Here is a 55,547-nt window from a genome sequence, read left to right on the forward strand (position 1 = left end):
CGATGCCTTCACCCCCGAGGAATGCGCCAACTACCTCAAAAATTCAGGCTATCGAACTTAATGCCATCACGCTTTAGACGATTTGCAGAGCACAGTGATCGAGCCAGGTGATCGCCAGAGGATCGAGGCGCAATTGACGTCTGCGAGGTCGCAGCTTTCGTCCAGTCTCGCAGGGGTGGCCGACCTCTCTCGTCGGCTGGGCGATGCTGCATCCAGGATTGACGGGGCGCTTGCCAGGCGCGCCGCGACCACGCCGGATCCGGCGTCAGCGTCAACGCTCCGGCAGCAACGCCCTAATCGTCCGGAAATGCGCGCTTGACGGTTTCCGATGGGTAGGCACCGAACACCGCACGGTATTGCGCGGCGAAACGGCCCATATGTGTAAAGCCCCATTTCAAGGCGACCTCGTACACGGGCAGCTCGTTTTCGGGGCTCGATAATTCCGCATGGACGGCTTCCAGCCGGATTCGTCGCAAGAAAGCCGCAGGCGTTGTATCGTGAAACCTGCGGAATCCGAGCTGCAGGGAGCGCTCGCTCACGCCAACGGCGACCGCTACGTCGACCATCGTCAGCGGTAGATGAAGATTGGCGCGCATGTGCTCGATGGCCTGCCGGACGTGCCGTGGCGTCACGTCGGGTGTCCGACGATCCAGCCGACCGCTCAGGCTGTGGGGCACATTCTCGAAGACGAGCCGCAGGGTGGCTTCCGTCAACAGAGCCATCGCTTTCGACGAGTGCTTCAGGATCTGCGGATCATGCATGCCCAGGACGATCGTGCGGGCAAGCTGATGCAGGGTCTGTCCCGTGCCCGTCGAGAGAGCGACGGTCGGAGCGAGATCCAGGTTCGTCAGCGCGGCGTTGCCGAACATTGCGCTGAGCATTTTCGCGACGATGCCAGCATCGAACTTCAGTATGACGTTCGAATGGTTTCCGTCGGCAGATGTCCTGATCTTGTGATGCTGCAGCATCGGAAGCGCGACGAGAGTGACGGTTGACGTCGTCCGTTGCACGGGTCTGGTACCCACGACCATGTCGGAGGCGCCGGCGCCGAGAAAGCCTATCGCAAGGTCTGCCTGAACGGCCTCACAGGAATAGGACCAGTCGCCGGAAACCCGAGTCCTCAAGACGCTGATTCCTGGTCCCATGACGACGTCCGAACGCCAGTGGAATGCGGTATCTATCTTGGGCGGTAAAGGTTTGATCGTGGGCGCAAATGAGGCAAACGAGGCGAGCAATGCGTCAAAGCCGGAGCCCGACAGGGCCGGAGCTACGTAGAAAGTGTCGTCGGGCAACGGGGGCTATCTCATAATCGGCTCGATGTTATAATTATATAGAATAATCATCGGGCATCGGCCCCGGGGTGGCGGAGCATTTCCATCCATTTCGCGCAAAGACTATCCAGTTTGCGCCGGAACCGCCGCCGGCAGCCTATTCCGGTTGCTCCCCTCAAAAAGAAAGCGGGCATGCCCTCGCATGAAGGCATGCCCGCTTGGAATTCATCTGCGAAACGCGTGCGCTCAGTGCACGCTCACCGCCTGCAATTCGTTGCTCCAGGCATTGGCGATCGCGGCTTCGCGGCTGTCGGTCAGCATGATCGGCGTGCCGTCGGCGGCGTGGAGCGCGAAGAGTTTCAGGCCCGGCGCAATCTTGGGCGCCTCGGGAAACAGGTCGGGCACGTCCTCCGAGCGGATCTGCTTCACATAGGCGATGTGGCCCTCGCCGAGGGTTGCCAGCGTCTCCGGTGAGACGTTGTTGGCTTCGTATTCGAACGCAACGTGACCGTTACTCATGGTCTCGACTCCTCTCTCGAAACTAAGCGGTCGAGTCCGCTACTCGTTCCATTATTCGTGCTCATTGATAGCGATTGTCTTAACGATCCTTTCCGGTTCCGGCCGGGCGAGATCGATCGACAACAGCCCGTTCTTCAGATCCGCACCCAGCACCAGCATCCCCTCCGCCAGCACGAACGTGCGCTGGAAGTGGCGCGCGGCGATGCCGCGATGGATGTATTGCCGGGTCTTGTCGTCCTGCTGACGCCCGCGGATCACGAGCTGGTTTTCCTCAATGGTTACATCGAGTTGGTCGCGGGTGAAGCCGGCGACCGCCAGCGTGATGCGTAACCGCTCGGGCTGGCCGTCCGACCGGTCACACCTCTCGATATTGTAGGGAGGGTAGCCGTCGGCGCCTTTGACGACCCGATCGAGCACGCGCTCGATCTCGTCGAAGCCCAGCAGGAACGGACTGGATAACGTGGGAACACGAGACATAGTTTACAAAGTCCTCGCGGAAAGCGACTTTGACGTTTCAGGGCCCTGAATGGCACCCCTTGTGACCCAATATGGGCATATCCCCGAGCGGGTTCAAGCACCTAGCCGGGGGCTGTGGATGGGCCGTGACGCCCAGCGCGGTCATTTTGCCATCGCAGATGCTTACAGATCGTAAGGGCCGGACCTCGCCGTCGCCCTGAGACGCAAGTCTGAGCACGATGACGTTTCGGGACGAATTATGCCAATGAAAACAAGTCCCCTTCTACTGTGCATGGGGTTGTTTTAAGATATCGCACCAGTAATCGAGAATTCCCATGCCCGATTCATATGGTGTGCCGCAGCCGGGCAACGCCGAGGACTATCAGCAGTTCATGCTTGCCCTCTATGACTTGATAGAGGATGCACGCAACCTAGGCGCCTGCGGTGACGGCATCGAAACGCTCAAGACAGCTCGTTTGCTGCTTCTCGATGATTTTGAGGCGAAACACCCCGGCTACGGCAGCGGGCGGGCCGTCTGGCGCTGACTCAGGCCTCGATCCGCGTCCGCCCGTCGCCGCTGAACAGATGCAGCTTTTGGCGGACTGCCGCGACCCGGATTTTCGCGCCGATCGGCGGGGCCTCGGCTCCGGGGATCCGGACGATGACCTCGCCGGGCGGCAGCTCGCCGGGCGTCGCTGCGACCTGCTGCTCGTCCTGCCGGCGCGAGCCATAGACGAAGGTCTCGGCGCCGACCCGCTCGATCGCTTCCACGGTGAGGGCGAGCGCGACGCCGCCGGCGGGCGTCTGGTCGGTGATGACGAAGTCCTCCGGGCGGATGCCGAGGATGCCGGCTTCCGCCACGCGGCCATTGCTGCCGAGCTGCGTCTTGATCTCGTCCGGCCGCGTCGACATCAGATTCATCGGCGGGGCGCCGATGAAGGACGCGACGAACGTCGTGGCCGGCTTCTCGTAGATCGCGAGCGGATTGCCGATCTGCTCGACCTGGCCGCCATTCATCACGACGAGGATGTCGGCCAGCGTCATCGCCTCGAGCTGGTCGTGGGTGACGTAGATCGACGTGGTGTTCAGCCGGCGCTGCAATTTGCGGATCTCGACGCGCATCGCGATGCGCAGCTTGGCATCGAGATTGGACAGCGGCTCGTCGAACAGGAACACTTTTGGCTGCCGCACGATGGCGCGGCCCATGGCGACGCGCTGTCGCTGACCGCCTGAGAGCTGGCGCGGCTTGCGCTCGAGCATCGGTGCGAGCTCGAGCACGCGCGCGGCTTCCTCGACACGGGTCTTGATCTCGGCCTCCGCCATGCCGCGATTGCGCAGGCCATAGGCCATGTTGTTGTAGACGCTCATATGCGGATAGAGCGCGTAGTTCTGGAACACCATCGCGATGTCGCGGTCGGCGGGCTCGACCTGGTTGACGACGCGGCCGCCGATGTCGATCTCGCCGCCGGTGATGGTCTCGAGCCCCGCGACCATGCGGAGCAGCGTCGACTTGCCGCAGCCGGAGGGGCCGACCAGCACGCAGAACTGGCCGTCGCCCACATCGACGTCGACGCCCTTGATGGCCTCGAAGCCGCCGGGATAGGTCTTGCGGACGTTGCGCAGAGTGACGTTAGCCATGAAAACTCACTTTTCCGTCTCGACCAGGCCGCGCACGAACAATTTCTGCATCGCGACGACGACGAACACCGGCGGCAGCATCGCGAGCACGGCCGTCGCCATCACGATCGGCCATTCGGTAAGCGCATCGTTGGTGGTCATCATCTTGCGGATGCCGACCTGGATGGTCTGCATGTCGTCGCGGGTCGTGATCAACAGCGGCCAGAGATACTGATTCCAGCCGAGGATGAAGAGGATCACGAACAGTGCCGCCATGTTGGTGCGCGAGAGCGGCAGCAGCGTATCCCAGAAGAACCGCAGGGGCCCGGCGCCGTCGATACGCGAGGCTTCCAGGAGCTCGTCCGGCACCGTCATGAAGAACTGGCGGAACAGCAACGTCGCGGTGGCCGATGCGATCAGCGGCAGCGACAGGCCGGCAAAGCTGTCGAGCATGTGCAGGTCGGCGACGATCTTGTAGGTCGGATAGATGCGCACCTCGACCGGCAGCATCAACGTGATGAAGATGATCCAGAAGATCGCCATCCGGAATGGAAAGCGGAAATAGACGATCGCATAGGCCGAGATGATCGAGATCGCGATCTTGCCGACCGCGATCAGCAGCGCCATGACAAGCGAGTTGAACATCATGTTGCCAACCGGCTCGCGAGTCGAGCCGCTCGTGCCGACGAAAATCGTCTGGTAGTAGACCTCGAAGAAATGTCCGCCCGGCAAGAGCGACATCTGACCGTTGGCGATCAGCGCGTTGTCCTGGGTGGAGGCGACGATCGCGATGTAGACGGGGAAGGCGACGATCGCGATCCCGATCCACAGGATGATATGGGCGACGTAGCGGCGGATGCCCTCTTCCTCGACCATCAGTAGGTCACCTTGCGTTCGACGAAGCGGAACTGGATTGCCGTCAGCACGATGACGAGCATCATCAGGATCACCGACTGTGCCGCGGAGCTGCCGAGATTTCCGCCCAGGAGCCCCTCGGTATAGACCTTGTAGACCAGTGTTACCGTCGATGTTCCAGGACCGCCACGTGTCATCGTATCGATGATGCCGAAGGTGTCGAAGAAGGCGTAGACGATGTTGATGACCAGGAGGAAGAAGATGGTCGGTGACAGCAGCGGGAAGGTCACGGTCCAGAACCGCCGCATTGGGCGGGCGCCGTCGATCGCCGCCGCCTCCATCACGCTCTTCGGGATGGCCTGAAGCCCGGCAAGGAAGAACAGGAAATTGTAGGAGATCTGCTTCCAGGCGGCGGCGAGGATGACCAGCGTTGCTGCCTGATTGCCATTGAGCAGCGGATTCCAGTCGATTCCCATGTCGCGCAGATAGCGCGAGAGGACACCGAGCGAGGGATGCAGCATGAAGATCCAGAGCACGCCGACGACCGGCGGGGCGACCGCATAGGGCCAGATCAGCAGCGTGCGATACAGCATGCCGCCGCGCATCGGCCTGTCCGCCATCACGGCCAGCAGCAGCGCCAGGGACAGCGACGAGAGCGCGATCGCAAACGAGAAGAAGAAGGTCCGGACGATCGCCTCGAAATAGGCGGGCTCCTTGAACAGTTCGACGTAGTTGTCGAACCAGACGAAACTCGTCGAAAGACCGAAGGCGTCCTGCAGCAGGAAGGATTGGATGACGGCCTGCAGTGCAGGCCAGTAGAAAAAGATCAGGACGATCGCGAGCTGCGGTGCAACCAGCGCGAACGGCAATAGCCTTGATTGGAAAATGGCTTGCTTTTGCATGATGTGAGGTGGGGCGGCAGGTCGCGCGATCGGCCTGCCGCCCATCGCCTTATTTCACGGCGGTCTTTTCGAACTGCCGGAGCATCGTGTTGCCGCGTTCGACGGCGGCGTCGAGCGCCTGCTTGGCGGTCTTCTTGCCGGCGAGCGCCTGCTCGATCTCTTCCGACCAGACGTCGCGGAGCTGCACCATGTTGCCGAGCCGCAGGCCGCGCGAATTCTCGGTCGGCTCCTTGTTGGTCAGCTCGATCAGCGGCGTTTCGAGATAGGGCTGATCCTTGTAGAAGCCCTCGGCCTTCGCCTTCTCGTAGGCCGCCTTGGTGATCGGCAGATAACCGGACGCCTTGTGGATGTAGACCTGACGATCGGTGTCCGACAGGAAGGTCAGGAATTTGGCGACGCCCTTGTACTCGTCGGCCGATTTGCCACCCATGATCCACAGCGAGGCGCCGCCGATGATCGAGTTCTGCGGGGCGCCCTTGACGTCCGGATAGTAGGGCATCGGCACCGCGGTGAAGTTGAACTTGGCCTGTGCCTTGACGTTGCCGAAGAAGGCCGAGGAGGTCAGGTAGATCGGGCATTCGCCGGAGGTGAAGCGACCCTCGCCGGTGTTGGTGCGGCCGGCATAGTCGTAGGTCTTGTCCTTCTGCAACTCGACGAGGTTCTCGAGATGCTTGACCTGCAGCGGACCGTTGAACTCAAGAACGGTGTCGAAGCCGTCGAGACCATTGGCCTTGGTCGAGAGCGGCACGTTGTGCCAGGCGGAGAGCTGCTCGAGGTTGACCCAGGTCACCCAGGAGCCGGAGAAGCCGCAGGTGGAATAGCCGGCGGCCTTCAGCTTCTTCGCATCGTCGAACACTTCCGGCCAGGTCTTCGGAATGTCGGCGATGTTGGCCTTCTTGAGCGCGTCGAGATTGATCCACATCACCGTGGATGACGAGTTGAAGGGGAAGGACAGCATTTCGCCCTTCGAGGTCGAATAGTAGCCGGTGATCGCGGGCAGGTAGGCCTTGGGGTCGAACTTCTCGCCGGTCTCGGCCATCAGCTTGTAGACCGGTTTGACGGCGCCGGTCGCGGCCATCATGGTCGCGGTGCCGACCTCGAAGACCTGCATGATGTGCGGCGCATTGCCAGCGCGGAAGGCCGCGATGCCGGCGTTCATCGTGTCGGCGTAGTTGCCCTTGTAGGTCGGAATCACCTTGTAGTCGCTCTGCGACGCATTGAAGTCGTTGGCGAGCTTGACGATGACGTCGTTGTTCGCGCCCGTCATCGCGTGCCACCACTGAATTTCGGTCGCGGCCAGCGCAGGCGAGGCGGCAAAGCCGAACGTGGCGGCAATGGTGGCAGCCGCAGCAAATTGTCGAAGAGCCATCAAGTAAACCTCCCTTGGGCCGTCATCAAAGTGCGCTTGCGCTAGCAGCGCCATGTGACGTTCACGTGACTGTGTAAGCGGCCGAAACGAAAGCGGCAAGCGCCGCAAAAGGGAAGCCGTCAAATAGGCGAAGAGGCCTTCGCAAGGCAGGCCGTCCGCGGCGCACTATCGTGCGTCGCGCCGCAGTGCGGCATCGTTGGGCGAAAAGCGAGTACCGTCGGCGGCGAATGGCGTACGTAGAATCGGTGCAGCTCCGGGCTCCCCTTAACCTCTCCTGCTTGCGGGAGAGGTCGGCGCGCAGCGCCGGGTGAGGGCTCCATCCTCTGGTGGATTGTCCCGTTGGGGAGACACCCTCTCCCCAACCCTCCCCCGCGAGAAGGGGGAGGGAGCGCAGCGTCGGTGCCGTGCGCTCTTTTCCCGTCACAACCCTCAGCGCTTGCGCTCGGGACCGCAGACCACGCCGTTCTCGACCAACGTCTCGATCTCGGCCCCGGAATATCCGAACTCGCCGAGCACCTCTGCGGCGTGCTGGCTGAATTTCGGCGGCACGCGGCGCAGGCTCGGCTTGCTGCGATCGAGCCGGATCGGCGAGGCGACGCCCTTGTACCAGTCCTTCTCGATGACGTCGCCGCGGTAGATCGTATGCGGATTGTTCAATGCCTGGTCGATCTTCTGCACGGGGCCCGCGGGCAGTCCGGCCGCGAGCAGGCGGTCGCACAGCGGCTCGGCCTCGTGCTGGCTGAACACCGCGGCAAGCTCGGCGCGCAGCGCCTCGCGATTGGCGATGCGGTCCTTGTTGCGCGCAAAGCGCGGGTCCGTGCCGAGCTCGGGCTTGCCGATCTCCTTGGCCAGCTTGCGGAACGTGCCGTCATTGCCGACGCCGATGAAGATGTCGTCGGTTTTGGTCGGGAAGATCGCATAGGGCACGAGATTGGGATGTTCGTTGCCGGTCAGGCCGGGGGGCTTGCCGTGCATGAAGTAGTTCGCGGTGTGCGGATGCATGATGGCGAGGCCGGTCTCGTAGAGCGTGGTCTCGAGGAATTGCCCAAGCCCTGAGCGCTGCCGCTCCGACAGCGCCATCAAAATGCCGATCGCGGCATAGAGTCCGGTGGTGATGTCGACCAGCGGCACGCCGATCCGCATCGGTCCGCTTTCCCTGGAGCCAGTCGCCGCGATCATGCCGGTCATGGCCTGGATGATGGCATCGTAGCCGGGATTGCCGCCGCGCGGGCCGTCGGCGCCGAAACCGCAGATCCGGCAATGCACGAGGCGCGGAAATCTTTCGCGCAGCACCTCGTTGCCGATGCCCCATTTCTCCAGCGTGCCGGGCTTGAAATTCTCGATCAGGACGTCGGCCGTCTCCAGCATCTTGAGCAGCACGGCGCGGCCGCCTTCGGAGGCGAGGTCGAGGCCGATCGAGCGCTTGTTGCGGTTGATGCCGACGAAGTAGGCCGCGTCCTCCTCATGGAAGGGAGGTCCCCACTCGCGCACCTCATCGCCCGCGGGCGGCTCGACCTTGATTACGTCGGCGCCGTGGTCGGCGAGAATCTGCGTGCAATAGGGGCCGCCGAGCACGCGCGTGAGATCGATGACGCGCAGTCCACTCATCGCACCGATTGCTACTTCGGAAGTCATGACGGCAACCTTCGTTTCGGCTCGTTGATCTCTGTTCGATCACAGGCCTAGCGAGGTTCGCAAGAGCCAGCAATGGCTCCCGGCGTAGAGCCGCATGCGCCGCCGCGGCCATCCCGCGACGTGGCGTAGCAAGGCGGCGAGTGGCTGGCTCGAGGGGGATCTCGGGCCAGCCAGGGTCGCCTTTGGCCTCACGCAACCTTCAGGCGGACGTCGACGTTGCCACGGGTCGCGTTGGAATACGGGCAAACCTGATGGGCCTTCTCGACCAGTGCCTCGGCCTCCGCGCGGGGAACGCCGGGCAGCGAAACCACGAGCTCGACGTCGAGGCCAAACCCGCCCGCCGAGCGCGGACCGATGCCGACCGTCGAGGTCACCGAGGTGTCGGCGGGAACCTTCGGCCCACCCTGGGAGGCCACGAACTTCATCGCGCCGATGAAGCAGGCGGCGTAGCCGGCCGCAAACAGCTGCTCGGGATTGTTGCCCGCGCCGCCTCCGCCGCCGAGCTCCTTCGGGGTGGTGAGCTTCACGTCCAGCGCGCCGTCGAGGGTCGCAGCATGGCCGTCGCGGCCTCCGGTGGCCTTGGCGCTGGTCTTGTAGAGGACATTCACGGACATCGTCGTCTCCCTGGTTTCCGGTTGGGGTGCGCCCATATTGCAGACAATTAGATTGCGCGCAATCTAAAATGGGGCAGCCTCACATTTAATTGTTCGCAATTGAATTGGCCGTCGCGGCGTCTCACAATGCGAAGCGAATCTCGAAAGGTTCTCCATGGCTCGGAAACAACTGGCCGCCGACCAGCCGCTGCGGCTCGACAACCAGATCTGCTTTGCGGTCTATTCGGCCGCGCATGCCTTCAACCGCGTCTACAAGCCGCTGCTGGACCGGCTCGGCCTGACCTATCCGCAATATCTGGTGATGCTGGTGCTGTGGGAACGCGACGGCGTGCCGCTGAAGGATATCGGCGAGCGGTTGTTTCTGGATTCCGGCACGCTCACGCCGCTCCTCAAGCGCCTCGAGGCCGCGCAACTCGTCAAGCGCACGCGCTCGACCGAGGACGAGCGCAAGGTGCTGATCGCGCTGACGCCGCAGGGACAGGCATTGAAAGACAAGGCGCGCAGCGTGCCGCAGTCGATCCTGGCCGCATCCGACTGCACGGTGCCCGAACTGGTCGCGATGAAAAACGAGATCGTCGCGTTGCGCGATCGGCTGAATGCGGTGATTGGGGAGTAGGGCGGGCGGCTCTAGCAGAGCCGTTTTTTCGAGAAGGCGCGGCCTGAGTGCGACTTGAGATATTTCTCGAACGCCAAGGCTTTCAGTTTGTCAGGGAAAGCGCAGTACCAGACCAGCTTCCACGGCTTGAACTTCGCGGTGTGAGCGGATCTGCCGGCGTTGTGCTCCGGGACCCGTCGCTTCAGATCTTCCGTGGCACCGATGTATTCCTGATCAGGAAACTCGATGCTGCGGATGATGTAGACGTACCACATTGATGGCTCACGTCGGGGCAGTCGTCTGAGGGGAAGCGGGGATAGAACGTGTGGCAGTCCGTCTTCGCCCTTCGGGCACCGCGCGGCTGCGCCACGCGTAGCCCGAAGGGCGGAGCGTGGTGGAGCCAGGCGGGATCGAACCGCCGACCTCTTGCATGCCATGCAAGCGCTCTCCCAGCTGAGCTATGGCCCCTTAACCATCCGGCACGCCTTGGGCAGCGCGTCGGGAAAGACCCAGAACCACAGTTCTGGAATTATCTCAAGTCTCTTCATCACCTCCGACATCACCAATGATGTCGGTTACGTCCTCATCACCCTCTTCGTCGTCGGCGATGAAGGTCGAATCATCGTCATCGTCGTCCTCGAGGGTCTCATCGACCTCGATGTCGTCCTCTGATTCGGGCACGGCGGCCTTGACCTTGCCGGTGTTCTCCTCGGCATCGGCCTCCTCGAGGGAGACCATCTCTTCGGTCTCGGCCGGTTCCGGCGCGGTGTCCTGGGCCACGCTGCGCGCTTCGGCGCCGCGGGTCGGGCGCGCCGGCGCCACCGGCGCAATCGGCACCACCTCGCCAGTATATGGCGAGATCACCGGATTCTTGTTGAGGTCATAGAACTTCTTGCCCGTGGTCGGGCAAATGCGTTTGGTTCCGAGTTCGGACTTGGCCACGGCAGGAATCCTGGGAATGTCTGAAAAGCGGTGCTTCACTTGGCTAGTTGGCGGCCCGCTGTCAATAGCGCATTGCGGAGGAAAGACATGCCCGTGACGGCGGACTGACCATGTGATACCTGCGCCCGCGAGCCCCCGGGGACCATTCGAGGTCCATCTGCGGGCATTCAAGGACACAATCTTGGCTCATTCCGACCAACCGAGACCACTTCAGTCCCGCGCCAGCGGCGCTCTGACCGGGAACGTACGGGTCCCCGGGGACAAGTCGATTTCGCACCGCTCGCTCATTCTGGGCGCGCTGTCGGTCGGCGAAACTCGGATCAATGGCCTCCTGGAGGGCGAGGACGTCCTCAACACCGCCAAGTCCATGCAGGCGCTCGGCGCCACGGTCGAGCGCACCGGGGATTTTGCCTGGCGCGTGCGCGGGGTCGGCGTGGCCGGCTTTGCGCAGCCCAACGCGCCCCTGGATTTCGGGAACTCGGGGACCGGCTGCCGGCTGGTGATGGGGGCCGTCGCAGGCTGCCCGATCTCGGCGGTATTCGACGGCGACGCCTCGCTGCGCAGCCGTCCCATGGGCCGGGTGCTCGATCCGCTGGAGAAAATGGGAGCCAAGGTCGTCGCCGTTGGCGAGGGCGGTCGTCTTCCGCTGACGCTCCAGGGCGCGCGCGATCCCCTGCCGATCACCTACAAGACGCCCGTGGCCTCGGCCCAGATCAAGTCGGCCGTGCTGCTGGCGGGCCTGGCCGCGCCGGGGACGACGACCGTCATCGAGAGCGAGGCGAGCCGCGACCACACCGAGCTGATGCTCAAGCATTTTGGCGCCGATATCACGTCGGTAGCGGAAGGCCGGCATGGTCGCCACATCACACTCGTCGGCCAGCCTGAGCTGCACGGCGCCGCTGTCGTGGTGCCCGCCGATCCTTCCTCGGCAGCCTTTCCGGTCGTTGCCGCGCTGATTGCCGAAGGCTCCGATGTCGTGCTGTCCGACATCATGACCAATCCGCTGCGCACCGGGCTCTTCACGACGCTCCGCGAAATGGGCGGCTCGATCGAGGAGAGCGAGGTTCGCGGCGATGCCGGCGAGCCGATGGCGAGCTTGCGCGTGCGCGCCTCGAAACTGCGCGGCGTCGAGGTGCCGCCGGAGCGCGCGCCGTCGATGATCGACGAGTATCTGGTGCTCGCGGTGGCGGCGTCCTTCGCCGAAGGCACGACCATCATGCGCGGCCTGCACGAGCTGCGAGTCAAGGAATCCGATCGGCTGGCGGCGACCGCCGACATGTTGCGCGTCAACGGCGTGAAGGTCGAGATCTCCGGCGATGATCTGATCGTCGAGGGCAGGGGCCACGTGCCCGGCGGCGGTCTCGTCGCCACCCATATGGATCACCGGATCGCAATGTCGGCGCTGGTGATGGGCTGCGCGTCCGACAGGGGCATAAAGGTCGACGACACCGCCTTCATCGCCACCAGCTTTCCCGACTTCATTCCGATGATGCGTTCGCTGGGGGCCGATTTTTCATGATCATCGCCATCGACGGCCCCGCGGCCTCCGGCAAGGGCACGCTCGGCAAGCGCCTCGCACATCATTACGGCTATCGTCACCTCGATACCGGCGTGATCTACCGCGCTGTCGCCCATGCGCTGATCCAGGCGGGCGCCGACCTGCGTGACGAGGCGGCCGCCGTTGCGGTGGCTTTGGAACTTGATCCGGAAAAATTCGGCAATCCCGTCCTCAAGACCCAGCAGATCGGCGAGGCCGCCTCCATGGTCTCCGCAATTCCCAGGGTTCGCGAGGTCCTGGTCAATTTTCAGCGGCAATTCGCCCTCGACCCGCCCGGCGCTGTCCTCGACGGCCGCGATATTGGAACCGTGATCTGCCCCGATGCGGACGTGAAGATCTTCGTCGTCGCCGACCCCAAGGTCCGTGCCCATCGCCGCACCATGGAGGCCAGGGCACGGGGCGAGGAGGCGGACGAAGCGGCCGTGCTGGCCGACATCATTGCGCGCGACGAACGCGACCAGAATCGGCCGATTGCGCCCCTGAAACCTGCCCCCGATGCTTACTTGCTAGATAACTCCCAACTGGATATAGAAGGCGGCGTCCGGGCCGCCATCGACATCATCGAGGCCGTTCGAGCGGGCCGTCCGCGGGTTTAAGCCGCGGTCGTCATTGGAGGAAGAGCCCGCTCCCGTTCTTGAAGGTCGATATTCCGATCCCCGTTTTGGGACCGGCGACGATTTGAGGCTCCGGCAACAATTCAACGTATCGAACGCGCGGGCTCTCGCCGGCCCGCTCTTGCTGCTTTCAGGGGAAGACCCGGGGCAGCGAGCGGTCGCTCGAAGGTTTTGCGGACCTTCCGACACTGCGCGCGCGATACGCCCATCAACCCAACGGCCGGCAAAACGTCCGCAACTGGAGAACAAATGGCTTCGACTTCCGCTAATACCTACAGCCCCTCGCGTGACGATTTCGCCGCGATGCTCGATGAGTCCTTTGCAGGTGGTAATCTGCAGGAGAGCTCCGTCGTCAAGGGCAAGGTTGTTGCAATCGAAAAGGACATGGCCGTCATCGACGTCGGCCTGAAGACCGAGGGCCGCGTCGCGCTGCGCGAATTTTCCGGCCCCGGCCGTGAGAGCGACCTCAAGGTCGGCGATGAGGTGGAAGTATTCCTCGATCGCATCGAAAACGCCCTCGGCGAGGCCGTGCTGTCGCGCGACAAGGCGCGCCGCGAAGAGAGCTGGGGCAAGCTCGAGAAGGCGTTCCAGAACAACGAAAAGGTCAACGGCGTCATCTTCAACCAGGTCAAGGGCGGCTTCACCGTCGACCTCGACGGCGCCGTGGCGTTCCTGCCGCGCTCGCAGGTCGACATCCGCCCGATCCGCGACGTTGCGCCGCTGATGAACAACTCGCAGCCGTTCCAGATCCTCAAGATGGATCGCCGCCGCGGCAACATCGTCGTCTCCCGCCGCACGGTGCTGGAAGAGACCCGCGCCGAGCAGCGTCAGGAGCTGGTGCAGAACCTCGAAGAGGGTCAGGTCATCGACGGCGTGGTCAAGAACATCACCGACTACGGTGCGTTCGTTGATCTCGGCGGTATCGACGGCCTCCTGCACGTCACCGATATCGCGTGGCGCCGCGTCAACCACCCGACCGAGGTGCTCTCGATCGGCCAGACCGTGAAGGTCAAGATCATCAAGATCAACCACGAGACGCACCGCATCTCGCTGGGCATGAAGCAGCTGCTGGACGATCCGTGGCAGGGCATCGAAGCCAAGTACCCGCTGGGTGCGCGCTTCACCGGCCGTGTCACCAACATCACCGACTACGGCGCGTTCGTCGAGCTCGAGCCGGGCATCGAGGGCCTGATCCACGTCTCCGAGATGTCGTGGACCAAGAAGAACATGCACCCCGGCAAGATCGTCTCGACCTCGCAGGAAGTCGAAGTGCAGGTGCTGGAAGTCGATTCCGTCAAGCGCCGTATCTCGCTCGGCCTCAAGCAGACCATGCGCAACCCGTGGGAGGTCTTCGTCGAGAAACATCCGACCGGTTCGGTGGTCGAGGGCGAAGTCAAGAACAAGACCGAGTTCGGTCTGTTCCTGGGTCTCGAGGGCGACGTCGACGGCATGGTTCACCTCTCCGACCTCGACTGGAAGCTTCCGGGCGAGCAGGTGATCGACAACTACAAGAAGGGCGACGTGGTGAAGGCCGTGGTGCTCGATGTGGACGTCGAGAAGGAGCGTATCTCGCTCGGCATCAAGCAGCTCGAAGGCGACCCATTCGCCGAGCCGGGCGATGTCAAGAAGGGCGCGGTCGTGACCTGCGAGGTGCTCGAAGTGAAGGAAGCCGGGATCGAGGTGAAGATCACCGGTACCGACTTCACCACCTTCATCAAGCGCTCCGAGCTCGCCCGTGACCGCAACGACCAGCGCGCCGAACGCTTCGCCGTCGGCGAGAAGGTCGATGCCCGCGTCATCCAGTTCGACAAGAAGGCCCGCAAGGTCCAGGTGTCGATCAAGGCGCTCGAAGTTGCCGAGGAGAAGGAAGCCATCGCGCAGTACGGCTCCTCTGATTCGGGGGCGACGCTCGGTGACATCCTCGGCACCGCGCTCAAGAACCGCGGCGAGAACAAGTAAGCGTTACGCTTGTTTCGCAAACATCAAAGCCCCGGCATTTTGCTGGGGCTTTTTTGCGCCCGTAGCCCGGATGGAGCGCAGCGAAATCCGGGTATCTTTGCGCGGCGAGCCGATCCCGGATTATGCTGCGCTCCATGCGGGCTACGCGGTTACCAGCCTTGCTTTCTTCAAATTGCGTCGCAATTGATGTATCCAGATAAGCCGATGGTCACGCTGCGACTGCAAAAGGCGTGAGCCCACATATTTGGAGATTTTTCGATGTCGCTCGATTCGGACATCATCGTCGATCGCCGCCGGATCCGCCGCAAGCTGACATTCTGGCGCGTCGCTGCCGCGCTGGTCGCGATCGCGGCGATTGCGGGCTTTGCGCTCGTCGCGACGCCGGGCGTGCGCGGTACATTCGCGTCCGCCGGCTCGATCGCGCGCGTCCAGATCGATGGTCTGATCCGCAGCGATTCCGAGCGCACCCAGGCGCTGGAGCGGCTGGAGAATTCCCGCGCGGCCGCTGTCATCGTTCACATCAATTCGCCGGGCGGCACCACCGCCGGCTCCGAGCAGCTCTATGATTCGCTGACGCGGCTGAAGGCGAAGAAGCCGCTCGTCGTGGTGGTCGAGGGGCTTGCCGCTTCCGGTGGCTACATCACCGCGATCGCAGCTGACCACATCATCGCCCAGCAAAGCTCGCTGGTCGGCTCGATCGGCGTGCTGTTCCAATATCCGAACGTCGCCGATCTCCTGAAGATCATCGGCGTGAAGGTCGAGGAGGTGAAATCCTCGCCGTTGAAGGCTGCGCCGAACGGCTTCGAACCCACCAGCCCCGAAGCGCGGGCCGCGCTCGATGCACTGGTGAAGGACTCCTACGCCTGGTTCAAGGGACTGGTGAAGGAGCGCCGCGGCATGGATGACGCGCAGCTCGAGAAAGTCGCCGATGGCCGCGTTTTCACCGGTCGGCAGGCGATCGAGCTGAAGCTGATCGACCAGCTCGGCGACGAGAAAACTGCGGTGACATGGCTCGTCGAGCAGAAGGGCGTCAAGAAGGACCTGCCGGTTCGCGACTACAAGCTCGAGCCCCGCTTCGGCGATCTGCCATTCCTCAAGTCGGCGGCCACCGTCACGCTCGAAGCCATCGGTTTGAGCTCGCTGGCGCATCAGATCGAGCGCAGCGGCGTCACGCAGGCGGTCGATCGGATCGGTTTGGACGGAATGCTCGCGCTGTGGCAGCCCGCCGCGTCAAATTGACCGGGAACCGGGCGAGGCCGAGAGGGTTTTCCCGTTCGGCTTGTGCTGTGACAGACCCCCTTTCAGACCTTTGTCACGCACTTTAGCGCTGTCCAAGCTTGATTTAGCGTCTTGACAGATCAAGGCATTTTCACGGAAATGGTCATCCGCACGCTTCCGGGTCCTATCTCTCGATGATCAAATCCGAACTTGTTCAGCGTATCGCCGAGCACAACCCGCACCTTTACCAGCGGGATGTCGAGAACATTGTGAATGCGATCCTCGAGGAGATCGTCGCAGCGCTCGCGCGCGGCGATCGGGTCGAGCTGCGCGGCTTCGGTGCTTTTTCGGTGAAGCATCGCCCCGCGCGCGCAGGGCGCAATCCGCGCACCGGCGCCCATGTGCCCGTCGACCAGAAGAGCGTCCCGTTCTTCAAAACGGGCAAGGAAATGCGCGAGCGGCTGAACCGCGACCATCCGGACCCTGGCGCGCCAGACTAGGGCCGACGCCCAGGTTTACCGGCGTGGCCGCTTGATGCGGCCACAAGCATGATTCAAGGCGAGCGATCGAGATGCGAAAATTCCTGACCGCGTTGATCGTGATTCCGTTCTTCCTGCTGCTCGTGGTCTTCGCCGTCGCCAACCACCATTTCGTCACGGTTTCCTTCGACCCCTTCAATTCGGCCGATCCGTCGCTGTCGGTCGCCCTGCCGTTGTTCCTGCTCCTGATCCTGGTGGCGTTTCTGGGAGTGCTGGCCGGTGGCTGTGCCGTCTGGTTCGGCCAGCGGCATTGGCGGCGGGCGGCGCGCCGGCACGAGGCCGATGCGCGCTCGGCGAGGTCCGAATTGGCGGACTTGAGGGCCTCCGCGGCCGCCTCGCGGCCCGATCCGCAGCGGCTGCCGGTCCTCCCCACCGGGGCCGGCCTTTACGGTCCCGTCGGGCGAGACAAGCAGCGCGCGACGTTGTAGAAGCGGCCGCATCGAAAACCCCGTTTTTCCGGCCGCGGCTTCGCGGCCTCCTTGCGCTTCGAGACCATGACCCTGCTCGTCAAAATCTGCGGCCTGTCCACGCGCGAGACGCTTGACGTCGCGCTCGACGCCGGCGCCGACATGGTGGGGTTCGTGTTCTTTCCACCCTCGCCCAGGCATCTGTCGCTGGAAACCGGGCGGGATCTCGGCCGGCAGGTCAAGAAGCGTGCGCTGAAGGTCGCGCTCACGGTGGATGCCGACGACGCGACGCTCGACAACATCATGGACGCGCTGTCGCCGGACATTCTTCAGCTCCACGGCAAGGAGAGCACCGCGCGGCTGCGCGACATCAAGCAGAGGTTCGGCCGCCCGGTGATGAAGGCGCTGCCGATCGAGACGGCGGCCGATCTCGCGGTGCTGCCCGGCTACGCCGCGGTCGCCGACCGCATCCTGTTCGATGCCCGTCCGCCGAAGGACGCAACCCGGCCTGGCGGGCTGGGCGCGCCCTTCGACTGGCACCTTTTGGAAAACCTCGATCTGAAGCTGCCCTATATGGTCTCCGGCGGGTTGCACGCCCAGAACGTCGCAGAGGCCCTGCGACTCACCGGCGCCGGCGGCGTCGATGTCTCCTCCGGGGTCGAGAGCGCCCCCGGCGTGAAGGACCCGGAGATGATCAAAGCCTTTATTCGCGCGGCGCGCGCCACCCAAGAGTTGAGCGTACGATGAACATCGCCAAACCAAACTCCTACCGCAGCGGCCCGGACGAGCGCGGCCATTTCGGCATCTTCGGCGGGCGCTTCGTCGCCGAAACCCTGATGCCGCTGATCCTCGATCTGGAGAAGGCCTACAACGCGGCCAGGGCCGATCCGGCCTTCCAGGCCGAGATGAACGGCTATCTCAAGAACTATGTCGGCCGGCCCTCGCCGCTCTATTTCGCCGAGCGCCTCACCGAGCATCTCGGCGGCGCAAAAATCTACTTCAAGCGCGAGGAGCTGAACCACACCGGCTCGCACAAGGTGAACAACGTGCTTGGCCAGATCATGCTGGCGCGGCGCATGGGCAAGAAGCGCATCATCGCCGAGACCGGCGCCGGCCAGCACGGCGTCGCCACCGCGACGCTTTGCGCGCGCTTCGGCCTGGAATGCGTGGTCTATATGGGCGCCGTCGACGTCGAGCGGCAGCAGCCCAACGTCATACGCATGGAGATGCTGGGCGCCAAGGTGTTTCCGGTGCAATCGGGCACGCGCACGCTGAAGGACGCCATGAACGAGGCGCTGCGCGACTGGGTCACCAACGTGCACAACACCTTTTACTGCATCGGCACGGTGGCTGGTCCCCATCCCTATCCGACGCTGGTGCGTGACTTCCAGTCGGTGATCGGCAATGAGACCAAGGTGCAGATGCAGGAAGTCGAAGGCCGGCTGCCCGATTCGCTCGTCGCCTGCATCGGCGGCGGCTCCAATGCCATGGGCCTGTTCCATCCCTTCCTCGACGATCCCTCGGTCGAGATCTTTGGCGTCGAGGCTGCGGGCCACGGGCTCACGCAATTGCATGCGGCCTCGATCGCGGGCGGCCGTCCCGGCGTGCTGCACGGCAACCGCACCTATCTCCTGATGAACGAGGACGGCCAGATCCAGGACGCGCACTCGATCTCGGCCGGTCTCGACTATCCCGGCATCGGCCCCGAGCATTCCTGGCTGCACGAGATCGGCCGCGTCAACTATCTCTCCGCGACCGACGACGAGGCGCTCGCAGCATTCCAGCTATTGTCGCGGCTCGAAGGCATCATCCCGGCGCTGGAGCCCGCGCATGCCATCGCCAAGGTGATGGAGCTCGCGCCGAAGCGGCCCAGGGATCACTTGATGGTCGTCAATCTCTCCGGCCGCGGCGACAAGGACGTCCCGCAAGTCGGCGATATCCTGAGGGGCAAGACCAAGTGACCACGCGTATCGATACCCGCTTTGCCGAGCTGAAGAAGCAGGGCCGCTCGGCCTTCGTCACCTTCGTGATGGCTGGCGATCCCGATCCGGCGACGTCGCTCGAGATCATCAAGGCATTGCCGAAGGCCGGCGCCGACGTGATCGAGCTCGGCATGCCCTTCACCGATCCGATGGCCGACGGCCCGTCGATCCAGGCAGCGGGCCTGCGCGCGCTCAAGGTTGGCATGACGCTCAAGAAGACGCTCGAGCTCGTGCGCGGCTTCCGCAAGGACGACAATGCCACGCCGATCGTGCTGATGGGCTACTACAATCCGATCTACATCTACGGCGTCGACAAGTTTCTCGCCGATGCCAAGACCGCCGGCGTCGATGGCCTCATCATCGTCGATCTGCCACCGGAGGAAGACGACGAGCTCTGCCTGCCCGCGATGAAGGCCGGCCTCAACTTCATCCGCCTGGCGACACCGACGACCGACGACAAGCGCCTGCCGGCCGTGCTCGCCAACACCTCGGGCTTCGTCTACTACGTCGCCATCACTGGCATCACCGGTGCGGCTGCTGCCGATGCCACGGCCGTGAGCGAGGCGGTTGCGCGCATCAAGCGGCATACAAAATTGCCGGTCTGCGTCGGCTTCGGCATCCGGACGCCGGATGCTGCCCGCGCCATCGCATCGCACGCCAATGGCGCGGTGGTCGGCACCGCGCTGGTCGATGCCCTCAAGAACAGCCTCGATGCGGAGGGGCGCGCCACCGGCAAGACCGTTGACGCCGTCGCCGAATTGACCGCATCCCTCGCCCAGGGCGTGCGGGGCGCGCCGCAGGCGGCGGAATAGGCCATAATTCCGCTTCTAAAGCGCGATGAGGTTGAGTTGAATCGTCATCGCGCTTTAGCTCTTTGTTTGAGCATGATCTTGTCGGAAAACCACTTCACACTTTTCCGGATCATGCTCTAACGCGGGCCACATAGCGGCTTGCCGGGGAAAGTCCCGGCCGCCATATATCTCTTCAAGCCATCCCAGGGCGGGATGGCTAATCGGAGCAAACCATGAACTGGCTCACCAATGTGGTCCGGCCGAAAATCCGCAACATGCTGCGGCGGGAGACGCCGGAGAATTTGTGGATCAAATGCCCGGATTCCGGGCAGCTCGTGTTCTACAAGGACGTCGAGGCCAACCAGTTCGTCATCCCCGGCTCGAACTATCACATGCGCATGGGCGCGGTGGCGCGGCTCAAGTCGATCTTCGACAACGAGACCTGGTTCGACGTCGCTCTGCCGGAGGTCGCCCCCGATCCGCTGAAATTCCGCGACGAAAAGAAATATGCCGATCGCATCAAGGATGCGCGCGCCCGCACCAATCTGAACGATGCGATCAAGGTCGGCTACGGCAAGCTCGAAGGCGCCGCCGTCGTCATCGCCGTGCAGGACTTTGACTTCATGGGCGGCTCGCTCGGCATGGCCGCGGGCGAAGCCATCGTGCGCGGGCTCGAGCTCGCGGTCGAGAAGAAGTCGCCGTTCATCGTGTTCGCAGCCTCGGGCGGCGCCCGCATGCAGGAAGGCATCTTGTCGCTGATGCAGATGCCGCGCACGACTGTCGCCGTGCAGATGCTGCGCGAAGCCAGGCAGCCCTACATCGTGGTGCTGACCAACCCGACCACCGGCGGCGTCACCGCGTCCTATGCGATGCTCGGCGACGTGCAGATCGCCGAGCCGGGTGCGCTGATCGGCTTTGCCGGCGCCCGTGTCATCGAGCAGACCATCCGCGAGAAGCTCCCCGAAGGTTTCCAGCGCGCCGAGTACCTGAAGGAGCACGGCATGGTCGACATGGTCGTGCACCGTCACGACCTGCGCCCCACCCTGGCGCGACTCTGCCGCCTCCTGACCAGGTCGCCGGCACTCGAGGTCGTGTCGAAATCAGCGCAGCCGGTGACGAGCGCGGCGCAGATCGTATCGGCCCCCGAAGTGGCGCCGGCCGCACCGCACGCGTGAACGCCTCCGCTGACAGCGCAAAGCCGTCGCTCGGTGCTGTAGTCGAGCGGCTCTCGGCACTGCATCAAAAGCGTATCGATCTCGGGCTCGAGCGGATGCATCGCCTGCTCGAGCGGCTCGGCCATCCCGAGCGCAAGCTGCCGCCGGTAATCCACATTGCCGGCACCAACGGCAAGGGCTCGACGCTTGCCTATCTCCGCGCAACGCTCGAAGCAGCAAACCTGCGCGTTCACGCCTATACCTCGCCGTATCTGGTCCGGATCAACGAATGCTTCCGGCTCGGCCGCCTCAATGGCGGCGTGCTGGTCGGTGACGACGAGCTGCGTGCCGCGCTTGAGGAGGTCGAGCGCGTCAATGCCGGCGAGGCCGCGACCGTGTTCGAGCTCAAGACCGCCGCCGCCTTTCACTTGTTCGCGCAAAATCCGGCCGATGTGGTGCTGCTCGAAGTCGGCCTCGGCGGACGACTCGATTCGACCAACGTGATCGATACGCCCGCGGCCTCCGTGATCACGCCGATCAGCATGGACCACATGGATTTCCTCGGGGATAGCTTGAGCGCGATTGCCGGCGAGAAAGCAGGGATCATCAAGCGAGGCGTGCCCGTGATATCGGCCGAGCAGACGGGCGAGGCGACGGCGGTGATCGAAGCGCAGGCCAAGCGCATGCGTGCGCCGCTGTTTGCTGCAAACGAGGGCTGGCACGTCAATGTCGAGCACGGACGTCTCGTCTATTCCGACGATCGCGGTCTGATGGATCTTGCGGCGCCGCGCCTGTTCGGCCGTCACCAGTTCGACAATGCCGGCCTTGCGATCGCGACGCTGCGCGCGTTGAGCGCCTTCAAGATACCTCATGCGGCGTTCGAAGCCGGAATCCTCGGTGCCGAATGGCCGGCGCGGATGCAGCGGATCACCTCCGGAGCGCTGCTCGGCTGGGGACCACGGGGCTCCGAGATCTGGCTCGATGGCGGACACAACGCGGAGGGCGGCCGCGTCGCGGCCGCCGCGCTCGGCGATCTCGAGGAGCGGGTGTCGCGTCCCCTGGTCGTGATTGCCGGGATGATGGCCAACAAGGACGCGCAGGGGTTTCTGGCCAATTTCGCCGGCCTTACCCGCCACATCATCGCGGTGCCGATCCCGGAAACCGAGAACGCCATGCCGGTCGACCGGCTTGCGGATGCCGCGCGCAGCTTTGGCATGCGCGTCGAGATCGCGCCCGGCGTCGAGGCCGCGCTGCGCGCGCTGTCACGGCTCGCCCATGACGTGCCGCCGCGCATCCTGATCACCGGCTCGCTTTACCTCGCCGGTCACGTGCTCGACATCAACGGCACGCCTCCTGCATGAAACTCTCGTGTCCCGGACGCGGCGCGGCATGTCATGACGCGACGCAGAGCCGGGACCCAGTGCTTGTTTTGTGGGCCCCGGCTCTGCAGCGCATCACTACGTGCTGCGCTGCGTCCGGGGCACGAGATTGGGAACGACGATGCGTTTTGCCGCGATTGCCGACGTCCATGGAAACTATCTCGCGCTGGAGGCGGTGCTGGCCGATATCCGTGCACACGGCATCAAGGACATCGTCAATCTCGGCGACATGCTGAGCGGGCCGCTCGATGCACGACGGACGATCGATATCCTGATGTCTCTGGACGCCGTGCACGTACTCGGCAACCACGATCGCTATCTGCTCGACCGTCCTCCGGAGAAGATGGGCTCATGGGATCGTCCCGCCCATGGGCAGCTAGACGGTTCTCATCTTGACTGGCTACGCGCGCAGCCGATGACGCGCGTGTTTCGTGACCAGGTGTTCCTCTGCCACGCGACGCCGGAGGACGACGAGGTCTATTGGCTCGATACCGTTCATTCCGATGGGACCGTTGCGATGTCGCCGCTGGATCGCATCGAGCAGCTCGCGCACGGCATCGCGCAATCCCTGATCCTCTGCGCGCACACGCATCTTGCGCGCGCCGTGCGGCTACGTGACGGTCGGACGATCGTCAATCCCGGCAGCGTCGGCAGCCCCGGCTATCGCGATGAGCATCCGTATCCGCACCTCGTCGAGGCCGGCACGCCGCACGCGCGCTATGCGATCCTCGAGCTGGTGAACGGTGCGTGGCAGATGACGTTCCGCCACATCGCTTACGATCACGAGGCGATGGCCGCGCTTGCGCGGCGCAACGGTCAGGGTGAGCTCGCGAACGCGCTCGCGACGGGGTGGATCAGATAGACATCTTCGCCGTACCGGGCGGGGCCTGCTTCAGCATCTTCATGGGATCCGCCACCTTCTGCTTCAGCTGCACGAAGGTGCATTGCCGCGGTGCCTTGTCGGGTCGCCAGCGCTGGATCGAGGTGCCGTGGCGAAAGCGTTCGCCGCTGAAATGGTCGTAGCAAACCTCCACAACCAGCTTCGGCTTGAGTGGGCACCATTTCGCCGAGCGTTCGGTGGACCACCGGCTTGGACCGCCCGGCGCGTTGCCGGTGAAGCCGGGCTCGCCGATCAGCGCTTCCAGCTTCTCGGTCAGCGCCGGCTTCTCCCCCTGCTTCATCGCCGAGGTGAAGCCGACATGGTGCAGGAGGCCCTTGTCGTCATAGAGCCCGAGCAGCAGCGAGCCGACCACCTTGCGGCCGGCGATCCTGTTGGTCGCATAGCGGAAGCCGCCGACCACGCAATCCGCGCTGCGAAATCGCTTGATCTTCTGCATGCCGTCGCGCGTTCCGGCCTGATAGGGCAGGTCGACGCGCTTGGCGATGACGCCGTCCGAGCCGCCGCCGGATCGTGCCAGCCATTTTTGCGCGGTGGCAGGGCTCAACGTAACCGGTGAGAGACGGAAGTTCGCACCGTTCCGGAAACTGATTTTCGCGAAAGCTTCCAGCGCCGGCCTTCGTTCGCTCAGTGGCTTCCCTGCAAGCTGCTTGTCTTTGACGCTTTTCAGCAGATCGAACGCGAGAAAGAGCGCCGGCGTGTCCTGAGAGAGCTTCTTGACCCGGCTCGCGGCGGGATGAATTCGTTGCAGCAGCGCGTCAAAGGAAAAGCCCTTGCCCTGCAGCACGACGATCTCGCCGTCGAGCACGAAGCTGCGCGCCTTGAGCTTCAGTGCGGCGGCAACGAGCTCGGGAAAATAGCGCGCGAGATCCTCACCGGACTTGGAGCGAAGATCGACACTCTTGCCATCGCGCGAAAGCAGGCAGCGAAAGCCATCCCATTTCGGCTCGTACTGCCATTCCCGTCCGCGCGGGATAGCATCGACCGAGCGTGCCTCCATGGCAACGAGTGAGGTGGATCTGTGCGCGCGTTTTCCGGGAGGGGCAGGCAAGAGCGGGCCTCGTCAACTCAGGACATGCCTCCCAACGCAAAACGGCCGGCATTTCGCCGGCCGTTGTCGAAAATAATCGTCGCGAAAACGGATCAGACCGCAGCGGTGATCCACTGCTGCAGCTTTGCCTTCGGTGCTGCGCCGACCTGGCGCGAGGCCATCTCGCCGCCCTTGAAGATCATCAGGGTCGGGATCGACATCACGCCGTACTTCGACGCGGTCTTCGGGCTCTCGTCGACGTTGAGCTTGACGATCTTGACCTTGTCGCCCATCGCGCCGGCGATCTCGTCGAGCGCGGGGGCGATCATGCGGCAGGGGCCGCACCATTCGGCCCAGAAATCGACGACCACCGGGCCGTTCGCCTTGAGCACTTCGGCTTCGAAATCGGAATCAGAAACCTTACCAACGGCCATGGGGATACCTCGCACAATGAGAGAAGGGCGCGACGGGAATCGCGCCCGAGATCATGGCGTCAACCTATGAACGGCGCCTTGCCGGGTCAAGGATGCTCACGCCGACATGAAGGGATGCCAGCGCCGCGTCCAGCGCGGGAGCGGAAATCTCCATATATTCAAGGGTCTCGGTCCAGAGCAGGACCGCTCTGACCGGCGTTTGGGGATAAAGGGAGGAGAGCACGGCCCGGTACAGCGCGAGTTGGCGGACATAAGCCGCCGGCGCCTCCGCGGCGCTCTTCGGCGCCACCTGATTGGTCTTGAAATCGACGATCAGGACCTCCCTGGGGGTTACCACCAGCCGGTCGATCTGGCCCGACACCAGCGCTGGCGGCCGGCCGGATCGGTCCAGCCGGCCGACGATGGCGACCTCGGCGCGGCTGCCGGCGGCAAACACGGCGGCAAAACGCGGTGCGGCGATCAAGGCGAGCACCTTGTCGGCCAGCGCCACGCGGTCGGCCTCCGGCCAGTCCGCGGCGTTGCGCGCCATGAAGCCGAGCGCGGCCTCGCGCCGGCGGTCGGTGGCGATGTCGGGCAGGGATTGCAGCAGCCGGTGCACCAGCGTACCGCGCTGCAATGCAAGGGCCCGGGACTGGACCGATTCGCCTGTCCGGACAGCGCGGCCTCCCTCGGCGGCTTGGCCCGAGGGGCGCAGCGGATCGTCATCGAGGATTTCTTTCGGCGCTGGGGTACGCAGCCAGTCCGGCAGCGCGATTGTCTCGTCAACGGAGGTCGCAGGCGTGCCCAGCGGCGCGACGTCCTCCCGACGGGCAAAGCGGGTCACCTTTCCAAGCGGCGTCTCCATCGTCTGCTTCTCAAGGCCGGAACCGGCGAGGCCCTTGTCGACGAGGTCGTACCAGCAGAGCTTGCGCACCGTGTTCATGTTACCGGGCATGCAGCCGCCGACGATCAGCCGGTCGGCCGCGCGCGTCATTGCGACATAGAGCAGGCGGCGATATTCGTCCTCGGTCTCCTCGAGCATCGCCTTGCGCGCGTCGATGACGGGTTTCGGATCGTCCGCCTTCCGCCCGGCCCAGACCACGACCTCACTGCCATTGCCGCGCGGCACATGGATCAGGCGCAGGCGCTGCGTGTCCGCGGGCGAGGACGTGGTGTCGACCATGAACACCACGGAGGCTTCCAGACCCTTGGCGCCGTGCACGGTCATGACGCGGACCTCGTCGCGCGAGATCTCCATGTCGCGCTTCACCTCGGTGTCGGCCGAGCGCAGCCAGGCCATGAAACCTTGCAGCGAGGCCGGCGCCTTGCGCTCGTAGTTGAGCGCGAGCTCCAAGAATTCGTCGAGCGCATCGTTGGCTTCAAAGCCGAGCCGGCGCAGGATGCGCGCGCGGCCTTCGTCGCCGCCAAGCAGCCAGGCATAGAATGCGAACGGCGTCTCATTGCGCGCGTGGACGTCGCAGGCTTCCAGCCGGCGCTGCACGGCTGTGAATTTCTCGCTTGTCCGCGCGTGCTCGGCCAGCGCACGGCGCAGCGATCCCTTACGGTCCCAGGCGAGTGCAAACAGGTCGTCATCGTCGAGGCCGAACAGCGGGCTCTTCAGCGCCACCGCGAGCGCAAGATCATCCTGTGGCAGGAGCAGCGCATCGGCGAGGTTCATCAAATCGATGATCGCGATGTGCTCGGTCAGCTTCAACCGGTCGGCGCCGGCGACGGGGATGCCGGCGTGCTTCAGCGCCTGGATCACCGCGTCGAACGCGTTGCCGCGCCGCCGCACCAGGATCAGCATGTCGCCATAGCGCAGCGGCCGCCGCTCACCTTCGTGACCCGTCAGCGTGCCACTCTCCACCAGACGCTTGATCTCGGCCTGGATGCGGCGGGCGAGCTTCACCTCGGGGCTGGTGACGGAAACGCCGTCGAATGGCGCGCGCCAGCCTTCGATGTCCTGCCTGTCGTCGGCTTCCGCAAGGTCCCAAAGCTCGATCAGGCTCGGGCCGGCATCGCTGAGCGCATTGTGCAGGGGATGGCCGATCTCGATCGCGTGGATGCTCTTGTAGATGTCCGGCTCGCGGAACACGCGGTCGACCGAGTGCAGGATCGTGGCGCCCGAGCGAAATGAATAGGTGAACGCGACGGGATCGAATTTCAGCCCGGCTGCGGTGAATTTGCGGTGCAGCTCGCGCCGGCGCGCGTCGAATTCGTGCGGCGCGGCGCCCTGGAACGAGAAGATCGACTGCTTCTCGTCGCCGACGGCGAAGATGGTCCGGTTGAGGCCCTCACGCGCGCCCTCGCCGGCGGTGAACTCGGAGATGATGTGCGCGACGATGTCCCATTGCCGCGGGCTCGTGTCCTGCGCCTCGTCGATCAGCACATGATCGACGCCGCGGTCGAGCTTGTAGTGCACCCAGCCCGAGCTGATGCGGTTCAGCATCGTCAGCGTCTTGTCGATGAGGTCGTCGTAGTCGAGCAGCCCGCGCTCCTGCTTTTCGCGGCGGTAGTTCGCCGCCGCGGCGGTCGCAATGTGCAGGAGAGCCTCGGTGCGGTCGCGCACGGTGACCGCGCGGCGCTTCTCGATCAATGCGCCGAGGCGCAGCGCCTCGGCCTCGAACAGGCGCGCGACGGAGGGGTTGTGATCGCCGAACTTCCTGGTCAGCACGGCCTTGCGTGGCAGCTTCTCGTCGGTAAGGAAGACGCTGAGATAGGCATCGACCTGCGCGCTGCCGGAAAACACTTTTGCCGCACGCAGCCGCTCTGCCTGGCCGTTATCGGACTTGCTGCCGTCCTCCAGCGCAAAGGCGATGTCGTCCCAGCGCGATCGCGGCAGGAAGGGGCCATCGAGAATTTCAAGCTCGAGGTCTTCCATGCGGTCAGCGGCATCGACGCCCAGCACCGCCGCCATCTCCGCGGCAGCTGCCTCGGCGCTGCCGGCCGCATCGGTCCAGGCCATGAAGTGATCGCGGCTGAGGCAGGCTTCACGCACAACCTCCTTGAACGTGACGTCCGCGGCGTGCGCCATCGCCGTGAGCAAGGCGCGGCCGGTGACGCTATCAGGATCGCGCGCGGCCTCCAGCAGCACCTTCAGATTGGCGCGCTCCATCATGTCGGTCTGGTCGCGCTCGTCGATCACGGCGAAGCGTGCCGGCACGTTGGCCTCGAACGGGAACTGCTGGAGCAGTCGGGTGCACAGCGCGTGGATGGTCTGCACCTTCAAGCCGCCCGGCGTCTCCAGTGCACAGGCGAACAGCTTTCGCGCCTCACGACGCAGCTTTGCGGTGGGATAGGGGATCCCGGCGGCGCGGATCGCATCGTCAAGCGCTGTGTCATCCAGCGTCACCCAATGGCCGAGCGTCGTGAACACGCGCTCGGCCATGTTGGCGGCTGCCGCCTTGGTGAAGGTGATGCAGAGGATCTTTTCCGGAGGCACGCCCGACAGCAACAGGCGGATGACCCGCTGCACCAGCACATGCGTCTTGCCCGAGCCGGCATTGGCCGACACGAAGGCCGATGCGTTCGGGTCGGTGGCGCGCGCCTGCGTCGCGCGCACGGCATCAGGGATGGGGCGCGGCGCCTTCACCATTCCTCGATCCCTAAGCCGCCGGCGGCGGACCATTCCTTGATACGTGCGAGATCGTCATAGCTGCCGTAGCGGTTGGTCCACATCGGCAGGTTCAACGAGGTGTAGGCCTGGTTCTCGTCCTCGAAGGCGCGGATCAGCGCTTCCAGCTTGTTTCGCGCTTCCGTGGCTGCGGTGTCCGGCGGCTGCGGTGTGTCACTCGGCTTGATCTTGAGCTCCAGGATGCGCTCCTCGCCCGGCGGATTGTTGCCGCTCAGCCGAACGTAAACGAGCTGGCTGACGGATGAGCCGGCGTCGATGTCGGGAAAACCGCCCTCGCGCAGGATCGCCGCTTCCAGCGTGAGCTGCGGCGACAATCCCATGCGCACCTGCTTGCCGGTCGGCGGCTGGCCGGTCTTGTAGTCGAGGATCGCGTAACCGCCGCCCTGGCGCTGCTCGATGCGATCGGCGCGCGCGGAGAGATAAAACGTGCGCTCATTGTCGAGCGGGATTGATATCTCGCCGCGGGTCTCGGCGGCGATCGCCTCGATCGCGTCGCGCCGCGCCTGCTCCCATTCGCCAAACCAGCGTGCGATACGCTGGAAACGCGGCCACCACAACGCCCGCGCTTCCGGGCGCTCCATCAGCGGCGCAAAATGCTTTTCGCCGATCGCACGCAGGACACGCACCGGATCCTGCGGCAAGCGGGCGGCATAGACTTCCGTGAACTCGCCCAGGGCATCGTGGATGGCAGAGCCGCGGTCGGCAGCGGAGAGCGGCATGTCGACGGGATCGAGCGCGTCGAGCCGCAAAATGTATTTTGCGTAGATCGTGTAGGGATCGCGCAGCCAATCCTCGATCGCGGTGACCGACAGCTTCAGCGGCCGCGTTGCGCGCGGCGGCCGCGGCTCGGGCTGCTTGATCGGCTTGACCTCGTCGGGCTGATCCAGCGCGCTCGCGAACAGGACATATTTTTCACCTGCGCGTTTTGCCGCCTTCCAATGCTCGTCGCCCGCGACCGCTTCCAGCCGGTGCAGGAAGCGCGAGGCCACCGCCGGCGCGCCGCCGGCCTTGGCGGAATGGGTCAGGATCACCTCGTCGGCGCCGAGCAGCTGCGCGAAGTCATGCGCGGAGAGGCCGATGCGGCGCTCCGGCAGATCGAGACCGAGCTCGTGCCGCATCGGGCGGCTGAGCCAGGGATCGATGCGCGGCGAGGGTGGCCACACGCCTTCGATAAGCCCGCCGACGATGATGCGGTCGGCCTGCATCAGGCGCGATTCCAGAGGACCATAGATCTGGAGCCGCGCGCCGGGCTTGTCCGGCCGCCGCACCGCGCGGTCGCCGAACGCGGTCTGGAACACGTCGGCATAGTCTGGCAGCGGAACCACCAGCCCGCTCGTCGTGCCGCCGCGCAGGAGATCGTCGAAGGCGGCGGCGAGCGCCAACCCTTCGCGATCCTCGAACGCAAGCGCGATGCCCTGCTCGTCGCGCGACAGCGCGATCAGGATCTCGCGATGGCGATGCGCGAGCTCGGCGAAATCGTGAGGTTTTGACGATGCCAGACTCTCGATCGGCGCCAGCGCCGCCTGCAACGCCGCGATCAGTGCCTGGATACGATCGAGGTTTTCGGCCTTCAGCCGTGCGCGGGGCTCATTTCGATGCAGAGCGGAGACCTCGCTCCGCCAGAGTTTTCCAAGCTCATCGCGGAAGCGGGTGAACTCGCGCGAGAGCCCCGCCGTGCCGGGCGGCGGGCGGGTGCCGCGCAACACCGCGAGCTCCAAGCCCTCGATTGCGGCCGTCCACGCACCGGGCACCGCGCCGAGCCGGCACAGCGGATGCTTCAGCAGCGCAAGCAAGGTCGGCGGCTCCAGGCCCTTGGTCGCAACTTCCGCCGCAAGGCGCGCAAACGTGCCGGCGGAGGTTTCCATCAGCACGTCGCCGCCGGAATCGTCGAAGGCGAGATCCCAGCGCGCGAGCGCCGCCATCACCCGCCGCGCGAGCGCGCGATCCGGTGTCACCAGCGCGGCGGATTTGTCGAGATGCCGCGCCTCGCGCATCGCAATCGCAATCGCGAGCGCTTCCATCTCGGGATTGGGCGCCTCGACGACGGCGAGCCCTTTCATGCCGGCGGCGATCTTGCCGGCGACATCGCGCTGCTTCAGCCGGTCGTGCCACCTCTCGGTCGCGCTTGACGGCCGCATCACTTCGGAAGCGAGGAGATCGCGTCCGCCTTCCGCCGGCGGTTGGAGGATATCGACGTCGCTGCGCTTGATGCCGAAGCGCTGCAGCAGCGCGTGCATGGCATATTGCGGATGATTGGAGGCGGGATGTTCCGCGAACTGGCCCAGCGCATCGCGCACGCCGCCGATGGTTCTCCAGGCGTCCTCGTCGAGATCGGTGTCGAGTCCCGGCAGCACCACTGCGCCATGCGGGAGCGAAGCAACCGCGTGCAGGAATTTGGCGGTGGCCGGCATCGAACCGGTCGAGCCCGCTGCGATCACGGGTCCTGTGCGATGCGCGGTCAGCCGCTTTGCCTCTGCGGCGATCAGTTGATCGCGCCGCGCCGCGGGTTCGATCCGGTTGATCTCGGCGAGATGGCTCGGCCAGGCCTCGCGCGCGATGCGCAGGAACTGAAGCGAATGTTGCCAGTATTGATCGAGCTGGTCGGGAATGAGTCCGTCGAGCGCGCTCCAGTCGACGCCGCGCGTCACCATGTCGTCGATGAGGCGCGCAAGATCCGAGGCGAGCGCCAGCGTCGAGGCGGGGCCGCCGACCACCAGCGGCGCCAACACCTCGCCTTTGGCCCAGGCCGCCACCAGCCGGGCCAGCGTCAGCCTGCGTTCGAGCTCGCCAAGGCGCGGCGGAATGTCGAGCGGTGTTGTGCCGGAAAACTGCTCGGCCTCGTCGGCAAAAGCGAGTTCGTCCTCGTCGATATCGCCGAGGGCGACGATGCGCGGCAACACCACCGCGTCCGCCTTCATTTCCTCCAGGAAGATCTCGCGCACAACGCGCATCGCGCGCCGCGTCGGCAGATAGAGCGTGGCGTCCGCCAGCCGCGCCGGTTCGCTGCGCGCCTCAAAGCCATCGACCAGCCGGCCGTCGAGCAGCGCGGCGACGACCGTACGCAGGAAGGGAACCGAAACTGGAACGGTGAAGACGCGCATGAGCTGCCTGATTCGCCGACGCAGGATGCATCATGGTCCGCTGTTAGCAGCACTTGGTAGGGTGGGCAAAGGCGCGCTTGCGCCGTGCCCACCACTTCCGAGTCCGATCGTTTGATGGAAGAGGTGGGCACGCTGCGCTTTGCCTCCTACGAAGTCGACCGTGGGCCTTAAGCCACGCTCTCCAGAAACGCCTCTTCGGCGGCGTGCACGGCATCGGGGGTGCCGACGTGCATCCACAGGCCGTCGAGGCGGAGGCCGAACAGCCGCTCCTGCTCGCCGGCGCGATCGAACATTTTCGTCAGCGAGAACCCGCCCTTGGGTGCGCCGGCGAAGATCGTCGGCGAGATGATGGCCGCACCCGCATAGACGAACGGCACCACCTGGTTCTCGCGGCGGGCCCGCAAGGTACCGTCCGGCAGCATCGAGTAGTCGCCGCGGCCGCTATAGCCGATGCTGCTCGCGGTCGGCGCCATCAACAACAGGATGTCCATCCGCGCCGGGTCGAAATTCTCCGCAAGCCGCTCCAGGTTGGAGCGCACGCCGTCGATCCAGAGCGTGTCGGAGTTGACGTGGAAGAAGGGGGCATCGCCCAGCAGCGGCAGCGCCTTGACCACGCCGCCGCCGGTGCCGAGCACCTGGTCGCGCTCGTCCGAGATGATCACGCGCGGCTGCTTGCGGCCGGCGACGTGGTCGATGATCTGGTCCGGCAAATAGTGCACGTTGACCACGGCTTCGTCGACGCCGGCCTGGCCGAGCTTGTCGAGCACGTGGTCGAGCAGCGGCTGGCCTGCGACGCTCACCAGCGGTTTCGGCATCTTCTCCGTCAGGGGGCGCATGCGCAGGCCGAGGCCGGCTGCGAGCACCATGGCTTTGGTCGGTTTGACGGGCATGCCTGACTTTCTCGAAAACCTCAATTTCGCGGCCCCAGCAATCCTAGCACGCGGATCAGCCGGCCAAACCGCCATAATCACCTGGGATGACGTTTGTACGACGGGTGTTGCAATCAAGCTCCCGCGGATGTGGACCGCGCCTTTTTCCTCTTGTCGCCCTGCTTGAGGAAGTTGACGCCGATCTGGTCGCCATTGACCCAGGCAAGCTCGCAGCGCCGGTAGGCCAATCCGGTCGACGACGACAGTAGAAAAAATTCCTTGAGGTGCAGGCCCTCGACCGAGCCCTCGATGGTGAGCTTGGCGCCGGTCTCGGAGACGTCTTCCATGGTGCAGTCGCGCCGCCAGGTTCCGTCGATCCCCATCATATGGGCAGGTATCCCGCGCTCGAAGACGACGCGGTCGCCTTTGCGTCGTTCGGTGCTCGCTGCCATGCGTCCTCGCTTCCGACCTGTGTCTTTGCGGCCTCCAGCAGGCGAGATTACGGCTGCGATGGCTAACACCCGGTAAATCAGCCTCTCGGCGGCGGAACGTTGGCAACGTACCAGTCGCGCAGATGGGCCAGTGAGGGATGGGCCAGCGAGCGCTGAAGATAGGTCCAGATCCGCGGCTGATGGCGCAGATAATGCGGCTTGCCGTCGCGGCGGTTGAGGCGCGCGAAGGTGCCGAGCAGGCGCGTATTCCGCTGCGCCGACATGATGGCGTAGAGCTCGGCAAAGCCCGCCGGATCGAAGCCGGCATCGCCAGCGCGGCGCGCCTTGATGTAGCGCGACAGCAGCGTCAGCTCGAGACTCTCGGGCACGTCGATGCGGGCGTCCTGGAGCAGCGACACGACGTCGTAGGATCGCGGCCCGAGGACGGTGTCCTGGAAGTCGATCACGCCGAGACGCGCGATGCCCGTGCGGTCCGCAAGCCAGATCAGGTTGGGCGAATGATAGTCGCGCAGCACCCAGGTCCTCGGCGCCGCCAATGGCTTTGCGAGCAGCTCGCGCCACATCGCGAAGAATTCCGCGCGTCTCTCCTCGGTCAGCGGGGCATCGCGATCGGGGAGGTACCATTCCGGCATCAGTCCGATCTCGATCAGGAGTGCCTCTGTGTCGAAGACGGGAATGGCGTAGTCGCCGTGACCGGACAGCGGCAATATCTCCGGCAGCGCCCTGCCGTGCAGTGCTGCCAGTGCGTCGGCCGCGACCTCGTAGCGTTCGGCAATGGGGCGCGGCGGGTCGCCTTCGATCACGCCCTCGCTGCCAAAGTCCTCCGTGATCAGGAAGCCATTGTCGAGATCGGAATGGTGGATGAAAGGCGCGGAGATGCCCTGCGCGCGCAAGCCTTCGTCGATCGCGACGAAGGGTTTTACGTTCTCGGCGAGATGCACCGCGGCGCTGTAGGATTTTCCGCTGTAGATCGCGGCGCCGTCGGGGCGCTGCGGAAAGTTCATCAGGATGACGATGCCGTCGTCGCGGAGCAACCGCGCATAGGAGCGGGTCGAGGCATCGCCATTCATGCGCCGCCGCGTCGACTCCATGAAGCCGGACCTGTCGAGGAATTCACGCAGCGCCTTCAGCCGCGCGACCGTCGCTGCAGCCTTGCCGTAGCCGGTGATGTCGGCCGCGCGCGCGGTCGACCCGAGTGCCGGCCGATGCGTGAGCGCGATATCGATGCGATCAGCAGGCAAGGCGGACGGCGCGCGCTCCGGCCATTCGACGAGAACGAGCGTGGCTTCGGGCAGCGGCGACAGGCCGATCTCCTCGAGCTCGCCTTCGTCCTCGACGCGATAGAGATCGGCATGCAGCACCGGATAAGGCGGCAGCTCATAACCCTGCACCAGCGTGAAGGTCGGGCTCGGCACCTCCAACATCGTGTCGTCGGCGAGATAGCGGATCATGGCCCGCGCGGCCGCGGTCTTGCCGGCGCCGAGATCACCAGAGAGTGTGATGACGTCGCCGGATCCGACCAGCAGCGCGAGATCGGCCATGAGCTGCGCAGTCGCCGTCTCGTTGAAAAGCGCGACGGAGAATGTCGTTGATGCGGTCATTCGGCGGCGTCGCGATGCGCCGCCTGGTCGGTCGGGAAGTCGCAGGTCACGGTCGTGCCCCTGCCGACGATCGAATCCACCCGCACCTTGCCGCCATGCAGCTCGACGAAGGAGCGCACCAGCGACAGGCCGAGACCGGCGCCGCGATGGCGCGAGCCTTGCGAGCGGCTTTCGAACCAGTTGAACACCTTGTCCTTCATGTCGGCAGGTATTCCAGGCCCGGAATCTGTCACGGTGAAGACCACGCTGCGCTCGGTGCGGCGCGCACTGATGCCGACGATCGAATCCTGCGACGAGAAGCCGACCGCGTTGGCGAGCAGGTTATAGAGTACCTGCACTACGCGCTTCTCGTCGCCGACGAAGCTGCCGACGTTGGGCGCGATCTCGACCTTGAGGCGGATGCGGTCCGTGGCGAGCCGGTCCTGGATACCTTCGGCGGCAAGCTCGATCGCCTTGGAGACGTCGACCGGGCCGAGCTCGAGTTTCATCGCGCCAGCGTCGATGGTCGCAAGATCGAGGATGTTGTTGGTCAGCGCCAGCAGCGCGTTGGTCGATTTGGTGACGTAGTCGAGATATTCGGCCTGCTTCGGCGTCAGCGGACCGGTCGAGGGATCGCTGAGGAAGTGCGCAAAGCCGATGATGGTGGTGAGCGGGGCGCGCAGCTCGTAGGAGACGTGGTGGACGAAATCCACCTTCATCTGATCGGCGGCTTCCAGCGCCTCGTTACGCTCGCGCAGCGCACGCTCGACGTTCTCCGTGTCGGTGATGTCCTGGAAGGTCAGCATGGTGGCGCCGTCGGGCAGCGGCCGGATCATGCCGTTCACGACGCTGCCGTCCTTGCGCTCCAGCTTCAGCGGCACATCGGCGCGATTCTCAATCGAGGTGATGGCCTCGCGGATCTGTCGCCAGACGTTCGCTTCGTCGAACAGCGGCTGGCACCAGCCCTCAACGGTCTGGATATGCGGCTGCTCGCGCAACGCCTCGTTCGACAGCTTCCACATCCGCGCGAAGGCCGGATTCGACAACTGGACCTTGCCATTGCTGCCGAACACCGCGACGCCTTCGGCGAGACTGTCCAGCGTCTCGCGCTGCACGCGGATTAGGCCGTCGAAGCGGCGCGCAAGATCAAGACTCTCGGTGACGTCGTCGAACAGGTAGGTGACGCCGCCTTCGGGGCTGGGCGTGGTGACCACCGAGAGCGCGCGACCGTCGGGTAGGAACCAGGTGTCATGGGCGGTCTCGACCGCGCGATAGGCCTCGTGCAGCTTGGCCTTCCAGGCGCGGAAGTCCGGCTGTTCCGGCAGTTTTCGCGCGGCGCGGAGCTGGTCCAGCACGCTGGAATCATCGGGATTGGCATCGAGGAAGGTGCGGTCGAGATCCCAGAGCCGGCGATAGGAGTCGTTGTAGAAGGCAAGTCGCCGCTGTCCGTCGAACACGGCAACGCCAGAGGAGAGCTGATCGAGGGTACGGCGATGCGCCTCCGCCATCCGTACCAGCGCCGAGCTCAGCGCATCCGCTTCGCTGGCGTCGATCGCGACGCCGACGCTGCCATCGCCGACATTGACGGCACGCACGTCATAGATGCGGCGCTCGCCGCCGATCACGATTGGCAGGCGAGAGGTGAAGTTGGTGGCGTCCTTCAGCCCGCGCTCCATGTCGGCGCGGTCGGCGCTGTCCAAAAGCTCGAGCTTGCGCTCTTGGGCGTCGGTGACGCTCAAAGCTTCGGTTGCCCGCACATAGGCCGGGTTGGCGTAGGCGAGCGCGCCGTTCGCGCTCTTGGCCCAGATCGGCCAGGGGCTAGACGCGGCAAAGCCGCGCAGCATCTCGGTCTCGTCGAGCAGCGCCTTGTGGCGCAGATTGGTTTCGGCGAGCTCGCGCCGTAGCCCCGAGAGTTCGCGAATCCTGACGATGGCCTGACCGCCGATGGCGCGGCCGATGGCTTCGAGGGTGCGGCCGCTCGCTGTGGTCAGGTTGAGCTGGAACCCGTCGCCATGCTCGCGCAGCGCATCGACGGCATGATCCATCTGGAGCGCCGGCTCCGGCGGCAGCCAGGTTCCAAACGCCAGCACGCGCTGCGGCGAGGAATCGCGGGGCAGCACCATGGAGATGTCGCCTGAGATCTGGGCGCGATTATCGCCTGCGGGCCAGGAGATGAGGATCTGCGGCTCGGCGAACAGCAGCGCGCCGAAGCGGTCGGCCTGCAGTTGCAGTTCCCCGATCCGGGTCTGCAACCGCTCCTCGTTCTTCGCCGTGCGGACGCGGATTCGCATCAACAGGATCGCGGCGACCACCGAGAAGCCCAGCAAAGCGAGCGCGGTCGCCAGCACCGCGATCTCCTGCCGGTTGAAGTCCAGCAATGTGGAAAGTGTGTCGATGAGCTCGGCGGCATTCGCCGGCGCAGCCGGAAGCAACGCCGCGAGAGCGCCGCCGATCAGGCCGTTGCGCGCCAATGACGTGCACGATAGCAGCGTCCGACGCATCGACACGATCACGCCTGACATAATTGCCCCAAGACCGCACGAATTTACGCTCGGCGATCTCCCCCGCCGCGCGCGAATCAAAAGACAATATCCCCTTCGTGACTCGACCGGTAAGAGTCCAGATCGTGAACGCAAAGGTGGCCCCAAAAAAATGCGGGCCAAGCGGTTCCAGGTTCATGTAGCTCTGCGGGTGATTCGGCTGGAGTTGCCGTGCCTTAGTGCGCCGTGTGGATTGCTCGCCACGATGAAGGTGCGCTCCCTCTCCCGCTTGCGGGGGAGGGCTGGGGAGGGGGTGTCTCCGCAACGGGGCGCTCCCGGTGTGGAGAGAGCCCTCACCCGCCACGCTCTGCGAGCGCGTCGACCTCTCCCGCAAGCGGGAGAGGTGAAGAAACTAGCGTCCGGTCGAGCCGAAGCCGCCGGCGCCGCGATCCGTCGCCGACAGCGTGGCGACGGGAACCAGGGCGGCCTGAACCACCGGCGCGATCACCATCTGCGCGATGCGCTCGCCGCGCTTGACCACGAACGGCGTATCGCCGTGATTGATCAGGATCACCTTGATCTCGCCGCGATAGTCCGCATCGATCGTTCCGGGCGAGTTCAGCACGGTGACACCGTGCTTGGCGGCGAGACCCGAACGTGGCCGCACCTGCGCCTCGTACCCGGCCGGCAATGCGATCGCGAGCCCCGTCGGTACCAGCGCATGCTTGCCGCAGGCGAGCGTCAGAGGTTCGCTCTCGAGAACGGCGGCCATCAGGTCGAGACCGGCGGCCTCGGCCGTCTGGTAGGCCGGCAGCGGCAGGCCTTCGGCATGACCCAGGCGTTGCAGTTCGACGGTGACCTTCGTGCTCAAGATGCGGGCTCCAGGAATTTGTCGGCCACGCTTTTCACGACATGCGCGATCAGCTCGGTGGCGACCTGTTCCTTGGTCATCACCGGCCAGGAATCAACTGCAATCTCGCCGTCCTCCCCACCGCTTTTGCGGCTGAGCAGGTGCACGGTGTTGCGGTCGCCGCCCATCACGCCGGTTGCTGGCGAGACGTCGTTGGCGACGATCCAGTCGCAGCCCTTGCGCGCGAGCTTGGCCTTGGCGTTGTCGATGAGGTGCTCGGTCTCGGCGGCAAAGCCGATCACCAGCGGCGGGCGCCTGTCCGTCAGCTTCGAGATCGTGGCGAGGATGTCGGGATTTTCGACGAGCTGCAGCGGCGGCATGCCGGCCGACGTCTTCTTCAGCTTCTGCTCGCCCTCATTGGCGACGCGCCAGTCGGCAACCGCGGCGGCGAAGATGGCGATGTCGACCGGAAGTGAGGCCTGCACATGCTCCAGCATCTGTCGGGCTGATTCGACGTGCTTGACCGTGACGCCATCGGGATCGTCGAGGTCGACCGGGCCGCTCACCAAAATGACCTCGGCGCCTGCGGCCTGCGCAGCGGCGGCAATGGCAAAGCCCTGCTTGCCGGAGGAACGGTTCGCGATATAGCGCACCGGATCGATCGGCTCATGCGTCGGGCCTGCAGTGATCAGCACGCGCCTGCCCGCGAGTGGCCGCGGCACCGGCGGCCGCAGCAGGCGCTCGGCGGCCGCAGCGATCTCGACGGCCTCCGACATCCGGCCGACGCCGGCCTCGCCTGCTTCGGCCATCTCGCCGGCATTGGGGCCGATCATCACCACGCCGTCGCGCTGGAGCAAGCCTACGTTGCGGCGTGTCGCGGCGTTATTCCACATCAGCGGATTCATCGCCGGCGCCAGCAGGATTTTTCGGTTGGTGGCGAGCAGGATGGCGCTGGCAAGATCGTCGGCATGGCCGCATGCCATCTTGGCCATCAGGTCGGCGGTCGCCGGCGCCACCACGATCAGGTCGCAGTCGCGCGCGAGGCGAATGTGGCCGGCGTCGAACTCGCTCTGGGGGTCGAACAGGTCGGTATAGACGCGCTCATGGGACAGCGCGCTTGCCGCCAGCGGCGTGACGAATTGCTGCGCGGCCTTGGTTAGCACGCAGCGGACCTCGACGCGCCGCTCCTTGAGCCGACGGATCAGGTCGAGCGACTTGTAGGCTGCGATCCCGCCGCCGATGATCAGGGTGACGCTGGCCTCGGGCAGGGCGCCGGCGCGCGGTGATGTGGAGGCGGGGAAGGCTGCCACGGGCGGCACCGCGAATGGTGTCAGCGGCTCCTCGCGGCCCTCGATCAGCTCCCGCAGGATGACCCGGACCTCTTCTTCGACCGACCTATGGTTCTTGGCCGAGCGCAGGCGCAAGTAGGTTTTGATGCCTTCGTCGAGCTTGCGGATGGTCAGGCTGGCCATGGGGCGGACCTCCGATGATGTGATAGCGATGCTATCACATCATGAATGCATTGCAATCAATGTCCGCGGATGGCGAGCAGGATTCCGACCAGGGCAAGGGCAATGACCCAAAGGCCAACTGTCTGCCACCGGGCTTTGCGCCCCTCCGCTCGGGCCATTTCCTCGATCGTGTCCGACGACAGCATGTGGCCTTCGCGGGTCATGGTTTCCAACTGCTCAAGCACTGTCACGGCGCGGCTGGCGATTGCTGGCAGTCCCGCCAGCACCCGGCCGAGCTCGCCGGCACCGGACATCGCGCCCTGGATGCGACCGACCGGGCCGAGATTGTGCGCGATCCACTCGCGCACCACGGGGTCGGCGGTCTTCCAGATGTCGAGCTTGGGATCGAAGCCGCGCGCGACGCCCTCGACCACCACCATGGTCTTCTGGAGCAGGATCAGCTCGGGTCTGGTCTGCATGTCGAACAGGCCGGTGACCTCGAGCAGCAGCGTGAGCAGTCGCGCCATCGAGATCTCCTCGGCGGTGCGATTGTGAATCGGCTCGCCGATGGCGCGGATTGCCTGTGCAAAGTTCTCGACCGAATGGTGCGAGGGCACATAGCCCGCCTCGAAATGTACCTCCGCGACGCGGCGATAGTCGCGGGTGATGAAGCCGAGCAGGATTTCGGCGAGGAAGCGCCGCTCCTTCAGGCCGAGCCGGCCCATGATGCCGAAATCGACCGCGACGAGATGCCCGGCATCGTCCAGGAACATGTTTCCCGGATGCATGTCGGCGTGGAAGAAGCCGTCGCGCAGCGCGTGGCGCAGAAAGCTCTGGATGATCTTTCGGCCGAGGTCGGGCAGGTCGACATTGGCTTCCTTCAGGCGCGCGTGGTCATTCAGCGCGATGCCGTCGATCCACTCCATTGTCAGCACGTTGTGCGTGGTGCGATCCCAATCGACCGTGGGCACGCGGAAATCCGGATCGTCCTGCGTGTTCTCCGCCATCTCCGACAGCGCCGCTGCTTCCAGCCGCAGGTCCATCTCCATCGCGACAGAGCGCGACATGGTGTTGATGACCTCGACGAGGCGCAGGCGGCGCGCTTCGGCCGAATAGGTCTCGGCCTTGTGCGCGACGAAGAAGAAATCGGAGAGGTCGCGCCGGAAGCGCGCGGCGACGTTGGGTCGCAGCACCTTGATCGCGACCGCCTTGCGCACGCCGTTGCGCATCACTTCGCCGCGATGCACCTGCGCGATCGAGGCCGCGGCAACGGGCGGGCCAAAGCTCGCGAACGCCTCCGTCAGAGGACGCTCCAGCGATGTCGCGATTTGGGTTTCCGCTTCGGCCTGCGAAAACGGCGGCAGGCGATCCTGGAGGCTTTCGAGGTCGCGCGCCATGACGACGCCGACGACGTCCGGGCGTGTTGCCAGGAACTGGCCGAGCTTGAGATAGGCCGGGCCCATCCGGGTCAGCGCGCGCGACAGTCGCGGTCCGTGCTTTGGGCCGCGCCGTTCGACGAGGCGGGCAAGCTTCAGGGCGAGTTGTCCGGGCGGCGGCACCAGGCTCGGATCGACGGCGCCGAACACGCCCTCGCGCGCGAACACGATCGCGGCGCGGGCAAGACGCGCAATGTGGGTAATGGCAGAGATCACAAACGCCAGCCTGAATGCAATGCGACGATGCCGCCGGACAGGGTCTGCCAGCTCACGCGGGAGAAGCCGGCCGCGCGGAGCATGTCGGCGAAGGCGTTCGGCTTGGGGAATTTGCGGATGGATTCGACGAGATACTGATACGATTCGGCATCGCCCGTGACCATGCGGCCGAGCGGCGGAATCACCTTGAACGAGAACAGGTCATAGAGACGATCGAGCCCGGGCATCTCGACCGTGGAGAACTCCAGGCACAGGAAGCGGCTGCCCGGCTTCAGCACCCGATAGGCCTCGCCGAGTGCGAGATCGATCCGCGGCACGTTGCGGATTCCGAAAGCGATCGTATATGCGTCGAAGCTGCGATCGGCAAAGGCGAGTGCTTCGGCATTGCCCTCGACGAAGTCGACCTGGGAGGCAAGATGCCGCTTCTCGGCACGCTCGCGTCCCACGGCCAGCATGTTGGCGTTGATGTCGCAGACCGTGGCATGAAAGCCGGGGCCCGCGGCCTTGGCGGCGCGGAACGAGATATCGCCGGTGCCGCCGGCGACGTCGAGCAGCGCGAAAGGCCGCTCGCCCTTGGGCGGATCGAGCGCATTGATCATGATGTCCTTCCAGACCCGGTGCAGGCCACCGGACATCAGGTCGTTCATCAGGTCATAGCGCGAGGCAACACTGTGAAACACATCGTTCACCAGCGTCTGCTTGTCGCTCAGGGGGACGTCCCTGTAGCCAAAATGCGTGGTTTCGCCCGGCCGATCCATTACTCTACTCCACGAGGCGGACCATAGCGCGGCCGCCGCAATGGCGCTATCACACCGCCTTCATAAGGTGAATGCCTGACCATGCCTGAATTGCCCGAAGTCGAGACCGTCCGCCGCGGCCTCCAGCCCGTCATGGAAGGTGCAAAAATCGTCAAGGCGGAGGCCCGCAGGGCCGATTTGCGCTTTCCCTTTCAGCCGGATTTCGTGGCGCGGCTGCAGGGGCAGGTGGTCACCGGGCTCGGCCGGCGCGCAAAATATCTCATGGCCGATCTTGCCTCCGGCGACGTGCTGCTGATGCATCTCGGCATGTCCGGCTCGTTCCGTGTGATCAAGCCGGATGATGAAAAATTGCCGGGAGAATTTCACTATCCCAGGGGCAAGGACTCAACGCACGACCACGTGCTGTTTCGCATGTCCTCAGGGGCCGACATCGTGTTCAACGATCCGCGCCGCTTCGGTTACATGAAAGTGATCGCGCGCAACGCGCTCGAGGACGAGCCGCTATTGCGCGGGCTCGGCCCCGAGCCCCTCGGCAACGAATTCGATGCCGCGATGCTGGCTCAGTCCTGCGCCGGCAAGAAGACCAGCCTGAAGGCCGCGCTGCTCGACCAGCGCGTGGTGGCAGGGCTTGGCAACATCTATGTCTGCGAGGCGCTGCATCGCTCGCATCTGTCGCCGCGACGGATCGCCGCCACGCTCGCCACGCGAAAGGAGGAGCCGACCGATCATGCCAGGCGGCTGGTCGGCGCGATCCATGCCGTGCTCAACGATGCGATCAAGGCGGGCGGCTCGAGCTTGCGCGATCATCGCCAGACCTCTGGCGAGCTCGGCTACTTCCAACATTCCTTCAAGGTCTATGATCGCGAAGGAGAGACCTGCAAGACGTCGGGCTGTGGCGGCATCGTGAAGCGCTTCACCCAGAACGGACGATCGACGTTCTGGTGCCCGAAATGTCAGAAGTAGCGGATCAAGCTCGCGGCCGAGAAGCCGTGATGCTTTCAAGAGGCTAAGCGAAGCAATCCGGCCGGGCTGGTGACCGGATTGCTTCGCGGCTTGCGCTCCCTGCTACCGGAGAACAGGGAGCTCGTCTGAGCGATGCCCCGCTCAGGACACCAGCGTCGCGGTCTCGTTCGACGAGAGCTCGGCGGCCGCGTGCACCATCCCGTTCGCGGCCGAGATGACCTGATCGATCAAGAGATTGGTCGTTGTCGCGAGGTCGAGCCGGGTCTCGATCCACTGCCAGAGCCCGCGGATCTCGGTGGCCGACTTGCTGTCGGGGGCGAATTCGCTGACGGCGAGGCCGGCGGCAAGTGAGTCCTGGTGATCGTTGCGCATCACGATCAGCGGGCGTGCGAGCACGTCGGCGAGCTCGAGCGCGGCTTCCTCGCCGAGCGTATTGGCTGCATTGTCGATGCGCTGGCCGCGGATCGGCGTCTGGTTCAGCACGAAGCCGAAGGGCCGTTTCCAGGCGCGGGCGACGCTCAGCGTCGAGGTGGTTGCCTCGATGTCGGCGACCGTCGGCCGGGACGGGATCAGGCACAGATCGGAATGGCGAATCGCGGCGGTGGTCGCGGCGCTGAGGCCGGCTGCGGTGTCGACGATCGCGAGCTGCAGGCCGCTCTTCGCCAGCATCTTCAGGCGCGGCTCGATGTTGGCGGCCTGGTAGATCGGTTCGACCACGGGCTCAACCTCGGTGCGGCGGCGCTGCCAGTTCGACAGCGTGCCCTGCGGGTCGGTCTCGATCAGTCGAACGCTGAATCCTGCCTGCCGGGCGGCCAGCGCGAGGCCGATGGCAAGGGTGCTCTTGCCACTGCCACCCTTTTGGGTGGCCAGTACGATGGTATGCATAGATGATGAATCCTTTGGAGTGCCTGGGTCCTGGGTAACGCCACACGAACGTGCATCTGATGATGCTGAGCTCTTCTCGCTCAGGACGTGCCCGGCCCGATCCAAAGGGGATCGCGGATGTCCGAATCAACGGTACCATGATGGCGGAATCTGGGATTCCGGCGAATCCGTAGCAATACTGAAACTGAACCCGTAGTCGTACGTACCGATTTAAACTGCGCCGATTCCCGTGCTTCGGACGCCGCGCAGCTCGTCAGTGATGCGCTGCTGAGCCGGGGCTCAGAAACTGCGTGCTCGGAATTTGGCTGCGTGGGCCCGGCACTGCGCCGCGGCATTTCGTGCCGCGCCTTGTCCGGGGCAAGAGATGTCCGTCGTCGCCTGACTTACTTCCGCACGCAGATCACGCGCACCACGGCTGCGTTTGCATCCGTCGAGTTGCCATTCGCGGTGACGTCGTTCATCTTCAGGAAAGCGCGTACGGCATCGGCGGACACCATCACGGCCTGCGCGGCAGGCGTCGCGTTGGCGGGGCCGGCGACGACCGCCGATTTCAGCAGCGCGATGCCGGCAAACTTGCCGTCACCATCGATCCCGGCACTGCCGGAAAATCCAACCGCAGGCGCTGGCGAGAGCGCGGCATCGCCGCCGGTGACCGGAGCCAGCGCCGTCTTGAGGCTCGAGACGGCGGCGGCGCCGCCTTGATTCTGCGGATCGGCGATGCCGACGACATCGATAGCCGCCTTGGCGGCGCCGCTCGCCAGATTCAGCGGCTTCAAGCCGCGCGCGCCGTAGATGTGCAGCAGCGCGAGATCGTGCTCCTTGTCTTCCGCGAGCCGATCGGCATTGCCGTAGCCGCCGATGGTGAGCGCAAGGCAGCCGTCGGAGACGAGACGGTCGGTGACGATCGCGCCGTCATCGGTGACGACGATGCCGGTACCATATTCGACGGTTTTCCGCGGTGGTGGCCCTGCCTGCGGGACCGAGGGAAACGCATTGAAGGCGCTCGACATCGCGATCACGACCGGCTCGACGGTGTTTTCCATGGCCTGGTCGTAGAGGATCGTCATGATCCGCACCTCGTCACCCCTGAAGGTGCCGCGTACGTAAAACTTCTTCAGGCCCTGCAACCCCGACAGAACGAAGAAGTCCGGCTTCACCACGGTGTAATCGACCTTGCGCCCCGCGGGCTCCTTCTTCTCGACTTCGGCCAGCTTTGCGGTGGTCGGGTTCGCCTCCTTGCGGCGGCTGAGCAGCACCTGCACCGTGCCGGTCGGCGAGGTCCATTTCGAACCGTTGGCATCGGTCGCCTGCTGCGGCACGAGCTTGCCGGGGATGCCGAGCCGCGCGCCGCTGGTCGGCTCCATCACGATCTTCCAGCCGACGCTCTCCTGCTTCTTGCGCGCCGTCTCGGCGAGCGCCGCCCGCTCCTGCGGGTTCAGCACGCCGGTCGGCTTGCCGCCATTCGCCTTCTGGTATTCCTTGATGGCGCCGACCATGCGCTCGCTGACGTCGCCGGTGATGGCGCCGTTATACTGTCCGACCCAGGCGAGGTCGGATTGCAGCAGAAGGCGCTCCGCCTGCGCCATGGCGTCCGCGGTCTCCGACGGCGTTTGCAATGCGGGGCGGATTGGGACGGTCTGGACCGTCTTCGGCTTGGTGCCGGCAAGCGGCGGCGTCATTTGCGCGTGCGCGGTCGCTGCGGTCACCAACACAAATGTTGCCGCGAGCATCGATCTCATGACAAATCCAACCCGGCCATTGAACGTGGGCTCATTGAAGCACATCTCGTTGGTCGCAAACAATCTCGGGGTGGTTCAGGAGCGAAGAGGGTGCTGAGTCCCGACGAACTCGAACGCTATGCCCGCCATATCGTGCTGCGCGATGTCGGCGGACCGGGGCAGGCCGCCCTGAAGCAGGCTTCTGTGCTGGTGATCGGCGCCGGCGGTCTCGGCGCGCCGGCCCTGATGTATCTTGCCGCCGCCGGGATCGGCACGCTCGGCGTGGTCGATGACGACATCGTCTCGCTCTCCAACCTTCAGCGCCAGGTCATCCATACGACACCCGATATCGGACGGCACAAGGTCGAGAGCGCCGCGGAGCGGATTGCTGCGCTCAATCCGCATGTGCGGTTCGTCGGTCACGCCACCTGGCTCAATGCCGACAACGCGCTCGGCCTGATCGGCGATTACGACCTCGTGCTCGATGGCTCCGACAATTTTTCCACCCGCTATCTGGTTTCCGACGCCTGCTTCTTCGCGAAAAGACCGCTGATCACGGCCGCGCTCGGCACCTTCGACGGTTCGCTGACGACCATCCGCGCGCATGAGAAGAACGAGCAGGGCGAATTCAATCCGACCTATCGCTGCCTGTTCCCGGAGGCGCCGCCGCCCGGCACCGTGCCGGCCTGCTCCGAAGCCGGTGTGATGGGTGCGCTCGCCGGCGTGCTCGGTTCGATGATGGCGCTGGAAGCGATCCGCGAGATCGTCGGCTTTGGCGAGGGCCTGATCGGCCGTCTGCTGATGCTGGATGCGCGCGCGATGCGTTTCGAGACGCTGCGCTACGCGCGCGATCCGGCCAATCCGCTCAACGGCGATGGACCCGTGTTCGACGATCTGAGCATCCACCGCGAGTAGCGGTGGCGCTACTCAGCGCGCGAGCGGCCGCTCGCTGTCCATGTGCACGAGCTGCGATTCAGGATAGCGCTCACCTGCGGCGATGCCTGGCGGGAAGGCCTTTGCCAGCGTCGCGAGATGCTCCGGCGTCAGCTTCACCGTCAGCGCGCCGAGCGCTTCGGTCAGTCGCTCTCGCCGCCTTGCTCCGACCAGCGGCACGATGTCGGCGCCTTGCGCTGCCACCCAGGCGATCGCAACCTGCGCAGGCGTGGCACCGATCTGTTCGGCAACCCCGCGCAACATGTCCACCAGTGCGAGATTGGAGTCGAGATTTTCCGCCTGGAAGCGCGGGCTCATGCGCCGAAAGTCTTTGTCGTTTGCGCGGTCCTTCGACCAATGGCCGCTGATCAGGCCGCGCGACAGCACGCCATAGGCGGTGACGGCAATGCCGAGCTCACGGCACGTCTTCAGGATGTCGCTCTCGATACCACGTGACACCAGCGAATATTCGATCTGGAGGTCGACGATCGGGTGTATAGCGTGCGCGCGGCGGATGGTGTCGGAGCCGACCTCGGACAGGCCGATATGGCGGATCCAGCCGGCCTTGATCATGTCGGCCATCGCGCCAATCGTCTCCTCGATCGGCACGGACGGATCGAGCCGCGCCGGCCGGTAGATGTCGATGTGGTCGACGCGCAGACGCTGGAGCGAATAGGCGACGAAGTTCTTGATCGCCGCGGGCCGGCTGTCATAGCCAAGAAAACCCTTGTTCGGATCGCGCAGCGCACCGAACTTGACGCTGATCTGCAGCCGGTCGCGATTGCGCCCCTGGAGCGCCTCGCCAACGAGCATCTCATTGTGTCCCATGCCGTAGAAGTCGCTGGTGTCGAGCAGTGTGATGCCGGCATCGAGTGCGGCGTGGATCGTGGCGATGCTCTCGCCGCGGTCGGCGGGACCGTAAAAGTCCGACATGCCCATGCAGCCGAGACCGATGGCAGAGACGGTGGGGCCGGTTGAACCGAGTTTGCGCTGTTCCATGATGGCTCTCTCCTCGCGGGTGCCGCGGCCGATTGTGCCGCTTGCGATGCGGCAGATATGCGCCGGTTCGATTGCGCCGATAAGCTGGACAATATGGAAAAGCTTGTTCACTATATCGAACAATGAGCGAGCCTGACCTGCGCGATCTCGACGCCTTCGTGGCGGTGGCCCGCACCCGCAATTTTCGGCGGGCGGCGGTGGAGCAGCATGTCTCGGTCTCGAGCCTCAGCCAGCGCCTGCGCGACCTCGAGGAGCGCCTCGGCGTTCGCCTGATGAACCGCACCACCCGCAGCGTTGCCTTGACCGAGGCGGGCGAGCTCTTGCTGTCACGCGTCGCGCCGGCGCTGCGCGACGTCGGCGATGCCCTGGATCAGGTGCGCAGCCTCCGCGAAGTCGCGTCGGGCCGCCTGCGCATCAATGCGCCGCCGCCGGCGATCGATCTCGTGCTCGCCGAAATGGTCGGGCCGTTCCTGCGGGCGTATCCGCAGGTCGAGCTCGACATTGTCGCCGAAAGCTCGTTCGTCGATATCGTCAGCGGAGGCTTTGATGCCGGTGTGCGCTATGGCGAGCACCTGGCGCAGGACATGGTTGCGGTCCAACTTGGCAGGCCGCAGCGCTACGCGGTCGTCGCTTCAGCCGACTATGTCGCGCGCCGCGGCCGGCCAAAGCATCCCAAGGATCTGCTCGACCATGACTGCATCCGCACGCGCTTCGGCAGTGGCGCGATGCTCGATTTGGAGTTCGAGAAGAACGGTCATGTGGTGAAGGTCGATCCTCCCGCCAAGCTGATTGCGACCTATCTGGGACTTGCGATGCGCGCCGCACGCGACGGCGTGGGTTTTTGGGCGACGTTCGATGGGTATGTCCGTGAGCACGTCGAATCTGGGGCGCTGGTGAGCGTGCTGGAGGATTGGTGCGAGCCGTTTCCCGGACCGTTCCTGTACTATCCAAGCCGGCGGCAAGTTCCGCCGGCGTTGCGTGCCTTCATCGACTTCGCTGCAGAGTGGCGCAAACGAGAAAAGCGGCGCGGGTGAAGCATGATCCGGAAAAGTGTGCAGCGGTTTTCCCTCGCGACAAACGCGGAACGCGTTTGCGCGGAGATCATGCTTAAACAATAAGCCTCAGAGCATGCTCGGCAGCACGCGATCCGGAGGCTTGTGGGCGTCGAGGAAGGTGCGGATGTTGATGATCACCTTCTCGCCCATCTCGACGCGGCCTTCGATCGTGGCCGAGCCCATATGCGGCAGCAGCGTCACCTTGCCGGCCTTGGCGAGCCGCACCAGCTTCGGGTTGACCGCGGGCTCATGCTCGTAGACGTCGAGGCCGGCGCCGCCGATCTCGCCGGCTTCGATCAGCTTGATCAGCGTGTCCTCGTCGGTCACCTCGCCGCGCGCGGTGTTGACGATGTAGGCCTCTTTTCGGATCAGCTTCAGCCGCCGCGCCGAGAGCAGATGATAAGTGGCCGGCGTGTGCGGACAGTTCACCGAGATGATGTCCATCCGCGCCAGCATCTGGTCGAGGCTTTCCCAATAGGTCGCGCCCAGCTCGTCGGCGATCTTCGGCGCGACGGGCCGGCGGTTGTGATAGTGGATCTGCAGGCCGAAGGCGCGGGCACGGCGTGCCACGGCCTGGCCGATGCGGCCCATGCCGATGATGCCGAGCCGCTTGCCGCCAATGCGGTGGCCGAGCATCCAGGTCGGCGACCAGCCCGCCCAAGGTTTTCCTTCGGTGAGCACCGAGGCGCCCTCGATCAGCCGACGCGGCACCGCGAGGATCAGCGCCATGGTCATGTCGGCGGTGTCCTCGGTCAAAACCTTCGGCGTGTTGGTGACGGTGATGCCGCGCGCATGCGCCGCCTCGACGTCGATATTGTCGACACCGTTGCCGAAATTCGCGATCAAACGAAGCTTGCAGTCGGGCTGGTTGATGATGTCGGCGTTGATATGATCGGTCACGGTCGGAACCAGCACGTCGGCCGTGCGCGCGGCTTCCGCGATCTGCTCCCGCGACATCGGGGTGTCGTCAAGATTGATCCGGGCGTCGAACAATTCGCGCATGCGCGTCTCGATGGAGTCCGGCAGCTTGCGTGTCACGACGACGAGGGGTTTTTTCTTGACCGACATGTCCTGCTCTCATGAGGCTTCGCTGGCCGCCTCTGTCGTCAAAGGCTTACCGTTCAGACCTCATTAACCCGGTTGTTCGACACTGGCGCTGCCGCATCGTCCCCGGCGTTTCCTTCAAGCTCTCCCGACATTTCCGGCCGGAAAATCGGGCCAAACTGGTTTGTTAGACGTTCGTCCTCTCTAGCAGATGGCCGGGCCAAGACAAGAACCACGGCAGCGGAAGGAAGGACCCGCGTGGGGCGGGGAGAGGGGCATGCGGCGTGGGTTTGGAAGTGATTTCTCGGAATTCGGCTCGCTTGCGGCGGGGTTCCGGCAGGAGACGGGTCGTGATGGCGTTGGGGCGTTTTTGGTCGCTGGTGGTGCTCGTCTTGGGTTGGCTGAGCGCTTCGGTCAGCCCCGGACATTCGGCCAAGGACGCGGTTCAGACCGCGAGCGGCCTTCCTGTGCCCCGCTATGTCAGCCTCAAATCCGACCATGTGAATGTCCGCGCCGGCCCGACCAAGGACAACGATGTGGCCTGGGTTTACACCCGCGCGGGTCTCCCGGTCGAAATCACCGCCGAATTCGAGAACTGGCGCCGGGTTCGCGATTCCGAAGGTGCCGAGGGCTGGGTCTATCATTCATTGCTGTCGGGCCGACGCACCGCCGTCGTCACCATGAAGCACAAGGACGATCTCGCGCCGATCTATGATCGCGCCGACACCGAGAGCGCGATCGCCGCAAAGCTCCAGGCCGGCGTTGTTGCCCAGGTCAAGAAATGCACCACGGGTTGGTGCCACGTCATGGGCAACGGTTTTGACGGCTGGATCCAGCAGGAACGGCTCTGGGGCGTCTACGCCGACGAGCTGGTGAACTGACGCGAGAGGACAACCTGTTGCCCCAACGTCATGCCCGGGCCTGTCCCCGGCATCCACGCACTTTCTTGCTTAGCCTAGAACGTGGATGGCCGGGACGAGCCCGGCCATGACGATCAAACTGAACACCTAGGAAAGCCTCAGCGCTTCTTGCGCAGACGCACGACCATGTCGATGCGCGCGATCTCGTAGCCCTCGGGCACGTCGGGCATCTTCGACAGCGCCAGATGTGGGTCGGGAATGTCGACGAGCTCGTGGCTGTTCTCGAGATAATAGTGGTGGTGCGTGGTGACGTTGGTGTCGAAATAGGTCTTGGTGCCATCGACGCTGACCTGGCGCAGCAGACCGGCATCGGTGAGCTGGTTCAGGGTGTTGTAGACGGTGGCCAGCGACACCGGAACCTTGGCCAGCGTCGCTTCCTCGTAGAGCATTTCGGCGGTCAGGTGCCGGGCACCCTTGCCGAACAGCAGCCAGCCCAGCGCCATGCGCTGGCGCGTTGGGCGAAGCCCGGCAGCCTGGAGCATTTCGTTGACGTCGTGCCACGGGCAGCCGGTCAAGGCCGGCTGGCGTCCGGAGTGGAGGGACGCGGAATGGGCGGTTTCGTCGTGGTGGTTCGGGGCGTTATCGCTCATTTCCGATTTCAGGGCACGCGAGGAAGAACACTATTGTCCTCGAATATATGGACGGATAGATGCAGATGCAAGTTTCTCGCAACTAGAGCGGTTCTAAGTCGGCCCGGAACCGGGACGAGATGCGATCATTCTACCCTGTAATGGGCGCTTTGACGCCAGGAGGGCCTATGATAGAGAGCGCGCGGTCCCGCTTAGCCAGTTTTGGCGCAGCCGGGCCCAATGAGGCTTGGCCCGCGGTCGATTCGGCCGCGCGGTTTTTGTGCCTGACAATGGTCAATGGCGCTCCTTTCATCGAGAAACGGGGCCATTTTCGCCAAAACTGCCCCTTCGGGATTTGAACAGAGGCTCCGGGATGCTGAACAGGCGCAACGGTTACGAATACGAGGATTTGCTGGCTTGTGCCCGCGGCGAGATGTTCGGCCCAGGCAACGCCCAATTGCCGCTGCCGCCGATGCTGATGTTCGACCGCATCACGGACATTTCCGATACCGGTGGTGAATACGGCAAGGGACTGGTGCGGGCCGAGCTCGACGTCAAGTCGGACCTCTGGTTCTTCGGCTGCCATTTCAAGAACGACCCGGTGATGCCGGGCTGCCTTGGCCTCGACGCGCTCTGGCAGATGGTCGGATTCTACCTCGGCTGGGTCGGCGGCGAGGGCCGCGGCCGCGCACTGGGCCTCAGCGAGTTGAAGTTCGGCGGCCAGGTGCTGCCCGAAGCCCGCAAGGTCGTGTACCAGGTCGATATCAAGCGTGTGATGCGCTCAAAGCTGGTGCTGGGCATTGCCGATGGGTGGCTTTCGGTCGACGACACGATTATCTATCGCGCAAAGGATCTGAAGGTCGGCCTGTTCAAGCAGGGCACGAACCTTGGTTGAACCAAGAGCTTTGGTTGAAGCGAGAGTCTTGGTTGAACCAAGAGTCTTGGCTGAAGCAAAGCGTATCACTTTAAAGACGACAACGATTAGGGCGAGGCTGTCATGAGGCGGGTTGTGGTCACCGGGATGGGCATTGTCTCGTCCATCGGAAACAACACCCAGGAAGTGCTTGCGAGCCTTCACGAGGCGAAGTCAGGCATCTCGCGGGCAGAAAAATATGCCGAGCTCGGCTTCCGTTCGCAGGTGCAGGGTGAGCCGACGCTCGATCCCGCGACGGTAATCGACCGGCGCGCGATGCGCTTCCTTGGCCAGGGTGCGGCATGGAATCACATCGCGATGGAGCAGGCGATCCAGGATTCCGGTCTCGGGCCTGACGAAGTCTCCAACATCCGCACCGGCATCATCATGGGTTCCGGCGGTCCGTCGGCCCGCACCATCGTCGAATCCGCCGACGTCACCCGCTCCAAGGGACCGAAGCGCGTCGGACCGTTCGCTGTGCCGAAGGCGATGTCGTCCACAGCCTCTGCGACGCTCGCGACCTGGTTCAAGATCAAGGGCGTGAACTATTCGATCTCGTCGGCCTGCGCGACGTCGAACCATTGCGTCGGCAATGCCTATGAGACGATCCAGATCGGCAAGCAGGACATCATCTTCGCCGGCGGTTGCGAGGAACTGGACTGGTCGCTGTCGGTGCTGTTCGACGCCATGGGCGCGATGTCCTCGAAATACAACGACACGCCTGCCACCGCCTCGCGTCCCTATGACGTCAATCGCGACGGCTTCGTCATCGCAGGCGGCGCCGGTGTGCTGGTGCTGGAAGAGCTCGAGCACGCCAAGGCGCGCGGCGCGCGCATCTATGGCGAGATCGTCGGCTATGGCGCGACATCGGATGGTTACGACATGGTCGCGCCGTCGGGTGAAGGCGCCGAGCGCTGCATGCGCATGGCAATGTCGACCGTGAAGACCAAGGTCGACTACATCAATCCGCACGCTACCTCGACGCCGGCGGGCGACCCGCCGGAGATCGAGGCGATCCGGAAAGTGTTCGGCGTCGGCGAGAAGTGCCCGCCGATCTCCGCCACCAAGGCACTCACCGGCCATTCGCTGGGTGCGACCGGCGTGCAGGAAGCGATCTATTCGCTTCTCATGATGAACAACGGCTTCATCTGCGAGAGCGCACACATCCAGGAGCTCGACCCGGTGTTCGCCGACATGCCGATCGTGCGCAAGCGCATCGACAACGCCAAGATCGGCACCGTGCTGTCGAACTCGTTCGGCTTCGGCGGCACCAATGCCACGCTGGTGTTCAGCCGGCTCGATGCGCAATGATTTGAGTCGGTCATGCCCCGCGGAGGCGGGGCATCCAGTACGCCGCGGCCTCTCTATTTATCACGACCGTCTCTGGAATACTGGATCGCCCGCCTGCGCGGGCGATGACGTCGAAAAATGGGAGCGACGGCTGCAATGCAGGGACTAATGAAAGGCAAGCGCGGTCTGATCATGGGCATCGCCAATGATCACTCGATCGCCTGGGGCATGGCCAAGACGCTGCGCGCCCACGGCGCCGAGCTCGCCTTCACCTTCCAGGGCGACGCGCAGGGCAAGCGGGTCAGGCCGCTGGCGGAGTCGCTCGGTGTCGACACCGTGCTGCCTTGCGACGTCGAGGACATCGCCAGTGTCGATGCGCTGTTCGCGGCGTTGCGCGCGAAATGGGGGCAGCTCGATTTCGTGATCCACGCGATCGGCTTTGCCGACAAGAACGAGTTGAAGGGCCGCTACGCCGACACCAGCCGCGAGAACTTTTCGCGTACCATGGTGATTTCCTGCTTCTCTTTCACGGAAATCGCCAAGCGCGCCGCCGACATGATGCCGGCGGGGGGCTCGATGATCACGCTGACCTTCGGCGCCTCGATGCGCGCGATGCCGAACTACAACGTCATGGGTGTCGCCAAGGCGGCGCTGGAAGCCTCGGTACGTTATCTCGCCGCCGATTTTGGCCCGCGCGGCATCCGCGTCAACGCGATCTCGGCAGGGCCGGTGCGCACGCTCGCCGGCTCCGGCATTGGTGAGGCCCGCGCGATGTTCGCATTCCAGCAAAAGCATTCGCCGCTCGGCCGCGGCGTGACGCTCGATGAGCTCGGCGGCTCGGCGCTGTATCTGCTGTCGGAGCTGTCAGGCGGCGTCACCGGCGAGGTGCACTATGTCGATTCCGGCTACAACATCATCCTGATGCCGAAGCCGGAAGATTTGAAGACGCTGGAATAAGCGAAGGCTCTGTAGGGTGGGCAAAGGAGCGCAAGCGACGTGCCCACCACTTCTGTCACCATCGCGGAAACGTGATGGGCACGGCGCGAATGTGCCTTTGCCCACCCTTGATCTCTCAACCCGCCGCGATCTTCTCGGCGCGCTGGAACGCCGGCCGGGCCACGCAGCGGGCGATGTAGGCGTCGAAACTGGGGCGCGGCGGCACCATCTTGAACATCCGCACCGCAAAGTTCAGCCCCGAGCCGATCACGATGTCGGCGGCCGTGAACTCGTCGCCGAGGATCCATGGTCCCTTGGCCAGCGCGGCGTCGAGGACGTCGAATACCTGCGTCGCGCTGCCCCAGGCGGCCGTGAAGGTGGGTACCTCGAGCTTGGTGAAGATCTGGATCAACCCGGGCTCGATGCAGCCTGGCCCGAAGAACAGCCATTGCAGATATCGCGCGCGACGCGGATCGGTTGGCGCAGGCGCGAGCTTCGTCTCCGGGTAGCGATCGGCGACATAGGCGCAGATCGCGGCCGCCTCGCCGAGCGCAGCGTCGCCGTCGACCAGGGCCGGCACCTTGCCCATCGGATTGATCTTCAAATACTCCGGCGCCTTCTGCGCGCCCGTCGTGATGTCGGTCAGCACGCGCTCATAGGGCAGGCCGGTTTCCTCCATCAGCCAGAGCGCGGAGAAGGAGCGCGAGCGGGGCGACCAATAGAGCTTGATCATGGGAGCGGACCTTTCATCGGGACGCGATTTTCCTCGTGCATCGCGCGTCTTGTGCTGCTTGGCAAGTCGCTACGGCTCGGGTGACGATGCATGTTTCACGCAAGGTGTTGGTCAATTCTCCCTTTCCAAACAGTTTGATGCAACGTCATCGAAATGCACAAGGCGCTGAAAATGAGCCCGCGATGGCCGCGCGCATGTCGCAGACGCTTCGGTCGATGGTCGATCTCTGCGAGAAGATGGACGCTCTTGCGCTGAAGCCTGGAAAGCGCGGCCCCTACCAAAAGCGCGTTGCCGTCACTCTCTAAAGGCCGTGACGCGGATTTCGACGTGCATCTTAGGGTCGCCAAGCACCGCGACGCCTAGGCACGTCCAGATCGGCTTATGATTGGGCATGCGAAGGCGAAACTGCCGCGCCATCTCCGCTGTAGCTGCAAGGATCGTCCCGTCCGGTTCCGGCGTATGGTATGAGTTGACGTGAGCGACGTTTGCCCAATCAAGCCCGACCTCATTCAGCATGAAGGCCACATTATCGAAGGCTCGATTGATCTCTGCCTCAATCGGAACGTCGACCGGGAAATCGAGCGTATCAGGATGCCAGCCGCCCTGGCCGGATAACTCGACCCGGCCATCGGTCTCCAGCACCATCGAATAGCTGTAGTCTCTGGCGTTCTTTTCACCCCAAGCGCCCGGAGAATGAAGCTTGAACCTCGGCACGTTGCTCTCCCGTCGCGAGCATCGCGAGGCTATCGCAGGCAGGCCTTGATTTCAAACTGAGACACTACCTGGCAATCGATCGACGCCCTTCTTTCTGCGCCACCGATAGCACTTCATCATGAAGCCCGTTGCCGTCGCGACCTCCTCCTTCTCGAACACAAAGCCCTCGCGCTCGTACCAGCGCCAGGCCTTTTCGTTCTCGCGCACGCAACGCAGGACGATTTCGTCCGGCAACTGCGTTCGCGTGAACGCGAGCAACTGATGGCCGAGCGAGCGTCCCTGATAGCGCGGTGCGACGAAGAGCTGGTCGAGATAGAGGTTCGGCAGATGC

53 protein-coding genes and 1 tRNA gene (1 of these 54 running past the window's edge) are annotated in these 55,547 nt (G+C 64.5%); 22 read left to right on the plus strand and 32 right to left on the minus strand.

Annotated elements, in window-relative coordinates:
• Window positions 1-293 precede the first annotated feature (293 nt).
• The 3 genes from SO180_RS25050 to SO180_RS25060 form a co-directional block, all read right to left on the minus strand.
• Window positions 294-1,292, minus strand: a complete 999-nt coding sequence (locus SO180_RS25050) for an AraC family transcriptional regulator (RefSeq protein WP_449381508.1) — start codon at window positions 1,290-1,292, stop codon at window positions 294-296.
• A gap of 225 nt (window positions 1,293-1,517) precedes the next feature.
• The gene (locus tag SO180_RS25055) at window positions 1,518-1,790 is read right to left on the minus strand and encodes a BQ00720 family protein (RefSeq protein WP_027528273.1); all 273 of its coding nucleotides are present in this window, start codon (window positions 1,788-1,790) and stop codon (window positions 1,518-1,520) included.
• A 51-nt stretch (window positions 1,791-1,841) separates the two neighbouring features.
• Entirely contained in the window at window positions 1,842-2,267 is a 426-nt protein-coding gene (locus SO180_RS25060) for an Hsp20 family protein (protein ID WP_011083554.1), read from the minus strand.
• A gap of 314 nt (window positions 2,268-2,581) precedes the next feature.
• Here SO180_RS25060 and SO180_RS25065 point away from each other — a divergent pair, with 314 nt between their 5' ends.
• Window positions 2,582-2,791 carry a hypothetical protein gene (locus SO180_RS25065; protein ID WP_449381509.1) on the plus strand — a complete coding sequence of 70 codons (210 nt, stop codon included), beginning with the start codon at window positions 2,582-2,584 and terminating at the stop codon, window positions 2,789-2,791.
• 1 nt (window position 2,792) lies between these two features.
• On the opposite strand, the gene SO180_RS25070 is transcribed toward SO180_RS25065, so the two are convergent.
• From SO180_RS25070 to SO180_RS25095, 6 genes are all read right to left on the minus strand, one after another.
• The gene (locus SO180_RS25070) at window positions 2,793-3,884 is read right to left on the minus strand and encodes a sn-glycerol-3-phosphate import ATP-binding protein UgpC (protein ID WP_449381510.1); all 1,092 of its coding nucleotides are present in this window, start codon (window positions 3,882-3,884) and stop codon (window positions 2,793-2,795) included.
• A gap of 6 nt (window positions 3,885-3,890) precedes the next feature.
• A complete protein-coding gene (gene ugpE / locus SO180_RS25075) occupies window positions 3,891-4,739 on the minus strand; it encodes a sn-glycerol-3-phosphate ABC transporter permease UgpE (RefSeq protein WP_449381511.1) in 849 nt (282 codons plus the stop codon).
• Window positions 4,739-5,620 carry a sn-glycerol-3-phosphate ABC transporter permease UgpA gene (ugpA, locus tag SO180_RS25080; RefSeq protein WP_449381512.1) on the minus strand — a complete coding sequence of 294 codons (882 nt, stop codon included), beginning with the start codon at window positions 5,618-5,620 and terminating at the stop codon, window positions 4,739-4,741. Before ugpA ends, ugpE begins: the two co-directional genes overlap by 1 nt.
• A gap of 49 nt (window positions 5,621-5,669) precedes the next feature.
• On the minus strand, window positions 5,670-6,989 hold the full coding sequence (gene ugpB / locus SO180_RS25085) for a sn-glycerol-3-phosphate ABC transporter substrate-binding protein UgpB (protein ID WP_449381513.1): 1,320 nt from the start codon (window positions 6,987-6,989) through the stop codon (window positions 5,670-5,672).
• A 429-nt stretch (window positions 6,990-7,418) separates the two neighbouring features.
• Window positions 7,419-8,624, minus strand: a complete 1,206-nt coding sequence (locus tag SO180_RS25090; RefSeq protein ID WP_449381514.1) for a CaiB/BaiF CoA transferase family protein — start codon at window positions 8,622-8,624, stop codon at window positions 7,419-7,421.
• A 188-nt stretch (window positions 8,625-8,812) separates the two neighbouring features.
• Window positions 8,813-9,238, minus strand: coding sequence for an organic hydroperoxide resistance protein (locus SO180_RS25095; protein WP_449381515.1), 426 nt, complete (start codon window positions 9,236-9,238; stop codon window positions 8,813-8,815).
• A 154-nt stretch (window positions 9,239-9,392) separates the two neighbouring features.
• Here SO180_RS25095 and SO180_RS25100 point away from each other — a divergent pair, with 154 nt between their 5' ends.
• Window positions 9,393-9,854, plus strand: a complete 462-nt coding sequence (locus SO180_RS25100) for a MarR family winged helix-turn-helix transcriptional regulator (RefSeq protein WP_449381516.1) — start codon at window positions 9,393-9,395, stop codon at window positions 9,852-9,854.
• 11 nt (window positions 9,855-9,865) lie between these two features.
• Here the strand turns inward: SO180_RS25100 and SO180_RS25105 are convergent, their stop codons facing one another.
• From SO180_RS25105 to SO180_RS25115, 3 genes are all read right to left on the minus strand, one after another.
• On the minus strand, window positions 9,866-10,108 hold the full coding sequence (locus SO180_RS25105; RefSeq protein ID WP_449381517.1) for a GIY-YIG nuclease family protein: 243 nt from the start codon (window positions 10,106-10,108) through the stop codon (window positions 9,866-9,868).
• Window positions 10,109-10,225: 117 nt separating this feature from the next.
• Window positions 10,226-10,301: transfer RNA gene (locus tag SO180_RS25110), tRNA-Ala, on the minus strand.
• A 66-nt stretch (window positions 10,302-10,367) separates the two neighbouring features.
• Window positions 10,368-10,775 carry a TIGR02300 family protein gene (locus tag SO180_RS25115; RefSeq protein ID WP_449381518.1) on the minus strand — a complete coding sequence of 136 codons (408 nt, stop codon included), beginning with the start codon at window positions 10,773-10,775 and terminating at the stop codon, window positions 10,368-10,370.
• Between the two features lie 181 nt (window positions 10,776-10,956).
• On the opposite strand from SO180_RS25115, the gene aroA reads away from it, so the two are divergent.
• The 12 genes from aroA to SO180_RS25175 all read left to right on the plus strand — a co-directional run bounded on the left by aroA (window position 10,957) and on the right by SO180_RS25175 (window position 23,238).
• Window positions 10,957-12,294, plus strand: coding sequence for a 3-phosphoshikimate 1-carboxyvinyltransferase (aroA, locus tag SO180_RS25120; RefSeq protein WP_449381519.1), 1,338 nt, complete (start codon window positions 10,957-10,959; stop codon window positions 12,292-12,294).
• Window positions 12,291-12,929, plus strand: coding sequence for a (d)CMP kinase (cmk, locus tag SO180_RS25125; protein WP_449381520.1), 639 nt, complete (start codon window positions 12,291-12,293; stop codon window positions 12,927-12,929). Before aroA ends, cmk begins: the two co-directional genes overlap by 4 nt.
• A gap of 267 nt (window positions 12,930-13,196) precedes the next feature.
• A complete protein-coding gene (gene rpsA, locus SO180_RS25130; protein WP_449381521.1) occupies window positions 13,197-14,906 on the plus strand; it encodes a 30S ribosomal protein S1 in 1,710 nt (569 codons plus the stop codon).
• 258 nt (window positions 14,907-15,164) lie between these two features.
• Complete coding sequence (gene sppA, locus SO180_RS25135) at window positions 15,165-16,145, plus strand: signal peptide peptidase SppA (protein ID WP_449381522.1); 981 nt, start codon at window positions 15,165-15,167, stop codon at window positions 16,143-16,145.
• 173 nt (window positions 16,146-16,318) lie between these two features.
• Window positions 16,319-16,624 carry an integration host factor subunit beta gene (locus SO180_RS25140; RefSeq protein ID WP_007598410.1) on the plus strand — a complete coding sequence of 102 codons (306 nt, stop codon included), beginning with the start codon at window positions 16,319-16,321 and terminating at the stop codon, window positions 16,622-16,624.
• Window positions 16,625-16,695: 71 nt separating this feature from the next.
• A complete protein-coding gene (locus SO180_RS25145; protein ID WP_449381523.1) occupies window positions 16,696-17,091 on the plus strand; it encodes a lipopolysaccharide assembly protein LapA domain-containing protein in 396 nt (131 codons plus the stop codon).
• A 66-nt stretch (window positions 17,092-17,157) separates the two neighbouring features.
• Window positions 17,158-17,817: a phosphoribosylanthranilate isomerase gene (locus SO180_RS25150; RefSeq protein ID WP_449381524.1), complete on the plus strand. Its 660-nt coding sequence runs from the start codon at window positions 17,158-17,160 to the stop codon at window positions 17,815-17,817.
• Window positions 17,814-19,031 (plus strand): tryptophan synthase subunit beta, encoded by a 1,218-nt coding sequence (gene trpB / locus SO180_RS25155; RefSeq protein WP_449381525.1) that lies wholly within the window; start codon window positions 17,814-17,816, stop codon window positions 19,029-19,031. Before SO180_RS25150 ends, trpB begins: the two co-directional genes overlap by 4 nt.
• Complete coding sequence (gene trpA / locus SO180_RS25160; RefSeq protein ID WP_449381526.1) at window positions 19,028-19,864, plus strand: tryptophan synthase subunit alpha; 837 nt, start codon at window positions 19,028-19,030, stop codon at window positions 19,862-19,864. Before trpB ends, trpA begins: the two co-directional genes overlap by 4 nt.
• Before the next feature lie 212 nt (window positions 19,865-20,076).
• Window positions 20,077-21,018 carry an acetyl-CoA carboxylase, carboxyltransferase subunit beta gene (accD, locus tag SO180_RS25165; RefSeq protein WP_449381527.1) on the plus strand — a complete coding sequence of 314 codons (942 nt, stop codon included), beginning with the start codon at window positions 20,077-20,079 and terminating at the stop codon, window positions 21,016-21,018.
• Window positions 21,015-22,358, plus strand: a complete 1,344-nt coding sequence (locus tag SO180_RS25170) for a bifunctional folylpolyglutamate synthase/dihydrofolate synthase (RefSeq protein WP_449381528.1) — start codon at window positions 21,015-21,017, stop codon at window positions 22,356-22,358. Before accD ends, SO180_RS25170 begins: the two co-directional genes overlap by 4 nt.
• Window positions 22,359-22,497: 139 nt before the next feature.
• Window positions 22,498-23,238: a metallophosphoesterase family protein gene (locus SO180_RS25175; protein ID WP_449381529.1), complete on the plus strand. Its 741-nt coding sequence runs from the start codon at window positions 22,498-22,500 to the stop codon at window positions 23,236-23,238.
• Here SO180_RS25175 and SO180_RS25180 read toward each other — a convergent pair.
• From SO180_RS25180 to ubiE, 12 genes are all read right to left on the minus strand, one after another.
• Window positions 23,231-24,274 (minus strand): ATP-dependent DNA ligase, encoded by a 1,044-nt coding sequence (locus SO180_RS25180; RefSeq protein ID WP_449381560.1) that lies wholly within the window; start codon window positions 24,272-24,274, stop codon window positions 23,231-23,233. The two genes, SO180_RS25175 and SO180_RS25180, sit on opposite strands and share 8 nt — an antisense overlap.
• 143 nt (window positions 24,275-24,417) lie before the next feature.
• Window positions 24,418-24,738, minus strand: a complete 321-nt coding sequence (gene trxA, locus SO180_RS25185; RefSeq protein WP_027528295.1) for a thioredoxin — start codon at window positions 24,736-24,738, stop codon at window positions 24,418-24,420.
• Window positions 24,739-24,802: 64 nt separating this feature from the next.
• A complete protein-coding gene (gene addA / locus SO180_RS25190) occupies window positions 24,803-28,312 on the minus strand; it encodes a double-strand break repair helicase AddA (RefSeq protein ID WP_449381530.1) in 3,510 nt (1,169 codons plus the stop codon).
• Entirely contained in the window at window positions 28,306-31,452 is a 3,147-nt protein-coding gene (gene addB / locus SO180_RS25195; protein ID WP_449381531.1) for a double-strand break repair protein AddB, read from the minus strand. The genes addA and addB overlap by 7 nt, the downstream gene beginning before the upstream one ends.
• Window positions 31,453-31,619: 167 nt before the next feature.
• Window positions 31,620-32,342 carry a nucleotidyltransferase family protein gene (locus SO180_RS25200; protein ID WP_449381532.1) on the minus strand — a complete coding sequence of 241 codons (723 nt, stop codon included), beginning with the start codon at window positions 32,340-32,342 and terminating at the stop codon, window positions 31,620-31,622.
• A 113-nt stretch (window positions 32,343-32,455) separates the two neighbouring features.
• Window positions 32,456-32,773 (minus strand): PilZ domain-containing protein, encoded by a 318-nt coding sequence (locus SO180_RS25205; RefSeq protein ID WP_449381533.1) that lies wholly within the window; start codon window positions 32,771-32,773, stop codon window positions 32,456-32,458.
• Between the two features lie 77 nt (window positions 32,774-32,850).
• On the minus strand, window positions 32,851-34,374 hold the full coding sequence (gene tsaE, locus SO180_RS25210) for a tRNA (adenosine(37)-N6)-threonylcarbamoyltransferase complex ATPase subunit type 1 TsaE (protein ID WP_449381534.1): 1,524 nt from the start codon (window positions 34,372-34,374) through the stop codon (window positions 32,851-32,853).
• Window positions 34,371-36,875 (minus strand): PAS domain-containing sensor histidine kinase, encoded by a 2,505-nt coding sequence (locus SO180_RS25215; RefSeq protein WP_449381535.1) that lies wholly within the window; start codon window positions 36,873-36,875, stop codon window positions 34,371-34,373. The genes tsaE and SO180_RS25215 overlap by 4 nt, the downstream gene beginning before the upstream one ends.
• Before the next feature lie 370 nt (window positions 36,876-37,245).
• Window positions 37,246-37,704, minus strand: coding sequence for a dUTP diphosphatase (gene dut / locus SO180_RS25220; protein ID WP_449381536.1), 459 nt, complete (start codon window positions 37,702-37,704; stop codon window positions 37,246-37,248).
• Window positions 37,701-39,155, minus strand: coding sequence for a bifunctional phosphopantothenoylcysteine decarboxylase/phosphopantothenate--cysteine ligase CoaBC (gene coaBC, locus SO180_RS25225; protein ID WP_449381537.1), 1,455 nt, complete (start codon window positions 39,153-39,155; stop codon window positions 37,701-37,703). Before coaBC ends, dut begins: the two co-directional genes overlap by 4 nt.
• A 56-nt stretch (window positions 39,156-39,211) precedes the next feature.
• Window positions 39,212-40,786, minus strand: a complete 1,575-nt coding sequence (gene ubiB, locus SO180_RS25230) for a 2-polyprenylphenol 6-hydroxylase (protein ID WP_449381538.1) — start codon at window positions 40,784-40,786, stop codon at window positions 39,212-39,214.
• Window positions 40,783-41,544 (minus strand): bifunctional demethylmenaquinone methyltransferase/2-methoxy-6-polyprenyl-1,4-benzoquinol methylase UbiE, encoded by a 762-nt coding sequence (gene ubiE, locus SO180_RS25235; RefSeq protein ID WP_449381539.1) that lies wholly within the window; start codon window positions 41,542-41,544, stop codon window positions 40,783-40,785. Before ubiE ends, ubiB begins: the two co-directional genes overlap by 4 nt.
• An 81-nt stretch (window positions 41,545-41,625) precedes the next feature.
• On the opposite strand from ubiE, the gene mutM reads away from it, so the two are divergent.
• Window positions 41,626-42,507 (plus strand): bifunctional DNA-formamidopyrimidine glycosylase/DNA-(apurinic or apyrimidinic site) lyase, encoded by an 882-nt coding sequence (gene mutM / locus SO180_RS25240; protein WP_449381540.1) that lies wholly within the window; start codon window positions 41,626-41,628, stop codon window positions 42,505-42,507.
• A 141-nt stretch (window positions 42,508-42,648) separates the two neighbouring features.
• On the opposite strand, the gene SO180_RS25245 is transcribed toward mutM, so the two are convergent.
• Complete coding sequence (locus SO180_RS25245) at window positions 42,649-43,392, minus strand: nucleotide-binding protein (protein ID WP_449381541.1); 744 nt, start codon at window positions 43,390-43,392, stop codon at window positions 42,649-42,651.
• A 383-nt stretch (window positions 43,393-43,775) separates the two neighbouring features.
• Window positions 43,776-45,131, minus strand: a complete 1,356-nt coding sequence (locus SO180_RS25250; RefSeq protein ID WP_449381542.1) for a serine protease — start codon at window positions 45,129-45,131, stop codon at window positions 43,776-43,778.
• Between the two features lie 90 nt (window positions 45,132-45,221).
• Between SO180_RS25250 and SO180_RS25255 the strand changes: the two genes are divergently transcribed.
• Window positions 45,222-46,025, plus strand: a complete 804-nt coding sequence (locus SO180_RS25255) for a HesA/MoeB/ThiF family protein (RefSeq protein ID WP_449381543.1) — start codon at window positions 45,222-45,224, stop codon at window positions 46,023-46,025.
• 12 nt (window positions 46,026-46,037) lie between these two features.
• Here SO180_RS25255 and SO180_RS25260 read toward each other — a convergent pair whose 3' ends face one another.
• Complete coding sequence (locus SO180_RS25260) at window positions 46,038-47,042, minus strand: aldo/keto reductase (protein ID WP_449381544.1); 1,005 nt, start codon at window positions 47,040-47,042, stop codon at window positions 46,038-46,040.
• Between the two features lie 122 nt (window positions 47,043-47,164).
• Between SO180_RS25260 and SO180_RS25265 the strand changes: the two genes are divergently transcribed.
• Entirely contained in the window at window positions 47,165-48,076 is a 912-nt protein-coding gene (locus SO180_RS25265; protein WP_449381545.1) for a LysR family transcriptional regulator, read from the plus strand.
• 87 nt (window positions 48,077-48,163) lie between these two features.
• Here SO180_RS25265 and SO180_RS25270 read toward each other — a convergent pair whose 3' ends face one another.
• Complete coding sequence (locus tag SO180_RS25270; protein ID WP_449381546.1) at window positions 48,164-49,165, minus strand: 2-hydroxyacid dehydrogenase; 1,002 nt, start codon at window positions 49,163-49,165, stop codon at window positions 48,164-48,166.
• Window positions 49,166-49,494: 329 nt separating this feature from the next.
• On the opposite strand from SO180_RS25270, the gene SO180_RS25275 reads away from it, so the two are divergent.
• On the plus strand, window positions 49,495-50,022 hold the full coding sequence (locus tag SO180_RS25275) for an SH3 domain-containing protein (protein WP_449381561.1): 528 nt from the start codon (window positions 49,495-49,497) through the stop codon (window positions 50,020-50,022).
• Window positions 50,023-50,159: 137 nt separating this feature from the next.
• Here SO180_RS25275 and irrA read toward each other — a convergent pair whose 3' ends face one another.
• A complete protein-coding gene (irrA, locus tag SO180_RS25280) occupies window positions 50,160-50,651 on the minus strand; it encodes an iron response transcriptional regulator IrrA (RefSeq protein WP_449381547.1) in 492 nt (163 codons plus the stop codon).
• A gap of 352 nt (window positions 50,652-51,003) precedes the next feature.
• Here irrA and fabA point away from each other — a divergent pair, with 352 nt between their 5' ends.
• The 3 genes from fabA (at window position 51,004) to fabI (ending at window position 53,790) form a co-directional block, all read left to right on the plus strand.
• Window positions 51,004-51,525, plus strand: coding sequence for a bifunctional 3-hydroxydecanoyl-ACP dehydratase/trans-2-decenoyl-ACP isomerase (gene fabA, locus SO180_RS25285; protein ID WP_449381548.1), 522 nt, complete (start codon window positions 51,004-51,006; stop codon window positions 51,523-51,525).
• Window positions 51,526-51,627: 102 nt separating this feature from the next.
• Entirely contained in the window at window positions 51,628-52,854 is a 1,227-nt protein-coding gene (gene fabB / locus SO180_RS25290) for a beta-ketoacyl-ACP synthase I (RefSeq protein WP_449381549.1), read from the plus strand.
• A 135-nt stretch (window positions 52,855-52,989) separates the two neighbouring features.
• On the plus strand, window positions 52,990-53,790 hold the full coding sequence (gene fabI / locus SO180_RS25295) for an enoyl-ACP reductase FabI (RefSeq protein WP_449381550.1): 801 nt from the start codon (window positions 52,990-52,992) through the stop codon (window positions 53,788-53,790).
• A gap of 115 nt (window positions 53,791-53,905) precedes the next feature.
• On the opposite strand, the gene SO180_RS25300 is transcribed toward fabI, so the two are convergent.
• Window positions 53,906-54,502, minus strand: a complete 597-nt coding sequence (locus SO180_RS25300) for a glutathione S-transferase family protein (RefSeq protein ID WP_449381551.1) — start codon at window positions 54,500-54,502, stop codon at window positions 53,906-53,908.
• A gap of 182 nt (window positions 54,503-54,684) precedes the next feature.
• Here SO180_RS25300 and SO180_RS25305 point away from each other — a divergent pair, with 182 nt between their 5' ends.
• On the plus strand, window positions 54,685-54,807 hold the full coding sequence (locus SO180_RS25305) for a hypothetical protein (protein WP_449381552.1): 123 nt from the start codon (window positions 54,685-54,687) through the stop codon (window positions 54,805-54,807).
• Here the strand turns inward: SO180_RS25305 and SO180_RS25310 are convergent.
• Together SO180_RS25310 and SO180_RS25315 are read right to left on the minus strand one after the other, a co-directional pair.
• Window positions 54,797-55,216, minus strand: a complete 420-nt coding sequence (locus SO180_RS25310; RefSeq protein ID WP_449381553.1) for a Rid family hydrolase — start codon at window positions 55,214-55,216, stop codon at window positions 54,797-54,799. The two genes, SO180_RS25305 and SO180_RS25310, sit on opposite strands and share 11 nt — an antisense overlap.
• Window positions 55,217-55,267: 51 nt before the next feature.
• A protein-coding gene (locus SO180_RS25315) for a GNAT family N-acetyltransferase (RefSeq protein WP_449381554.1) crosses the window boundary here: on the minus strand, window positions 55,268-55,547 show its 3' portion. 209 nt of this gene lie beyond the right edge of the window; 280 of the gene's 489 nt are visible here — the last part of the coding sequence; the start codon falls outside the window, past its right edge — the gene reads right to left on this strand; the stop codon is at window positions 55,268-55,270.

It is taken from the genome of Bradyrhizobium sp. UFLA05-112, from assembly GCF_053572325.1.

Excerpts from the sequence above, each read along its gene's own strand:
- trxA (WP_027528295.1), bottom strand. The coding sequence starts at position 24,738 with ATGGCCGTTGGTAAGGTTTCTGATTCCGATTTCGAAGCCGAAGTGCTC.
- fabA (WP_449381548.1), top strand. The coding sequence starts at position 51,004 with ATGCTGAACAGGCGCAACGGTTACGAATACGAGGATTTGCTGGCTTGT.
- ugpA (WP_449381512.1), bottom strand. The coding sequence starts at position 5,620 with ATGCAAAAGCAAGCCATTTTCCAATCAAGGCTATTGCCGTTCGCGCTG.
- SO180_RS25275 (WP_449381561.1), top strand. The coding sequence starts at position 49,495 with ATGGCGTTGGGGCGTTTTTGGTCGCTGGTGGTGCTCGTCTTGGGTTGG.
- SO180_RS25060 (WP_011083554.1), bottom strand. The coding sequence starts at position 2,267 with ATGTCTCGTGTTCCCACGTTATCCAGTCCGTTCCTGCTGGGCTTCGAC.
- SO180_RS25105 (WP_449381517.1), bottom strand. The coding sequence starts at position 10,108 with ATGTGGTACGTCTACATCATCCGCAGCATCGAGTTTCCTGATCAGGAA.
- ubiE (WP_449381539.1), bottom strand. The coding sequence starts at position 41,544 with ATGGATCGGCCGGGCGAAACCACGCATTTTGGCTACAGGGACGTCCCC.
- fabI (WP_449381550.1), top strand. The coding sequence starts at position 52,990 with ATGCAGGGACTAATGAAAGGCAAGCGCGGTCTGATCATGGGCATCGCC.
- addB (WP_449381531.1), bottom strand. The coding sequence starts at position 31,452 with ATGCGCGTCTTCACCGTTCCAGTTTCGGTTCCCTTCCTGCGTACGGTC.
- sppA (WP_449381522.1), top strand. The coding sequence starts at position 15,165 with ATGTCGCTCGATTCGGACATCATCGTCGATCGCCGCCGGATCCGCCGC.
- mutM (WP_449381540.1), top strand. The coding sequence starts at position 41,626 with ATGCCTGAATTGCCCGAAGTCGAGACCGTCCGCCGCGGCCTCCAGCCC.
- SO180_RS25215 (WP_449381535.1), bottom strand. The coding sequence starts at position 36,875 with ATGTCAGGCGTGATCGTGTCGATGCGTCGGACGCTGCTATCGTGCACG.
- SO180_RS25055 (WP_027528273.1), bottom strand. The coding sequence starts at position 1,790 with ATGAGTAACGGTCACGTTGCGTTCGAATACGAAGCCAACAACGTCTCA.
- SO180_RS25175 (WP_449381529.1), top strand. The coding sequence starts at position 22,498 with ATGCGTTTTGCCGCGATTGCCGACGTCCATGGAAACTATCTCGCGCTG.
- SO180_RS25070 (WP_449381510.1), bottom strand. The coding sequence starts at position 3,884 with ATGGCTAACGTCACTCTGCGCAACGTCCGCAAGACCTATCCCGGCGGC.
- SO180_RS25145 (WP_449381523.1), top strand. The coding sequence starts at position 16,696 with ATGCGAAAATTCCTGACCGCGTTGATCGTGATTCCGTTCTTCCTGCTG.
- irrA (WP_449381547.1), bottom strand. The coding sequence starts at position 50,651 with ATGAGCGATAACGCCCCGAACCACCACGACGAAACCGCCCATTCCGCG.
- SO180_RS25180 (WP_449381560.1), bottom strand. The coding sequence starts at position 24,274 with ATGGAGGCACGCTCGGTCGATGCTATCCCGCGCGGACGGGAATGGCAG.
- ugpB (WP_449381513.1), bottom strand. The coding sequence starts at position 6,989 with ATGGCTCTTCGACAATTTGCTGCGGCTGCCACCATTGCCGCCACGTTC.
- SO180_RS25245 (WP_449381541.1), bottom strand. The coding sequence starts at position 43,392 with ATGCATACCATCGTACTGGCCACCCAAAAGGGTGGCAGTGGCAAGAGC.
- SO180_RS25270 (WP_449381546.1), bottom strand. The coding sequence starts at position 49,165 with ATGTCGGTCAAGAAAAAACCCCTCGTCGTCGTGACACGCAAGCTGCCG.
- SO180_RS25260 (WP_449381544.1), bottom strand. The coding sequence starts at position 47,042 with ATGGAACAGCGCAAACTCGGTTCAACCGGCCCCACCGTCTCTGCCATC.
- SO180_RS25095 (WP_449381515.1), bottom strand. The coding sequence starts at position 9,238 with ATGTCCGTGAATGTCCTCTACAAGACCAGCGCCAAGGCCACCGGAGGC.
- SO180_RS25250 (WP_449381542.1), bottom strand. The coding sequence starts at position 45,131 with ATGAGATCGATGCTCGCGGCAACATTTGTGTTGGTGACCGCAGCGACC.
- SO180_RS25300 (WP_449381551.1), bottom strand. The coding sequence starts at position 54,502 with ATGATCAAGCTCTATTGGTCGCCCCGCTCGCGCTCCTTCTCCGCGCTC.
- SO180_RS25090 (WP_449381514.1), bottom strand. The coding sequence starts at position 8,624 with ATGACTTCCGAAGTAGCAATCGGTGCGATGAGTGGACTGCGCGTCATC.
- SO180_RS25150 (WP_449381524.1), top strand. The coding sequence starts at position 17,158 with ATGACCCTGCTCGTCAAAATCTGCGGCCTGTCCACGCGCGAGACGCTT.
- fabB (WP_449381549.1), top strand. The coding sequence starts at position 51,628 with ATGAGGCGGGTTGTGGTCACCGGGATGGGCATTGTCTCGTCCATCGGA.
- SO180_RS25100 (WP_449381516.1), top strand. The coding sequence starts at position 9,393 with ATGGCTCGGAAACAACTGGCCGCCGACCAGCCGCTGCGGCTCGACAAC.
- tsaE (WP_449381534.1), bottom strand. The coding sequence starts at position 34,374 with ATGACCGCATCAACGACATTCTCCGTCGCGCTTTTCAACGAGACGGCG.
- SO180_RS25065 (WP_449381509.1), top strand. The coding sequence starts at position 2,582 with ATGCCCGATTCATATGGTGTGCCGCAGCCGGGCAACGCCGAGGACTAT.
- SO180_RS25305 (WP_449381552.1), top strand. The coding sequence starts at position 54,685 with ATGGCCGCGCGCATGTCGCAGACGCTTCGGTCGATGGTCGATCTCTGC.
- addA (WP_449381530.1), bottom strand. The coding sequence starts at position 28,312 with ATGGTGAAGGCGCCGCGCCCCATCCCTGATGCCGTGCGCGCGACGCAG.
- ugpE (WP_449381511.1), bottom strand. The coding sequence starts at position 4,739 with ATGGTCGAGGAAGAGGGCATCCGCCGCTACGTCGCCCATATCATCCTG.
- SO180_RS25265 (WP_449381545.1), top strand. The coding sequence starts at position 47,165 with ATGAGCGAGCCTGACCTGCGCGATCTCGACGCCTTCGTGGCGGTGGCC.
- SO180_RS25140 (WP_007598410.1), top strand. The coding sequence starts at position 16,319 with ATGATCAAATCCGAACTTGTTCAGCGTATCGCCGAGCACAACCCGCAC.
- cmk (WP_449381520.1), top strand. The coding sequence starts at position 12,291 with ATGATCATCGCCATCGACGGCCCCGCGGCCTCCGGCAAGGGCACGCTC.
- rpsA (WP_449381521.1), top strand. The coding sequence starts at position 13,197 with ATGGCTTCGACTTCCGCTAATACCTACAGCCCCTCGCGTGACGATTTC.
- trpB (WP_449381525.1), top strand. The coding sequence starts at position 17,814 with ATGAACATCGCCAAACCAAACTCCTACCGCAGCGGCCCGGACGAGCGC.
- SO180_RS25205 (WP_449381533.1), bottom strand. The coding sequence starts at position 32,773 with ATGGCAGCGAGCACCGAACGACGCAAAGGCGACCGCGTCGTCTTCGAG.
- coaBC (WP_449381537.1), bottom strand. The coding sequence starts at position 39,155 with ATGGCCAGCCTGACCATCCGCAAGCTCGACGAAGGCATCAAAACCTAC.
- accD (WP_449381527.1), top strand. The coding sequence starts at position 20,077 with ATGAACTGGCTCACCAATGTGGTCCGGCCGAAAATCCGCAACATGCTG.
- SO180_RS25200 (WP_449381532.1), bottom strand. The coding sequence starts at position 32,342 with ATGCCCGTCAAACCGACCAAAGCCATGGTGCTCGCAGCCGGCCTCGGC.